At 73.6% G+C, this 57,671-nt stretch carries 42 protein-coding genes and 3 rRNA genes (1 of these 45 running past the window's edge); 26 read left to right on the top strand and 19 right to left on the bottom strand.

The features are described 5' to 3' along the window. Together V5D56_RS00440 and V5D56_RS00435 are read left to right on the top strand one after the other, a co-directional pair. Positions 1 to 1,409, top strand: partial view of a glycosyl hydrolase family 18 protein gene (locus tag V5D56_RS00440; protein WP_435737107.1) — the 3' portion only. Its footprint begins 517 nt before the window's first position; 1,409 of the gene's 1,926 nt are visible here — the last part of the coding sequence; the start codon falls outside the window, past its left edge; the stop codon is at positions 1,407 to 1,409. Positions 1,410 to 1,711: 302 nt separating this feature from the next. Then, positions 1,712 to 2,359 (top strand): hypothetical protein, encoded by a 648-nt coding sequence (locus tag V5D56_RS00435; protein ID WP_435737106.1) that lies wholly within the window; start codon positions 1,712 to 1,714, stop codon positions 2,357 to 2,359. A 105-nt stretch (positions 2,360 to 2,464) separates the two neighbouring features. Here the strand turns inward: V5D56_RS00435 and V5D56_RS00430 are convergent, their stop codons facing one another. After that, on the bottom strand, positions 2,465 to 3,136 hold the full coding sequence (locus V5D56_RS00430; protein ID WP_435737105.1) for a peptidase: 672 nt from the start codon (positions 3,134 to 3,136) through the stop codon (positions 2,465 to 2,467). Between the two features lie 224 nt (positions 3,137 to 3,360). Continuing rightward, on the bottom strand, positions 3,361 to 5,205 hold the full coding sequence (locus tag V5D56_RS00425; protein ID WP_435737104.1) for a DUF4012 domain-containing protein: 1,845 nt from the start codon (positions 5,203 to 5,205) through the stop codon (positions 3,361 to 3,363). Positions 5,206 to 5,422: 217 nt separating this feature from the next. On the opposite strand from V5D56_RS00425, the gene V5D56_RS00420 reads away from it, so the two are divergent. The 9 genes from V5D56_RS00420 (at position 5,423) to V5D56_RS00380 (ending at position 15,515) form a co-directional block, all read left to right on the top strand. Then, positions 5,423 to 6,049 carry an RNA polymerase sigma factor gene (locus V5D56_RS00420; RefSeq protein ID WP_435737103.1) on the top strand — a complete coding sequence of 209 codons (627 nt, stop codon included), beginning with the start codon at positions 5,423 to 5,425 and terminating at the stop codon, positions 6,047 to 6,049. Positions 6,050 to 6,113: 64 nt separating this feature from the next. Then, on the top strand, positions 6,114 to 7,634 hold the full coding sequence (locus V5D56_RS00415) for a hypothetical protein (protein WP_435737102.1): 1,521 nt from the start codon (positions 6,114 to 6,116) through the stop codon (positions 7,632 to 7,634). A 375-nt stretch (positions 7,635 to 8,009) separates the two neighbouring features. After that, positions 8,010 to 9,221, top strand: a complete 1,212-nt coding sequence (locus V5D56_RS00410) for an inositol-3-phosphate synthase (RefSeq protein ID WP_435737101.1) — start codon at positions 8,010 to 8,012, stop codon at positions 9,219 to 9,221. Between the two features lie 2 nt (positions 9,222 to 9,223). Next, a complete protein-coding gene (locus tag V5D56_RS00405) occupies positions 9,224 to 10,180 on the top strand; it encodes an SCO3242 family prenyltransferase (RefSeq protein WP_435737100.1) in 957 nt (318 codons plus the stop codon). Further along, on the top strand, positions 10,177 to 11,100 hold the full coding sequence (locus tag V5D56_RS00400) for a sugar phosphate isomerase/epimerase family protein (protein WP_435737099.1): 924 nt from the start codon (positions 10,177 to 10,179) through the stop codon (positions 11,098 to 11,100). The genes V5D56_RS00405 and V5D56_RS00400 overlap by 4 nt, the downstream gene beginning before the upstream one ends. Further along, a complete protein-coding gene (locus V5D56_RS00395; RefSeq protein ID WP_435737098.1) occupies positions 11,097 to 11,822 on the top strand; it encodes an EboA domain-containing protein in 726 nt (241 codons plus the stop codon). The genes V5D56_RS00400 and V5D56_RS00395 overlap by 4 nt, the downstream gene beginning before the upstream one ends. Beyond that, positions 11,822 to 12,700, top strand: coding sequence for a TatD family hydrolase (locus V5D56_RS00390; RefSeq protein ID WP_435737097.1), 879 nt, complete (start codon positions 11,822 to 11,824; stop codon positions 12,698 to 12,700). Before V5D56_RS00395 ends, V5D56_RS00390 begins: the two co-directional genes overlap by 1 nt. Positions 12,701 to 12,768: 68 nt before the next feature. Further along, complete coding sequence (eboE, locus tag V5D56_RS00385) at positions 12,769 to 14,100, top strand: metabolite traffic protein EboE (protein WP_435737096.1); 1,332 nt, start codon at positions 12,769 to 12,771, stop codon at positions 14,098 to 14,100. Next, a complete protein-coding gene (locus V5D56_RS00380) occupies positions 14,097 to 15,515 on the top strand; it encodes an alkaline phosphatase family protein (protein ID WP_435737095.1) in 1,419 nt (472 codons plus the stop codon). Before eboE ends, V5D56_RS00380 begins: the two co-directional genes overlap by 4 nt. 209 nt (positions 15,516 to 15,724) lie before the next feature. Here the strand turns inward: V5D56_RS00380 and V5D56_RS00375 are convergent, their stop codons facing one another. After that, positions 15,725 to 19,351 (bottom strand): S8 family serine peptidase, encoded by a 3,627-nt coding sequence (locus tag V5D56_RS00375; RefSeq protein ID WP_435737094.1) that lies wholly within the window; start codon positions 19,349 to 19,351, stop codon positions 15,725 to 15,727. Between the two features lie 280 nt (positions 19,352 to 19,631). On the opposite strand from V5D56_RS00375, the gene V5D56_RS00370 reads away from it, so the two are divergent. Continuing rightward, positions 19,632 to 20,348 (top strand): hypothetical protein, encoded by a 717-nt coding sequence (locus V5D56_RS00370; RefSeq protein WP_435737093.1) that lies wholly within the window; start codon positions 19,632 to 19,634, stop codon positions 20,346 to 20,348. 4 nt (positions 20,349 to 20,352) lie between these two features. Here V5D56_RS00370 and V5D56_RS00365 read toward each other — a convergent pair whose 3' ends face one another. From V5D56_RS00365 to pnuC, 7 genes are all read right to left on the bottom strand, one after another. After that, on the bottom strand, positions 20,353 to 21,891 hold the full coding sequence (locus V5D56_RS00365) for an AMP-binding protein (protein ID WP_435737092.1): 1,539 nt from the start codon (positions 21,889 to 21,891) through the stop codon (positions 20,353 to 20,355). Between the two features lie 29 nt (positions 21,892 to 21,920). Then, positions 21,921 to 22,553 (bottom strand): hypothetical protein, encoded by a 633-nt coding sequence (locus V5D56_RS00360; RefSeq protein WP_435737091.1) that lies wholly within the window; start codon positions 22,551 to 22,553, stop codon positions 21,921 to 21,923. Continuing rightward, a complete protein-coding gene (locus V5D56_RS00355; RefSeq protein ID WP_435737090.1) occupies positions 22,543 to 24,504 on the bottom strand; it encodes a hypothetical protein in 1,962 nt (653 codons plus the stop codon). The genes V5D56_RS00360 and V5D56_RS00355 overlap by 11 nt, the downstream gene beginning before the upstream one ends. Beyond that, positions 24,501 to 25,844, bottom strand: coding sequence for a hypothetical protein (locus V5D56_RS00350; RefSeq protein WP_435737089.1), 1,344 nt, complete (start codon positions 25,842 to 25,844; stop codon positions 24,501 to 24,503). Before V5D56_RS00350 ends, V5D56_RS00355 begins: the two co-directional genes overlap by 4 nt. Beyond that, positions 25,820 to 27,427, bottom strand: coding sequence for an ATPase (locus tag V5D56_RS00345; protein WP_435737088.1), 1,608 nt, complete (start codon positions 27,425 to 27,427; stop codon positions 25,820 to 25,822). Before V5D56_RS00345 ends, V5D56_RS00350 begins: the two co-directional genes overlap by 25 nt. Before the next feature lie 351 nt (positions 27,428 to 27,778). After that, positions 27,779 to 28,906 carry an AAA family ATPase gene (locus tag V5D56_RS00340; protein ID WP_435737087.1) on the bottom strand — a complete coding sequence of 376 codons (1,128 nt, stop codon included), beginning with the start codon at positions 28,904 to 28,906 and terminating at the stop codon, positions 27,779 to 27,781. Further along, entirely contained in the window at positions 28,903 to 29,565 is a 663-nt protein-coding gene (gene pnuC / locus V5D56_RS00335) for a nicotinamide riboside transporter PnuC (protein WP_435737086.1), read from the bottom strand. The genes V5D56_RS00340 and pnuC overlap by 4 nt, the downstream gene beginning before the upstream one ends. Before the next feature lie 105 nt (positions 29,566 to 29,670). Here pnuC and V5D56_RS00330 point away from each other — a divergent pair, with 105 nt between their 5' ends. After that, a complete protein-coding gene (locus tag V5D56_RS00330; protein WP_435737085.1) occupies positions 29,671 to 30,114 on the top strand; it encodes an OsmC family peroxiredoxin in 444 nt (147 codons plus the stop codon). A gap of 115 nt (positions 30,115 to 30,229) precedes the next feature. Here V5D56_RS00330 and V5D56_RS00325 read toward each other — a convergent pair whose 3' ends face one another. Beyond that, entirely contained in the window at positions 30,230 to 31,273 is a 1,044-nt protein-coding gene (locus V5D56_RS00325; RefSeq protein WP_435737084.1) for an NAD-dependent epimerase/dehydratase family protein, read from the bottom strand. Positions 31,274 to 31,329: 56 nt separating this feature from the next. Beyond that, positions 31,330 to 32,001 carry a TetR/AcrR family transcriptional regulator gene (locus tag V5D56_RS00320; protein WP_435737083.1) on the bottom strand — a complete coding sequence of 224 codons (672 nt, stop codon included), beginning with the start codon at positions 31,999 to 32,001 and terminating at the stop codon, positions 31,330 to 31,332. A gap of 171 nt (positions 32,002 to 32,172) precedes the next feature. Here V5D56_RS00320 and V5D56_RS00315 point away from each other — a divergent pair, with 171 nt between their 5' ends. The 3 genes from V5D56_RS00315 (at position 32,173) to V5D56_RS00305 (ending at position 38,219) form a co-directional block, all read left to right on the top strand. Next, a complete protein-coding gene (locus V5D56_RS00315; protein ID WP_435737082.1) occupies positions 32,173 to 32,868 on the top strand; it encodes a hypothetical protein in 696 nt (231 codons plus the stop codon). Continuing rightward, positions 32,865 to 34,991, top strand: coding sequence for a YhgE/Pip family protein (locus V5D56_RS00310; RefSeq protein ID WP_435737081.1), 2,127 nt, complete (start codon positions 32,865 to 32,867; stop codon positions 34,989 to 34,991). The genes V5D56_RS00315 and V5D56_RS00310 overlap by 4 nt, the downstream gene beginning before the upstream one ends. 261 nt (positions 34,992 to 35,252) lie before the next feature. Next, the gene (locus tag V5D56_RS00305) at positions 35,253 to 38,219 is read left to right on the top strand and encodes an FAD-binding and (Fe-S)-binding domain-containing protein (protein WP_435738922.1); all 2,967 of its coding nucleotides are present in this window, start codon (positions 35,253 to 35,255) and stop codon (positions 38,217 to 38,219) included. A gap of 9 nt (positions 38,220 to 38,228) precedes the next feature. Here the strand turns inward: V5D56_RS00305 and V5D56_RS00300 are convergent, their stop codons facing one another. Together V5D56_RS00300 and V5D56_RS00295 are read right to left on the bottom strand one after the other, a co-directional pair. Continuing rightward, positions 38,229 to 39,254: an NADP-dependent oxidoreductase gene (locus V5D56_RS00300; protein ID WP_435737080.1), complete on the bottom strand. Its 1,026-nt coding sequence runs from the start codon at positions 39,252 to 39,254 to the stop codon at positions 38,229 to 38,231. A gap of 44 nt (positions 39,255 to 39,298) precedes the next feature. Beyond that, a complete protein-coding gene (locus tag V5D56_RS00295) occupies positions 39,299 to 39,685 on the bottom strand; it encodes a DUF1304 family protein (RefSeq protein WP_435737079.1) in 387 nt (128 codons plus the stop codon). Between the two features lie 88 nt (positions 39,686 to 39,773). Between V5D56_RS00295 and V5D56_RS00290 the strand changes: the two genes are divergently transcribed. After that, positions 39,774 to 40,397: a TetR/AcrR family transcriptional regulator gene (locus V5D56_RS00290; protein WP_435737078.1), complete on the top strand. Its 624-nt coding sequence runs from the start codon at positions 39,774 to 39,776 to the stop codon at positions 40,395 to 40,397. Positions 40,398 to 40,454: 57 nt separating this feature from the next. Here the strand turns inward: V5D56_RS00290 and V5D56_RS00285 are convergent, their stop codons facing one another. Then, positions 40,455 to 42,011 (bottom strand): PLP-dependent aminotransferase family protein, encoded by a 1,557-nt coding sequence (locus V5D56_RS00285; protein WP_435737077.1) that lies wholly within the window; start codon positions 42,009 to 42,011, stop codon positions 40,455 to 40,457. 81 nt (positions 42,012 to 42,092) lie between these two features. On the opposite strand from V5D56_RS00285, the gene V5D56_RS00280 reads away from it, so the two are divergent. The 3 genes from V5D56_RS00280 (at position 42,093) to V5D56_RS00270 (ending at position 44,852) form a co-directional block, all read left to right on the top strand. Beyond that, complete coding sequence (locus tag V5D56_RS00280; protein ID WP_435737076.1) at positions 42,093 to 43,076, top strand: aldo/keto reductase; 984 nt, start codon at positions 42,093 to 42,095, stop codon at positions 43,074 to 43,076. A gap of 59 nt (positions 43,077 to 43,135) precedes the next feature. Further along, entirely contained in the window at positions 43,136 to 44,158 is a 1,023-nt protein-coding gene (locus tag V5D56_RS00275; RefSeq protein ID WP_435737075.1) for a GNAT family N-acetyltransferase, read from the top strand. 82 nt (positions 44,159 to 44,240) lie between these two features. Next, positions 44,241 to 44,852, top strand: coding sequence for a nitroreductase family protein (locus tag V5D56_RS00270; protein ID WP_435737074.1), 612 nt, complete (start codon positions 44,241 to 44,243; stop codon positions 44,850 to 44,852). Here V5D56_RS00270 and V5D56_RS00265 read toward each other — a convergent pair. Together V5D56_RS00265 and cofD are read right to left on the bottom strand one after the other, a co-directional pair. Continuing rightward, complete coding sequence (locus V5D56_RS00265) at positions 44,849 to 45,736, bottom strand: 2-phospho-L-lactate guanylyltransferase (protein ID WP_435737073.1); 888 nt, start codon at positions 45,734 to 45,736, stop codon at positions 44,849 to 44,851. The two genes, V5D56_RS00270 and V5D56_RS00265, sit on opposite strands and share 4 nt — an antisense overlap. Then, positions 45,729 to 46,673: a 2-phospho-L-lactate transferase gene (gene cofD / locus V5D56_RS00260; RefSeq protein ID WP_435737072.1), complete on the bottom strand. Its 945-nt coding sequence runs from the start codon at positions 46,671 to 46,673 to the stop codon at positions 45,729 to 45,731. Before cofD ends, V5D56_RS00265 begins: the two co-directional genes overlap by 8 nt. 30 nt (positions 46,674 to 46,703) lie before the next feature. Here cofD and V5D56_RS00255 point away from each other — a divergent pair, with 30 nt between their 5' ends. Together V5D56_RS00255 and V5D56_RS00250 are read left to right on the top strand one after the other, a co-directional pair. After that, positions 46,704 to 47,024 (top strand): MTH1187 family thiamine-binding protein, encoded by a 321-nt coding sequence (locus V5D56_RS00255; protein ID WP_435737071.1) that lies wholly within the window; start codon positions 46,704 to 46,706, stop codon positions 47,022 to 47,024. A 127-nt stretch (positions 47,025 to 47,151) separates the two neighbouring features. Next, a complete protein-coding gene (locus tag V5D56_RS00250; protein ID WP_435737070.1) occupies positions 47,152 to 48,609 on the top strand; it encodes a hypothetical protein in 1,458 nt (485 codons plus the stop codon). Positions 48,610 to 48,615: 6 nt separating this feature from the next. Here the strand turns inward: V5D56_RS00250 and V5D56_RS00245 are convergent, their stop codons facing one another. Continuing rightward, positions 48,616 to 49,455 carry an ABC transporter permease gene (locus V5D56_RS00245; RefSeq protein WP_435737069.1) on the bottom strand — a complete coding sequence of 280 codons (840 nt, stop codon included), beginning with the start codon at positions 49,453 to 49,455 and terminating at the stop codon, positions 48,616 to 48,618. Next, a complete protein-coding gene (locus V5D56_RS00240) occupies positions 49,452 to 50,546 on the bottom strand; it encodes an ATP-binding cassette domain-containing protein (RefSeq protein WP_435737068.1) in 1,095 nt (364 codons plus the stop codon). Before V5D56_RS00240 ends, V5D56_RS00245 begins: the two co-directional genes overlap by 4 nt. Before the next feature lie 126 nt (positions 50,547 to 50,672). Here V5D56_RS00240 and V5D56_RS00235 point away from each other — a divergent pair, with 126 nt between their 5' ends. The 4 genes from V5D56_RS00235 to rrf all read left to right on the top strand — a co-directional run bounded on the left by V5D56_RS00235 (position 50,673) and on the right by rrf (position 57,623). Next, entirely contained in the window at positions 50,673 to 51,722 is a 1,050-nt protein-coding gene (locus tag V5D56_RS00235; protein WP_435737067.1) for a helix-turn-helix transcriptional regulator, read from the top strand. A 536-nt stretch (positions 51,723 to 52,258) separates the two neighbouring features. After that, positions 52,259 to 53,782 (top strand): 16S ribosomal RNA (locus V5D56_RS00230). 509 nt (positions 53,783 to 54,291) lie between these two features. Next, positions 54,292 to 57,400, top strand: a 23S ribosomal RNA gene (locus tag V5D56_RS00225). A gap of 106 nt (positions 57,401 to 57,506) precedes the next feature. Further along, positions 57,507 to 57,623, top strand: a 5S ribosomal RNA gene (gene rrf, locus V5D56_RS00220). Together the 16S, 23S and 5S rRNA genes form the textbook arrangement of a ribosomal RNA operon. Positions 57,624 to 57,671: the final 48 nt, after the last annotated feature.

The following is a 57,671-nucleotide window of genomic DNA, read 5'->3' as shown; positions in this document are numbered from 1 at the left end:
TGCGCCCGATGATCTCGCTGGGCGGGTGGACCTGGTCCAAGAACTTCTCGCTCGCCGCGGCGACGGACGCGTCGCGCAAGAAGCTCGTGTCCTCGTGCATCGATCTCTACATCAAGGGCAACCTGCCCGTCATCGACGGCCGCGGTGGTCCCGGCGCGGCGGCGGGCGTGTTCGACGGCATCGACATCGACTGGGAGTGGCCCGGCTCGCTCAACGGCGAGGTGGGCAACCACGTCGACGTCGTGAACGACGCGCGCAACTTCAAGCTCCTGCTCCAGGAGTTCCGCACCCAGCTCGACGCGTACGGCGCCCAGACGGGCAAGCACTACCTGCTGTCCGCCTTCCTGCCGGCGAACCCCGACGACATCGCCGCGGGCGGGTGGAACGACCCGGAGATCTTCGAGTACCTCGACTACGGCAACGTCCAGGGCTACGACCTGCACGGCGCCTGGGACCCCGCGCTCGCCGGGCACCAGGGCAACCTGTGGGACGACCCGGCCGACCCGCGCGCCGCGAACCGGCAGTTCAGCGTCGACAAGGCCGTGAACGAGTACCTGCGCACGGGCATCGACCCGTCCCAGCTCGGCGTCGGGCTCGCGATGTACGGCCGCGGGTGGAAGGGCGTCGGCTCGGCCGAGCCCTGGTCCGCGGCGAACGGGGCCGCGCCGGGCACGTGGGAGGCCGGCAACGAGGACTACGACAAGCTCCGTACGCGCGGCCAGGACTACTACGACGCCGAGACCGTCTCGGCCTGGCGGTACGACGGCGACCAGTGGTGGAGCTACGACAACCCGCGGTCGGTGGCCGCGAAGGCGGACTACGTCGCCGACAAGGGCCTGGGCGGCGGGATGTGGTGGGACCTGTCCGGCAACCACGACGGCTCGCTCCTCGGCGGCTTCACCGACGCGCTCCGCGCCGCGCCGGCGGGCCCGGTCGACGGGACCGACGGGCCGACGGACCCGACCGACCCGACGGATCCCACCGATCCCACCGATCCGACGGATCCCACCGACCCGACCGACCCGACCGACCCGACCGACCCGGGCGACGGGTGCCTGCCCGCCTGGTCCGCCGCGGCGGTCTACACGGGCGGTGCGACGGCGTCGTACCAGGGGACGAACTACCGCGCGAAGTGGTGGACCCAGGGCGAGACCCCGACCGCGGGCGGCCCGTGGGAGGCCACGGGCCCGTGCGGCGACGACCCGACGGACCCGACGGACCCGACCGACCCGACCGACCCGACCGACCCGGGCGAGTGCACCGCGGCCGCCTGGTCCGCGTCCGCCGTCTACACCGGCGGCGCGACGGTCTCCTACCAGGGCCAGGCCTACCGCGCGAAGTGGTGGACGCAGAACAACGTCCCCGGCGCCGAGCAGTACGGGCCGTGGGAGGCGCAGGGCGCCTGCTGACCCGGCCCAGGCGCCGGCCGCGGGTACGGGGAAACCCGTACCCGCGGCCGGCGACCCGTGTGGATCTCCCTGATCTCGGCGTTCCGCCGCGCTCGCTAGCGTGGACGGACCGTCGAGGTCACCCCGCAGCCCTCCCCAGTGGGCTACGGGGTCGCTCCGATCGTGAAAGGCAAGTCACCGTGCACCTGCGTCGCGGCACCCCTCGTCCCTCGTCCGTCGGACGCCCCTCCCACCCGAGGACGGAGGGGGCCGCGGCGCGGCCGCCCCTGCCGGGTGCGGCGGCCCGCTCCGGTCCCGTCCTGGTGGTCGCGCTCGCCGTCGGGTTCCTCACGTCCTGCACGGGGAGCACCGGTGCCGGCAGCGGACCGGACGCCGCACCGCCCGTCGAGACGTCAGGCACCGAGACGTCGGACGCGCAGGCGCCCGACGCCGGCGGGTCCGGCCCCGCGGGCGCGGGCGAGGACCACGCGGAGCACGGCGACCACGCGCAGCACGGCGGACAGGTCCCGGTCGGCCCGCTCACGCTCCCCGCCGCGGAGTACTGGTCCGTGATCCAGCCGGACGACGGCGTGACGCAGGTGCGCGCCGGGGGCTGCCCGGAGGACGCCGTGTGCCCGAGCTTCGACATCCTCACCGGACCCGCGCTCGACGGCGTCGACCCCGCCTCCGCCCACGTCCCCGACGACGCGACGTGCCCCGGCGCGGACGCGCTCGCGGCCCGGCCCGTCGCCGCGGCCGAGGAGTCCGAGGCGGTCGTGGGCGGCACGCCCGCGACGCTCACCCGTTGGACGCTGTCGTGCGTCGACGGCACCGGGGCCGAGGTGCGCACGGCCGACCAGCTGCAGTGGTACGTCGGCGACGCCCCGGGCGGACCGGTGCTCGTCGTCGACCGCTGGGCCTTCGAGGGCCTCGGGTCACGCCTCGCGGCCGGGTCCTGGCCGGCGGGCTGAGCGCCGCCTCCCGCCCAAGGGCTGTACGACGACGGGCTCCGCACCTCGTGAGGTGCGGAGCCCGTCGTCGTGGTCCGGTCAGGGGGGTGCCCGGACCGGGACCGGTCAGCTCTTGCGCGTGCGCCGGGTCAGCAGCAGGATCGCTGCCCCGACGACGGCGAGACCCGCGGCGATCGCCGCGTACAGGCCGACCGTCGCGCCCGTCTCGGCCAGGCCGGGCGCGTCGCTCGACGTCGTCGTGCCGGGGTTCGACACCTGCTGGGCGGGCGGCGGGTCTTCCTCGCCGGGCGGGTTCGTCGCGCAGTTCGGCGACGACGGCGGGTAGTCCACCGTCACGACGGTCTCGGGGTTGACCTCGAAGAGCACCTCGACCGACGGGCGGACCCAGTCGAACTCGTCGCCCACGACCCACTCGCCACCCTCGAGGCGCCAGCCGGGCCAGTCGGCGCCGCGCCCGTCCGGGCCGACGACCGCGCCGGGCCAGATGACACGACCGCTGAGCGGCAGCCCGGACTGGACGATGTCGTCGCCGGAGGGGTTCTGCCACGTGATGGTCACGGTGTTGTTCTCGGTGCCCGTGACGTCGACCGCGTACTCGAGATACGGCACGTCGCCGTCGCAGACGGGGGAGAGGACCGTGAGGTCGATCGTGGGCTCGGGCGGGACGTACGAGTCGTCGGCGTGCGCCGACGGCGCAGCCAGTAGCACGGCGACGCCGACGGCTGCGGTGGCGGCGAGTGTGCGGACCGTGGTGCGCGACCCTCTCGAGCTGCTCATGGCTTCCTCGTCTCGGTCTCAGGAGGTGCGGTGCTGGAAGGAGGGAGCCGGCGAGCAGCGGCAGTGATACTCAGCCGCAGCCGCCGCGGCAGCTCTCCCGGAAGAATGGGGATGCGGCCACAGTATCGACGTCAGTGCTTCGAGTTGGACGATCGTCCGGGTGAAAAAGAATGCCGCCGGGCATCGTTACCGGTCCGTGATGAGAATTCACCCGCGGACGGTGGTCAGCCGCAGACCGGGACCTCGACGGTCTGCAGCCCTGCCGTGCGTGCCGTCGGCGTCGACCACACGTCGAGGAGGCCTGGTGAGGGGTCGGGCGCGTCGTCGTCGGCGGGCGACGTCGTCGCGAACGTGAGCGTCGTGGTCTGGCCGGGCGCGAGGTCCACCATGACCGACACCGCTGCGCGGTCACCGACGGTCCCGGGCTGGCCCGGCGCCGACCGGTCGTCGCGTCGGACGTCCGTGACGGTCTGGCCGCGCGGCGGGTACAGCACGACGAACGTCCGGGTGACGCCCGGCTCGACGCCGGAGATCCCCCCACCGGTCACGTACCACGGCAGACTCGTCGCGGCGTCTGCGGGGGCGGTCGAGGTCAGGTCGGCCGCGAACGTGTCGACGCGACCGTCGGCCGTGCAGCGGCTCCCCGTGTGCCGGACCGCGGTGTCGAGGTGGTAACCCATCTTTCCGCCGGTGCCGTCGTTGAGGAACACCCCGACGGAGCGCGCTGCCCGGTCCGCGGTGTCGATGTCGCCGGCCACGACCGTGCCCGCGAGGCTCTCCTGCTCGTCCGCGTGGGCCGACCACAGCATCAGGCGGTGCTCGTCCGCGGCACGCTCGACGGCATCGAGGGCCGTCGCAGGGTCCGCACCGCCGCCGAGGAACGCGCTGAGGACCGACGACGCCACCGTGCCGAAGAATTCGTCGGTCGCGGGGCCGGGCTCGAGCTGCGCGTAGCTGTCCGAGAGCAGGGTGCGGACCACCGTCGTCGAGTCCACGGTCGTGCCCGCCACGTCGACGGGTCCCGTCGACTCGAGGAGGTAGGACAGGGCGACGGGATCGGTCGCGACGACCCCGTCCACCTGTTCGCCCTGGGCCCGCTCCCACATCTCGGCGGAGAGCGCGGCCGCCGTCGGGAAGTCGGGCGTGAGCGTCGTGTCCTGGACGAAGCGCCCCACGCGGTCGGAGTAGAGCTGCTCGACGCCCGGGTCGAGCGGCAGGACCGGCTCGGCGAACGGCGGCACGTCGGCGGTCGAGGCCTGGCGCTCGAGGGCGACCCGTCCGTCGTCGACCGTGAGGACGGCGAGCGCCCCGGTGATGCCGCCTGCGGCGCGCAGCTCCGCGTTGTTGAGCGCGAGGACGAGGTAGCGGCGCGGGCCGTCGGCGCCGAGCATCGCCGGGCCGAGCGTCGTGACGCGATCGGTGGTGCGCACGAGCGGGCGCAGCTCGTCGGTCGCGGCGACGAGCCGGTCGTACGGCTCCGCGACCTCCGCGTGCAGGGCGGAGCGGTCCACCTGCGCGTGGCGCGCGTCGATGTCGTCGAACGCGGCAGCCGCACGCGCCGTCAGCGGGGCCGCCTCCTCGAGCGGTGCGAGGTCGACCGCGCCGTCGGTGATCGTGATCGCGTCCCCCTCGACGACGGCGAGGATCTGGGTCAGCGGGGGGAGGACGTCCGTGGCGAGGTCGTCGACGGTCGCCGCCGACGCCGCGTAGGCGCGGACGTCCTGCCCGACGACGGGCAGGTGCGCGGCGAGGGCCCAGAGGGGCCCGTCGGTGCTCGAGCGCGCGGTCGCGGTGAGCGGCTGGACGTCGGCGAGGATCGCGGACGCGGTCTCGACGTCCCCGGCGCGCAGCGCCTCCTCCGCCGCCGGCACCTCGGCCATCGCGCTCTCGAGCGCGCCTCCCGCGGCGAGCGCGTCGCGCACGAGGAGGGCGGCACCGACCAGGAGGAGGACCCCGAGCGCGACGAGCGACCAGCCCACCCACAGACCCCAGCGGCCACGACGGCGCCGGGGGCTCACCGGCCCGGCCTGCTGGTGCTCCGCCCCACCGGCGGCGTCGGTGGCGCTCATGGTCCTCAGCGTAGGGCGTCGGCGGTGGCAGGATCGTGCCCAGAGCGGGTGATCCTGTGGCGGCTCCCGGGACGGACGGGCGCCGGTTCCACGGCTCCCTCGGGTGCTCGCGGGGAAGCGACGAAGCGGCCGTGCAAGGACCCGCCGCCCCGCGACACAGAGCGGTTGACGAGCGTCCGCCACCTGCGGGCGACCGCCCGACGACACAGGAGCCGCCGTGACGACCGACGAGACGCCCGACGCGACGTCCGGTGCCGCACGCGAGCACCCGCCGCACGACCCGCCGCACGACCCGCCGCACGGCCTGCCGCACGATGCCGCGTGGTTCGCCGTGATCTTCGGCGCGCACTCGGGCGCCCTGTACCGCTACTTCCGGCGCCGCCTGCCCACCGGGCAGGGCGCCGTCGGCCCCGACGCCGAGGACCTCGCGGCCGAGGTGCTCGCGACGGCGTGGCGTCGTCGCGACGACGTGCCCGACGGCGCCGAGCTGCCCTGGCTGTACCGGACCGCCGGGTTCGTGCTGGCCAACCACCGGCGCAAGGCCCGGGCGGTCCCCGTCGCCGACGTGCCGGAGGAGGCCGACGCGGGCGCGGACGTCGAGCACGTCGTCGTGCAGGACGACGAGGTGCGGCGCGCGCTCGTCGCCCTGTCGCCGCGCGACCGGCGCATCCTGCTGCTCCACGCGTGGGAAGGGCTGACGGGCGACGAGCTGGCGGCCGTGCTCGGGGTGTCGCGCGGCGGGGCGGACGCCGCGCTGTCCCGCGCGCGGGCCCGGTTGCGCGCCGCGTGGGACGGCGGCGGCGCCGTCGCCGTGGCGCGCGCCCCGCAAGAGACCGGCGCCTGACGACACAAGCCCGGTGGACGACACAACCGTCGGACCCGCGTCCTGCGCAGTACCTGGAGTCGACATGACCACGAACACCCCTGACGAGCCCACCGCGGCACCGGCCGACCGGTCCGACCGGTCCGCCGACCGGTCCGACCGCTCCGGCCCGGTCGGGACCGACGACGCCGCGCTGGACCGGCTGCGAGCGGCAGACCCGGCCGCCGACGAGGTGCCCGACGTCGCCGTCATCGAGGCGGCGGTCCGCGAGCGCGCGCCCGAGGCGTTCGCCGGCGCCGGGGACGATGCCGGCCCTGCCTTGGTGCCGGTCGAGCTCCCGGTGGTGCCGGACGAGCTCGCCGCGCGGCGCCGCCGTCGTGCGCCGCTTCTCGTGGCCGCGGCTGTCGCGGGAGTGCTCGTGGTCGGCGGTGGCGGCTACGCGCTCGGCGCCGGGACGGGTGCGGGGAGCGCGTCGGACGAGCAGGCGGCCAGCTCGGCGCTCGCCCCGATCCAGCTCGGGTCGTCGGGGTCGGCGCAGGAGCACGCCGCGGCCGACGCGGCGGGCGGCGTCACTGCGGAGACCTTGGTCGGTCCGTCGTCGCGCGCGGCCTCCGACCTGGCCTACGGCGGCTGGGGCGGGCGGAGCGTGTTCCACCAGGACGGGCTGGCGACCGAGGCTGGGCGCGCCGACGCCTGGGCCTACGACGCGCAGGGCGTGTTCTCGCACGAGACGGTGCGCCGCGTCGCCGACGTCCTCGGCGTCGAGGGGGAGGTCCGCGAGGAGTTCGGCGCGCTCGCCGTCGGGGCGAGCGACTGGACGGGGCCGCGCGTCTCGATCCAGCCCGACGGTCTCGCGAGCGTCTCGTTCAACGACCCGACGAAGGACCCGTGGGGCTGCGTCGTCGTGACGCCGATGCCCGCGGAGGGCGGCTCCACCGACGGCGGCGAGGGGACGTCGTCCGCCGAGCCGGGGGCGTGCGTCGAGCAGGACCACGGCGCGCCGCCGAGCGGGGACGACGCGGTCGCGCAGCTGCGTGCGGTGCTCGGCGAGCTCGGCCTGGACGCCGGCGCGTTCGAGGTCGTCGCGGAGGAGCAGCCCGCGGACCAGGGCGCGCCGCGTGTCAGCATGGCGTCCGCGTTCGAGGTCGTGGACGGCCGGCGCACGGGCGTCGCGTGGGGCGCCACGTTCTCCGGCGCCGGCCTGTCGTCGCTCTACGGATCGCTCGCCCCGCGCGTGCCGCTGGGCACGTACGACGTCGTGAGCCCGGCCGAGGCGGTCGAGCGGCTCGGCGACCCGCGGTTCTCGGGCGGCGGCCCGATCGCGTGGGCGCGCGACGGCGTCGTGACGGCGGTCCCGGAGATCGGCATCGCCCCCGAGGAGATGGAGGCTCCCACGGTCCCGCCGACCGTCGCCGAGGGCAGCCGGTTCGCGTGGCCCGTGACCGACGTGACGATCACCGGCGCGCAGCTCGGCGCGGCCGTCCAGTACCAGCCGGACGGTGCCGCGGTGCTCGTCCCGGCGTACGAGCTGACCGACGCCGACGGGAACACGTGGTCGGTGCTCGCCGTCGTGGACGAGCAGCTCGACTTCGCCGCCGCTCCCTGAGCCTGGTCGAGCACGGGGTCAGCCACCGCCGAGCACGGGTTCAGCCACCGGATCCGACGAGATACGGTGGCTGAACCCGTGCTCGGCGCGCTCCTGGGCAGCCGGTTCGTGGCTGGCTCGTGGCCGGTTCGTGGCCGGCTCGTGGCGGCCGGTACGGGAGGGGCGTCCGCCTTTTGTCACCGGTTCCGTCCACTCCGAGCAGAACCGCACCGCTTTTGATTGACCACCGACAAAAGTGTGGTTAGGGTCGCTGCAGGCCGTCGCCTCGGGCACGCTCCCCGTGTGCTGCGGGCACCGGCCTGCGGTGGCAGTGAAGCCACCGTCGCGACACTTCGGTCCGCGCCCCGGCGTGCGGCCGACGGAACGGGAGCAACGATGCACCACAACGCCTCTGGTCGGACCGGACTGTGGCTCGTCGGGGCGCGCGGGTCGGTGGCGACCACCGCGGTCCTCGGCCTCGCCGCGATCGTCGACGGGCGCGCGGCGCCCACCGGGTGCGTCACCGCGCAGGAGCCGTTCGCCTCCGCGCCGCTCCCCGGCTTCGCGGACCTCGTCGTCGGCGGTCACGACATCACCGACGTCTCCCTGGCGAAGCACGCCGAGCTGCTCGTCGAGGCCGGCATGATCGCGCCGCGGCTGCTCGCCGCGACCCACGCCGCGCTGGAGCGGGCCGACGCCGAGGTGCGCCACGGCTACGACGCGCGCCCGGGCGCCGTCGGGCACGAGCGTCGTGAGTCGCAGCAGGCGGCGGCCGAGCGCCTCGCGGCCGACATCACCGACTTCCGCGAGCGCAACGGCCTCGCCCGCGTCGTCGTCGTGGACCTCGCGTCCACCGAGCCGCTGCCGGAGCCGCTGCCCGAGTTCTCGGACCGCGCCCTCCTCGAGGCCGCGCTCGCCGACCCCGATCGTGCCGTCCTCCCGGCGAGCTCCGTCGTGGCGTACGCGGCGCTGCTCGCGGGCGCGCCCTACGCCGGCTTCACGCCGTCGGCGAGCATGGACCTGCCCGTCCTCCTGGAGATCGCGCGCGAGCGGGGCGTCCCTGTCGCGGGCCAGGACGGCAAGACCGGCCAGACGTGGCTGCGCACGATCCTCGCGCCCGCGTTCGCCGCGCGCGGCCTGCGCGTGCTCTCGTGGGCCGGTGCGAACCTGCTGGGCGGGGGAGACGGCGCGACGCTCGCCGACCCCGAGGCGGTCCGCAGCAAGCTCGCGTCGAAGACCCGCGGCCTCCAGGACCTCACGGGCAGCGACGTCACCCCGCTGCACATCGACAACGTGCCCGACCTCGGCGACATCAAGGTCGCGTGGGACCACGTCCACGTCGAGGGCTTCCTCGGCTCGCGCCTGACGCTGCAGACGACGTGGTCCGCGTACGACTCGATGCTCGCCGCGCCGCTCGTGCTCGACCTCGCGCGCCTCCTCGCGCTCGCGGACGCCGCCGGCTGCGCAGGCCCGGTGCCGGAGCTCGGGTTCTTCTTCAAGGACCCGTGGGGCAGCGACGTCCACGACTTCGCGACGCAGACCGTCGCGCTCGCGGACTGGGTGCGTGCGGCGGGGGCACGCGTCACCGCGTCCGACGACCAGGCCTGACCGTGCCCACCAGCCCCACCCTGCGCGACCACCTCGACCTCGTCCGGGCCCCGGCCGTCCTGTCCGTCGTCGGCGACACGCTCGCCGGCGCGGCGGCCGCCGGCCACCGGTTCACGCCGCGCCGCGCGCTCCTGCCGCTCGCGTCAGCGTGCCTGTACGCGGGTGGGATGGCGCTCAACGACTACTCCGACCGGCACCTCGACTCGCTCGAGCGGCCCGAGCGGCCCATCCCCTCGGGCCGCGTCACGCCGCGCCGTGCGCTCCAGGTCGGGACCGGCCTCACCGCCGCCGGGATCGGGCTCGCCGCCGCCGGTGGCGGACGCCGCGCGCTCGCCGTCGCCGTGCCGCTCGCCGCGGCCGTGTGGACCTACGACACGGTCGCCAAGGACCGTCCCGTCGGCCCGGTCGTCATGGCGGCGTGCCGCGGCCTCGACGTGCTGCTCGGCGCGGGGGTCGGGCACCTGCGCGCGGCGCTGCCCGCCGCGACGGCGCTCGCCGCGCACACCGCCGGCGTCACGGTGCTCTCGCGCGGCGAGGTCCACGGCACGACGACGCCCGTCGCCGCGAGCGTCGCGGGCGGGACGCTCGCGGTGGCCGGGGCGGTCGTCGCGGGGGTGCTGCGCGAGCGCACCTCCGCGCGCCGCGCCGCGCCGGCACCCACCGGCTCACCGAGCGCGCGGCGAGGGTCGGCCGCACGCGCTGCCGCGCTCGCCGCCGCCGGGGCCTACGTCGCGTCGTGCCTCCCGCGCCAGCTCGACGCGGCGCTCACGCCGTCCGCCGACAACGCGCGCACCGCGACGCGCGCCGGCATCCAGGCGATGGTGCCCCTCCAGGCCGCGTGGGCGGCACGCGGCGGCAGCGCCGGGTCCGCGCTCGCCCTCGCCGGCGTCGCGGTCGCGGGGCGGCTCGTGCGCCGCGCGGGACGGCGTCCCGGCCGGGCCGAGATGAGCGAGACGTGAGCGCCGGGACCGGGCCGGGCGCCGGCGTCGGGCGCGGCACGCCCCCGTTCGCGCTCGGCTACGGCACGAACGGCTTCACGGACCACCCGCTCGACGACGTGCTCACCGTGCTCGAGCACGAGGGCTACGACGCCGTCGCCCTCACCCTGGGCTTCCCGCACCTCGACCCGTTCGCCCCCGGCTGGGGCGACCGCGTCGACGCCCTGCGGTCCCGTCTCGCGCGGACGCACGACGGCGCGGGGATGCGGGTCGTCGTCGAGACGGGCACCCGGTTCCTCCTCGACCCGTACCGCAAGCACCGCCCGACGCTCGTCGACGCCGAGGCCGAGCCGCGGCTGCGGTTCCTCGAGCGGGCCGTCGAGATCGCCGCGGGCCTCGACGCGGAGTGCGTCTCGTTCTTCTCCGGCGTCCTGCCCGACGACGCGTCCCCGGCCGACGGGTGGGCGCGGCTGCGCGACCGGCTCCCGGGTCTGCTCGAGCACGCGCACGGCCTGGGCGTGCGGCTCTCGCTCGAGCCGGAGCCCGGGATGCTCGTCGAGACGGTCGCCGACGCGCTGCGGCTGCGCGAGGACCTCGGGGGACCTCCCGGCCTCGGCATCACGGTCGACGTCGGGCACTGCCTCGTCGTCGAGCCCGACGGGGTGGTGGGCGCGCTGCGCGCCGCCGCGCCGTACCTTGCGAACGTCCAGCTCGACGACATGCCGTCGACGCACCACGAGCACCGGCCCTTCGGCGAGGGGGAGATCGACCTGCCTCTCGTGCTCGCGACGCTCGCGGACGTCGGGTACACCGGCGTCGCGGCCGTCGAGCTGCCCCGCCACTCCTACGACGCCCCGGGCCTCGCGCGGCGCAGCATGACAGCGCTGCACGACGCGTGGTCCGCGAGTACCGCCCCCGCCCACCCCCAGGAGGTGCCATGACCGAGGACCAGACCCCCCGGGTCGACGACGCGACCGGCAGCCCCGGCGACCGCTGGCTCGCCGACGCCCTCGCCGACGTCGCGCGCGACCCCGGCTCGGCCGCGCGTGCGTTCGCCCTCGCCGGCCGCAAGGTCGGACGGTCGGCCCTGCGCCCGGACGAGGACCCCGCGGGCGTCCTGCACGGCACCGTCGACGACGCCGCCCGCGCGTCGCTCGTGGTGGCGCTCGCCGACGCGCTGGGACCGGACCGGGGTGCCGCGCTCGGTGCCCGGCTCGCCGACCTGTACCAGCACGGGGACACCGCGGAGCGGCGCGGGGTCCTGCGCGGCCTCGACGCGCTGAGCGAGCGGGGGACGCTCGACCCGGACGTCGCGGTCGTCGGGACCGAGCTCGCCGCGGACGCGCTGCGCACCAACGACCAGAGCCTCGTCGCCGCGGCGGTCGGCCCGTTCGCCGCCGCGCACCTCGACCAGCACGCGTGGCGGCACGCGGTGCTCAAGCTCGTGTTCATGGGCGTGAGCCTCGACGCCGTCGCCGGTCTCGACGACCGGGCCGACGACGAGCTCGCGCGCATGGCCCGCGACTTCGCCGCGGAACGGCGGGCGGCGGGGCGCGTGGTGCCCGACGACGTCGCGCGCCTCGCCCCCGACGTCACCACCGGCCCCACCCGGCCCGACCAGGCCACCCCCGGCACGTCGTCCACCACCGGAAGGAGCGCCTGATGCGCATCTTCGACCCCCACATCCACATGACGAGCCGCACGACGGACGACTACGAGGCGATGTACGCCGCGGGCGTGCGCGCCCTCGTCGAGCCCGCGTTCTGGCTCGGGCAGCCGCGCACCACCGTCGGGTCGTTCCTCGACTACTTCGACGCGCTGCTCGGCTGGGAGAGGTTCCGGGCCGCGCAGTTCGGGATCCGCCACCACGCGACGATCGCCCTCAACCCCAAGGAGGCGAACGACGCGCGCTGCCGAGAGGTGCTCGACGAGATCCCGCGCTACCTGCTCAAGGACGGCGTGGTCGCCGTCGGCGAGGTCGGGTACGACTCGATGACGCCCGAGGAGGACGAGGTGTTCGCGCGCCAGCTCCAGATGGCGCGCGCCGCCGAGCTGCCCGTCCTCGTGCACACGCCGCACCGCGACAAGCTCGCGGGTACGCGGCGGACGCTCGACGTCGTGCGCGAGTCGGGGCTGCCGTCCGAGCACGTGCTCGTGGACCACCTCAACGAGACCAACGTCGCGCTCGTGCGCGACGCCGGGGCGTGGGCCGGGTTCTCGATCTACCCGGACACCAAGATGGACGAGGACCGCATGGTCGCGATCCTGCAGGAGCACGGGACCGAGCGGATGATCGTCAACTCCGCCGCGGACTGGGGCCGGTCCGACCCGCTCAAGACGCTCAAGACCGGGCAGGCGATGCTCGCCGCCGGGTTCTCGGACGACGACGTCGACACGGTGCTGTGGCGCAACCCGGTGGAGTTCTACGGGCAGTCCGGCAACCTCGTGCTCGACCCGGTCCCGGGGTTCGCGGCCGGGGAACTCCCGACGCCGGGCGTCGAGTTCGAGGGCTCGTCCGTGCTGCGCGGCGCACGCGCCTGAGCCGCCCGCGCGTCCTCCCCGTCCCTCACCGACGACCGGGCCCGTCCCGGGATCGGAGCTGCTCCACCGTGCTTCTGTCGTACTGCACCAACGTCCACCCCGCCGAGGACCTCGACGGGGTCCTCGACCAGCTCGCGCGCTACGCCGCGCCCGTGCGCGAGGCCGCCGGCCTCGACGTGCTCGGCGTGGGCCTCTGGTTGCCCGCGGTCCTCGCGCACCGGCTCGCCGGGTCGCCCGGGGACCGTGACCGGCTGCGCGCGGCCCTGGCCGAGCACCGCCTCCAGGTCCACACGCTCAACGCGTTCCCGTACGGCGGGTTCCACGCCGAGGTCGTCAAGCTCGACGTCTACACGCCGACGTGGGCCGACCCCGAGCGGCTCGCATACACGCTCGAGTGCGCGGAGGTCCTCGCGGACCTGCTGCCCGACGGCGTCGACGGGTCGATCTCGACGCTCCCGCTCGCGTGGCGCGAGCCGTGGTCCGCGGCCGACGACGACGCGGCGACCCGCGCGTTCGTCGAGCTCTCGGCCGGGCTCCGGGACCTGCGGGAGCGCACGGGGAAGACCGTGCGCGTCGCGGTCGAGCCCGAGCCGGGCTGTGTGCTGGACACCGTCGAGGACGTCGTCACGTGGCTCGCGGCCCGCACCGGCTCCGGGGCGGACGCGGACGCCGGGCGGCGCATCGACCCCGAGCACGTGGGGGTGTGCCTCGACACGTGCCACCTGGCGGTGTCGTTCGCGGACCCGGCCGGAGCGGTCCGCCGGATCACCGACGCAGGTCTTCGCGTGGTCAAGGTGCAGGCGTCGGCCGCGCTCCACGTGCAGGACGCCGCCGACCCGGCCGCGCGCGAGGCCGTCGCGCGCTTCGCGGAGAAGCGCTACATCCACCAGGTCCGCGAGCTCGCCGCCGACGGAACCGTGCTGCCCGCGGACGACCTGCCCGACGCGCTGGGCGACACCTCCACACCCGAGGCGCGGGACGACGTCGGGCACCCCGGGGCGAGCGACCCCGGGACGGCGGGGGACGGCGTCGGGCACGGGCTGCCGGGGGAGGGGCCGTGGCGCGTGCACTTCCACGTGCCGCTGCACCACGAGCCCGAGGCGCCGCTCGCGGCGACGACGGACGTGCTGCGCGCCGCGGTCGCTGCGGTGCGGGAGGCGCCGCACGGCGACGAGGCGCACCTCGACGTCGAGACGTACACGTGGTCCGTGCTGCCCGAGGGCGCCGCGACCGACTCGCTCGTCGCGGGCATCGCGGCCGAGCTGCGCTGGGCAGTACGCGAGCTCGGCCCGACCACGGGGACATCCACCGCCGAGCACGGGGATGGCTACCGGAATCCGTCCGAAACGGTGGACAAGCCCGTGTTCGGCACCGCAGGAACGACCAGGAGGACCGCATGAAGCCCGTGCTGCTGCTCGACGTCGTCGGGCTCACGTCGACCGCGCTCGCCCACATGCCCCGGCTGCGCCAGCTCGCCGCGGGCGGCTGGCAGTCCGAGCTGCGGACCGTCCTCCCCGCCGTCACGTGCTCGGTCCAGTCGACGATGCTCACGGGCCTGAGCCCGGCGCAGCACGGGATCGTGGGCAACGGCTGGTACTTCCGCGAGCTCGGCGACGTCTACCTGTGGCGTCAGCACAACCGGCTCGTCGAGGGGGAGAAGCTCTGGGAGGCGGCGCGCTCGGCGCGCTCCGGCTACAGCAGCGCGAACGTGTGCTGGTGGTACGCGATGGGCATGTCGACGGACGTGACGATCACCCCGCGACCGATCTACCACGCCGACGGGCGCAAGTCGCCCGACGCGTACGTGCGCCCGCCGGCGCTGCACGACGACCTCGTCGAGCGGTTCGGCGAGTTCCCCCTGTTCACGTACTGGGGCCCGACGGCGTCGATCGCGTCGTCGCGCTGGATCGTCGACGCGACGCGGCACGTGCTGCGCACCCACGCGCCGGACCTCACGATGACGTACGTCCCGCACCTCGACTACGACCTGCAGCGGTTCGGCCCGAACGACGCGCGGTCGCACGCCGCGGCGGCCGAGCTCGACGCGGCGCTCGCGCCGCTCCTCGACGACTGCGCGAACCAGGGCGTCACGGTGCTCGTGGTGTCCGAGTACGGCATCGCCGACGTCGACCGGCCGGTGCACCTCAACCGCATCCTGCGGCGCGAGGGGCTGCTCGAGGTCTACGTGCAGGACGGCAGGGAGCAGCTCGACCCGTGGGCGTCGCGCGCGTTCGCCGTCGCGGACCACCAGGTCGCGCACGTGTACCTCGGCGACCCGCAGGACACCGCGCTGCAGCGCAAGGTCGCCGACCTGCTCCGCGCCGTGCCCGGTGTCGACGAGGTGCTCGACCGCGAGGCGCAGGCCCGCTACGGGCTCGACCACGAGCGGTCCGGCGAGCTCGTCGTCGTGGCCGAGCCGGGCGCGTGGTTCACGTACTACTTCTGGCTCGACGACGACCGCGCGCCCGAGTACGCGCGCGGCGTCGACATCCACCGCAAGCCGGGCTACGACCCCGCCGAGCTGTTCTTCGACCCGGCCGACCGGCTCGCCAAGGCCAAGGCGGGCCTCAACCTCGTGAAGAAGAAGGTCGGCCTGCGCTACGCGATGAGCACGGTGCCGCTCGACGCGTCGTACGTGAAGGGCTCGCACGGGCGCCTGCCGACGTCGTCGGCGGATACTCCGCTCGTGCTGTGTTCGGACGCGGAGGTCCCGGCGTCCGTCGCGGGGATCGTCGCCTCCGACGACGCCCAGGTCCCCGCCGCGGCGATCAAGGGCCTCGTGCTCGAGCTGCAAGGGCTCGGCGCGCGCGTCTGACACCGCCGTCGCCGAGATAGAGCCTGAACCGCCGAGATAGAGCCCTGGTTGGCGAGATAGAGCCCTGGTCCACGGACCGGGGCTCTATCTCGCCAACCAGGGCTCTATCTCGGCAACCAGCGGTTCGTGCGCGTGCCCGCGCCGGCTCGTCAGCGACGGCGAGGGCCGCCACCCGTGCGGGTGACGGCCCTCGCCGCGTGCCGTGTCGCCTACGAGCAGCTCAGTGCCTCGTACGCGGCGTCGTACGACGTCGTGACCTCGGCGCCGTCGATCTCGGCCGTGGCGTCGACGGTCACGGAGCCCGCCTCGACCGACGTGTCGCGGACGGCGAACGCCTGGTACGCGTTCTTGCCCTCCTTGACCTTGTTGAACGTCCGGTCGCCGTACGGCGTGTCCACCGTGATGTCCGCCCGCGCCCCGGACTCGTTGAGCACGCGGACGGCCACGTAGGCCTTGCCCGCGAGGCAGCGCGACTCGGCCGTCACCGCGACGTCGACGGCGGCGTCGGACGTCGTGACGTCCACGGTCTGCCACCGCTTGCCCGGCGTCGCGTTGTGCAGGTGGAGCAGCAGCAGCTTGCCGCTGCCCTCCTCGGCGGCGGCCTCCGACCGGTGCACCGTGACGGGGGCGTCGTCCGCGCCGAGGTAGACCAGCTCGTCCTCACCCTCGAACCAGTAGGCGGGGTCGTACGGGTCGCCCGTGAACGTGTCGGTGGCGTCGACGAGCTGGTCGTCGCCGGACGCGTACGGCGAGTAGGTCCGCACCTGGAACGTCGGGACGGTGCCCTCCTCGATCCCGAGCGAGCCGATGCCCACCGGGATGACGACGACGTTGTTGTCGAACACCGAGGTGTCGACGTCGCCCCACAGGGAGTTGACCGGCTGGAGGTCGATGTTGTCGCCGGCCTCGTACTCCGTGCCGTCGGGTGCCGTCCAGTCCTTGAGGGTGAACGTCGCCGCGAGGGTGAGGTCGGTCTCGTCGTTGTACTTGAGGACCGAGACCTCGAAGTCCGACGACCCGTCGGAGTCGACGTCGACCTCGACCGACGGGCTCGCGGCCGAGCCGAGGCTCGCCCACGGGCCGTCGACCGCGACGCCGATGCCGATGGTGCCGTCGGCCGGGTCGTCGCCCGCCGCGGCGAGCTGCGGCGCCGTCGAGGTGAACCCGACCGCGCGGATGTCCGTCGAGGCGATGGCCGTGGCCGAGGTGCCCTCCGACGCGTCGGCCTCGAGCCGCGGGCTCGTGGCCTTGAGCTCGAACGGCGCGAGCAGCGAGAACCAGCCGCCCGAGGCGACGCCCCGGCCGTCCAGGTCGAGCTCGGCGGTGTCGGCCTGCGCCCCGAAGGTGACCGGCTTGGCCGTGAGGTCGCTGACCAGTCGCGGCGACGCCTGGACCGGCACGCGGAGCTCGCTGCTGCCGTCGGTCGGCGTGAGGACCACGCGCCCGCTCACCGACGACACGAAGTCGCGCGGGACGCCGAGGCCGGAGTCGGCCGACGACGTCGGGTCGAGCTCCTTGGCGAGCGTCGCCGGGTCCGCGGTGAGGGTCACGGTGACGACCGTCTGCTGCCCGGCCGGGACGGTGACCGTCGCGGGTGCCACGGAGACCGTCGCGCCGCCGGCCGTGCTCGACGACGTGAAGCCGGTCGCGTACGTGACCGCGGCGTCACCGGTGTTGCGGACGGTGACGGCCTGGCGCTTCGTCACGGTCGTCGCGCCGACGTCGACGACGCCGAACGCGACGGACACGAGCTCGGACGCCTGCGAGGCGTAGGCGAGCGTCGTGTTGCTCACCGCCTCGAGCGCGTCCACGCGCCCGGACCCGACGCGCTCCGGCCCGTAGGCCGTGCCGGTCCCCGAGGGGCCCGTGAAGACGTCGTGCGTCGCGGTGTTCATGACCGAGGTCTTGATCTCCTGCGGGCCCCAGCCGGGCTGTGCCTGCTTGACGAGGGCCGCGATGCCCGTGACGTGCGGGGCCGACATGGACGTCCCCGACTTGATGCCCGCGCCGTCGAGGCGACCCGAGGCCGCGGAGGCGATGCCGGTACCCGGGGCCGCGACGTCGGGCTTGACGATGCCGAGCGACCCGTGGACGCCGCGCGACGACCCGCTGTTCAGCGTGTCCCCGATCTCGGGGATCTCGACGAACGACGCCATCGCGTACGACGGCCCGATCGTCAGGACGACCGTGCCCGCCTCGATCGCCGGGCGCAGCGCTGCGTGGCTCGGGCCGGTGAGCTGGGCGCCGGGGATGTTCTGGTTGCCGGCGATCCCGGCGACGAACGACTGCAGCTCGGACGACAGGAGCACGCCCACCGCTCCGGCCGCCTCGGCGTTGTTGAAGCGTGCGGCGCTGCCGCACGCGCGCGTCGCGTCGTCGTCGTCCCAGTAGAGGAACGCGATCTTCCCGGCGACCGCCGCGGCCTGCTCGGGCGTGTACGCCGTGCAGCCGGAGAAGTCGTCGGCGACGAACGCGACCGGTGCGGTCACGTCCTCCTCGCCGCGGTACTCGACCGAGTTCTGCGCCGCGTACGTGCCGGCGAGCTCGGCCGGCTCGACGACCTCGACGGCGTCGAACGTCTGGGTGTTCCCCACCGAGTTCGCCACGGTGAGGGCCGAGCGCGAGTTGCCCGGCGATCCGCCGACGTCCGTCACGTCGCCCGAGTTGCCCGCCGAGTTGACGGACAGCGTGCCGAGGCGCGAGAGCTGGTCGATGAAGAGGTTCTCCGGGTCGTCGGCGGGGGAGCCGGCCGAGCCGAGGGACAGGTTGACGATGTCGAGGCGGTCGGACAGGTCGCCGTCCTGGTTCGGGTCGGCGGCCCACTCGAGCGCGTCGACGACGACGCCGGTCGAGCCGCCGAGGTCGCCGAACACCTTGAGCGCGTACACGCCCGCCTCCGGCGCCGAGCCGGGCCCGACCTTCCAGTCCGCGAGGTCGGTCAGCGTGGAGTAGTCGCCGTCGAACGTCGTGCCGTCGGCCGTGACGCCGTAGCCGGCGGCGGTGCCGGCGACGTGCGAGCCGTGGCCCGAGCCGATCGTGTCGAGCGAATCGATGGGGTTCTCGTCGGGTGACGGCACGAGCGTCGTGCCCTCGACCGTGCCCGAGGCGTCGTAGTCGTAGCCCGCGAAGTCGTGGCCGCCGAGGAACTTCAGCTCGTCGTACGTGCCCTCGGGGACCGGGCCGTCGCCGCGCTCGCCGTACGCCTCGTCGTAGGCCTCCTGCGTGCCGGGGCCGCCGAAGTCCGCGTGCGTGTAGTCGATGCCGGTGTCGATGATGCCGATGCGCACGCCCTCGCCGGTGAGGCCGGTGCTCTGCCACGTCTCGGCGGCGCGCGTGAACAGGTCGGTGCCCTTGTTCGTGGGCTTCTTCGGGGTGATCCGGTAGACCGTGACGACCTTGTCGTCGTGCGCGAGGTCGCGCACGCGGTCCGCGTCGCCCGTGACGACGACGCCCGAGACGAGCGTGCTCGTCACCGAGACCTGCTGAGGGCTGCGTGCCCCGGCGCTGCGGGCGGTCGCCTGCTGCGGGACGACGTCGTCCGCGAGCGTGGCGACGTCGGCCGCGTTGTCCTCGACCTCCTGAGGGCTCGCGCCCTGCGCGGCGAGGTCGACGCCCGACGGCGCGTCGAGCTGGACGAAGGCCGTCACGGTCCCGGTGGCGGAGGCGAGCGACGGTGCGACCTTGTCGGTCGGCTCGAGCCCGGCGTTCCTCTGGACCGCCAGGCCACCGGGTTCGTCCGGTGGTGGGGCGGCGGCGGCCGGGACGGCGGCCGCGGCGACGACCGCGAGCCCCGCGGCGGCCGCGGTCAAGGAGACGGGCAGAGAACGGTGCTTCATCGACACTCATTTCCCCGGCTGGACCGGTGGGTGGAGGGGAGCGTAAGTGGGCCTCGCGGGACGACGCCGACCGGTCGGACGGGTGCCCCCGTTGCACGGTAACCTCCCGACGCCCTGGTTGCCCAGGGACAGCGTCCTCCCGGTCGCGACAGGACGGCCACCGGAACCTAGGATGCCGCCCGGGGGGCACGGGACGACGCGGTCCCGTGGGAGGCCCCTTCCCGCGTCAGGTCCACGGGTGCGACACACCGGGGGCGTGGCCCACGCAGAAGGAGAAACCATGCAGCGACGACCGTCCCGCTTCCTGTCCGCCGCGCTCGCGTCCGTCCTCGGCGCCGCCGTGGCCCTCGCCGTCCCGGCCGTGGCCTCGGCCGCCGAACCCGACCTGACCGTGAAGACGTGGGAGCGTCCGGGGTCCGGCGCGGCTCCGGCCGCCGACGAGGTCTGCACCGTGCAGGCGCAGCCCGTCGTCGCCGGGCAGGACGCGTCGCTCGTGCCGCCGTCGCTCGCCGAGTGCTTCGACACGCTCGAGGACGCGCTCGCCCACGTGACCGGCAGCCCCGTCCCGGCGGCCGAGGGTGTCGCCGCGGGTGACCTCCCTCGCGTGCGCGCCGCCGTGGAGGCCGCGAACGCCCGCAGCACGGCGGAGGCCGGCACCACGGCCGACGCGCGGACCACCGCCGCCGCCGCGTCCTCGCTCGTGCTCGGGCTGATCCACCGTGACGCCGGCTACAAGGGCAGCCAGACCCTCCTGTGGGGCAAGGGGTCCAACGGGTGCTTCTCCGGGTCGACCTACGGGTTCTCCAACCTGGCGAACTTCCTCCAGAACAACGTCATCAGCTCGGCCGAGTCGTTCGCGGGGTGCTGGAGCACCTTCTACGACGGGTACAGCTACGGCGGCGACCGCCGCAACTGCACGCCGAGCTGCGCGACGATGGGCTCCATGGACAACCGGGCGTCGTCGATCGTGTACCGACCGAGGGGCACGCTGGGCTGAGGCGTCACGCCGCGCCGCCGGGCACGTCGCTGGACCAGCGCCGGGCCCGGCCGTCGCCGAGCCGGGCCGGGCTCACCTCGTGCACGGTGACGGGCCTGTCCAGCAGGTGCCCGACGGCGGCCCCCGCCTCCCGGGCGACCGTCGCCCCGGCGGCGCCCCGGGCGTCGGGGACGACGTCGAGCACGACGCTCCCGTCGGCGTGCTGGTGGAGCTGCCACGCGGCCATGCCCTGCGCCTGGAGGTGCTGGGCGGCGTCGACCGACGGCACCCAGGCGCCGTCGGACCGCAGGTACCGCACGGGGGAGCGGCCCTCCAGGTCGTGGAGCTCGACCCGGTCCCCACGCCGGACGAGGCGCGCGTGGTCGCCCGTGCGGTAGCGCAGCAGGGGGAGGTAGGGGTTCTCGTCGACCGTGACGACGACCTCGCCGCGGCCGCCCTCGGGGGCCGGGGTGCCGTCGGCGGCGAGGACCTCGACCCACACGCGCCGGCCCGGCACGACGACGAACGGGCCGCCGTCGACGCGCGACGCGACGGCCCCGGTCTCGCGCAGGCCGTAGAGGTCCACCACGGGCACGTCCCACGTGGCGCGCAGGCGCGACCGTGCGACGTCGGACAGGTGCGCGGCCCCGCTGACGAGCGCGACCGGGTGCACGTCGAGCCCGGCCTCGGCGAGCCGGGCGAGCGCGAGGAGCGGGAGCGGCGAGCTCGACACGACCTGGGGGTCCTGCGCCGCGAGGAACGCCTCGCGGTCGCCGGGCCGCGTCCACGCGCCGGGGTCGAGGTTGACGCGCGCCATGCCGGGGGCGGCGACGCCGGGCTCGCGCCGGAACCCCGTCATCGCCGACGCGTAGGTGAACGCCTGCCGCTGGTCCACGAGGTTCATCAGGCCCAACCGGCCGGGCTCCGGCTCCCACGTCGCACCGGCGTCCGTGACGAGGTGCTGGAGGAGCACGAGGTCGGCCGCGACCGTCACCGGGTGCAGCGGGATGCGGACCGCGGCACCCGTGCTTCCCGAGCTGGTGCCCTCGAGCACGCGGCCGAGCGGCACGTCGACGGGCACGAACGCCGCGACGTCGCGACGCAGGTCGTCGCGCGAGACCGGCGTGACGTCGGTCAGCGGCGAGGCGACGCCGCTCTCGCCGCGGTCGCGAGCGCGCCGGTACCGCGGCACGACGGCGTGCGCCCGGGCCACGAGGTCCCGCACCCAGCCGGGTGGCTCGCCGGGCGAGTCCTGGTCGGACGACCCCGACGCGAGACGTGCGGCGACGTCGTCGAGCAGGGGCAGGTCGTCGGGGCGCAGCCGGTCTCCCGTGACGTGGACCCAGACCGGGGCGGCGGGATCACCGCGGACGGCGTCGAGCGCCTCGCGGCCGGCGGCATCGAGCGTGGGCCAGCGCTCGGTGTCCGTGAGCGCGACCGCCCCGCCCGGCGTGTACTCGCCGAGCGCGAGGACGTCGTCCGGCGTGGCGGGCGGGCGGGCGTCCGGACGGGCGTCCGGGCGCGGATCGTCCGGCGCGCCAGCGGTCCCGGGTCCTGTCGTCACGTCTCCTCCGTCGGTCGGTGGCTCGTCGGTCAGTAGTTCGCGTACTGCGCGGCGGCCTCCTTGGCCCGCTTGTCCGCGAGCTCGCGCGCGAGCTGCTCGGCCCGCCGCGCCTCCTCGGCCATCTCGCGCGCGATGCGCCGCTGCTCGGCCGTGCTCACGGCGGTCCAGCGGTCCTGCGCGACCACCGGGCTCTCGCCCGCGGGCCGCAGCCCCAGCTCGCGCAGCACCGCGCGCGCCAGCTCCTCGCGCGCCGTCGGCTCGTGGACCCACGTGGTCGCGGTGCGCAGCGTCGCGAGCTCGGGCACGAGCCGGGACACGAGCCCGACGAGCGCGGCGGGCGTCGCCGCGGCCCGGAGGGCAGGGGCGGAGCGCAGGCGCTCGTCGCGCAGGAGCCAGCACACGGTGCCCGCGAGCGCCGCGTAGGGCGCGATCACGCACAGCTCGTCGACCGCGCGTCGTGCGTCCGGCTGCAGGACGCCGACCGCGTGCGGCCCGGCGAGCAGGTCGGCGGTGTCGGCGACGAGGGCGGCGACGACCGCCGCGGGGTCGAGCACGTCCGGCGGCGTGTCGGCGAGGCGGCGCACGACGTCGGCGAGCGCCGGGCCCTCCGCCGTCGCGGGCGACGCGCCCGCGGCCGTCGTGCCGGTGCGGTCATCGGCCACGGTGGGCTCCTCCCGGTCGGTCGACGCCGGGCGCGGCGCCCCACAGCTCTCGCGCGAACGCCCGCGCGAACGCGACGAGGTCCTCCTGGGTCCGCACGGCGTGCACCCGGTAGCCGACGGCGTACTCGCGGACCTGGTCCGCGGTCGCGTCCGTCGTGTCCAGCACGAGCGTCCCGCCGCCGGCTGCTGCCGCGACCGACCTCGCGGCGACGCTCTCGTGCGGGGCCACGAGCTCGTTCCCGTCCGGTCGTGCCCAGCGGGGGCGCACCGCGTCGGGGAACATCGTCACGACACCGTCGTCCGAGATGACGGCGACGTGGCACGGGCGCGTGCGCGTCGGCGGCGCGCCGGTCCCGGGGTCGCCGAGGTGGGTGCGCTCGAGCAGCGGCACGGGGAACGAGGTGCCCCCGCCGAAGTGGGCGACCACCGCGTCGAGCACCCGGTCCTCGTCGCGCACGAAGCCGTCGGTTCCGGCGATCTGCTGCGGGCCGCTCCACGTCGTGGCCTGGACGCGAGCGCCCGCGCGCAGGGCCGAGAGCGCGAGCACCGCCCCGGCGAGCGCGATCGGCGCGACGCGCTGCGACGGGTCGGGCATGGACCCCGACGAGTCGAGGTACAGGTCGAGGTCGACGGGGACCCGGTCGGGCTCGTCGCCCGCGTCCTCGTCGACGGAGCGCCGCACGGTCGTGAAGCCGGGCACGACGACGGGCGAGCGCAGCAGCGACCCCGTCCAGTCCACCTCGCCCAGGTCGTCACCGACGTCCCACTGCTCGTGCGCGCCGAGCAGCGGCTCCGACGCGCGGACGTGCTCACGCACCGGGAACGGCACGAGGAGCGGCGCGGCGTGCTCGCGGTACCAGCGCCGGGCCGACGCAGCGGCGTCGGACGTGAGCCCCAGCAGCCGCAGCGTCGCGGCGTAGTCGGCGGGCGCGAGGCTCTGGCCCGGCGCGTCGTGCGCACCGGTGCCGTCCCCCTCCTGACCGATGCCCGGGGACCCCGCGTCCGGCGTCGTGGGTGCGCCGTCGTCCGGGCCCAGGCCGAGGTCTCCGACCACGCGGGGGTCGAGCGCGGGGTGCTGCACGGGTGCGACGGCGCGCGGGTCGGTCGCGAGGCCACCCGGCACGGCACCGGCGGCCTCGTCCTGCCCGCACACCACCTGGGGCAGCGAGGACCGGCGGCGCTGCAGGTGTCGCCGACGCGCCTCGCGGTCTCCCCGCCCCGGTCGATCCTGGCGCCGTGCGTCCCGGGAGGTGGCGTCGGAACCCGCCTCCGACGCGAGCAGCGTGCGCAGCAGCACGGCGAACCCGGCCGCACCGCCGACAGGGTCGTCCGCGTACGCGCGCACGAGGCGCGCGACGAGCGTCGCCTCGCGCTCGGGAACCTCGAGCTCGCCAGAGGCCAGGTCGCCGCGCGGCAGACCCCAGAGGATCTCGTTCGCGCGGAGCACGGTCTGCATGACGACGCTCGTGCCCGGCCCGAGCGCGCGCCACAGCCCGACCATGTCGATCCCCGCGCGGCGCTGCAGCCGGTCGTTGATGAGCAGGTCGCTCCACAGGTTCGCGGTGAGCGACGCGAGCTGGTCCTGGTCCACGAGCCCGGCGCGCGTGCGCGCGACGAGGAGCGCGCTCGTCGTGAGGTCGCCCGGCGACAGGACGTGGTGCCCGACCTCGTGCGCGAGGACCGCGACGGCGTGGTCCTGGATCCCCAGCGCGACGACGTCCGACAGGTCCACGTGCACGCTCACGCGCGTCGTCGAGAACCAGGCGAACGAGCCCACGTCCGCCGGGGTCGTTCCCGGGCCGTGCAGCGTCGGGGCGCCGAGGCGCGTGAAGCGCCCCCAGGCGGCGAGCGCCTCGGGCCACGCGTCCTGCCAGCGCTGCCGCAGCACACCGATCTCGTCCGTCACCCGGTCCGGCGGCGCGCCGTCCGCGGACGCCGCGGGCCCGCTCACCGCGGCCACCGCACGAGGAGGACGTCGTACGACCCGGTGCGGCTCACCAGCATCAGCCGGCCCGACGGCGTGTCGACAGACGCCGAACCGCTGAGGTCCGCCAGGTCCTCCTCGCGCGCGGGTGCCGGAGCCCCGCCGCCCGCGCAGAAGACGCCGCCCGGGTCCAGGTGGGCGACCGGCTCCTCGGCTCGCGGTGCCCGGGCGACGAAGGACCCGTGGACGTCGGCGACGAGCGTCCAGTCGACCGTCCCGGCACCGTCGGGAGCGAGCAGGAGCCATCGCACGCCCGGGTGCCGCGCGTCCGCGCCCACGACGACCGCCGGGGAGAGCCACGGGCCGCCGAACCCCCGGAACCCGCCGAACCGGCCCAGCACCTGAGCGGGTCCGTGCACGCCTCGCAGCAGGACGGTCGGCGCGGCGCTGTCGCCGCCGCTGCGGTCCGGCCACCACCACGGGTCCGCGGCGTGCCGGTCGAGGACGGACTGCACGTCTGCGTCACCCGGTCCGACGTCGCCCGGCGCGGCGGGCCCGGTGGTGTCGTCCGCGGAGCCGGCGAGCGACAGCGCGGCGCGCGCGACCTCGTCGGGCAGGCGCTGCGCGGCGTCGAGAGCGGCGGCGCGGTAGCGCACGAGGCCGCTGCGCCACGCGGCGACGAGCACCGCGCCCCGGATCAGGTCGGCCGGTCTCGTGCTGGTCGTGCCGGTCGGGCTGACCGTGCTGGTCGGGCTGGTCGTGCCGGTCGGGCTGACCGTGCTGGTCGGGCTGGTCGTGCCGGTCGGGCTGACCGCGTCGCCCGCGAGCGGAGACCGCGCCGTCGCGTGCGAGGCGTCGACGACGCGCCGCCCCCATGCGGTGACGTCGCCCCGGGAGCCGGGACCGCCACCCATCGCCCGTGCGGCGTCCACGACGGCCGCGACCGTCACCCCGGGCGCGGCCGCGAGCCACGGCGACAGGCGCGGCACGACCTCCAGGACGGCCGCCCGCTCAGGACCGCCGGTGCGCCAGCGGCGCGCCGGCACGAGCCGCGCGGCGACATCGACGAGCGCGTCGCACGTCGCGGCGAACGCGTCCGGATCGAGCTGTGCGCCCAGGGGCTCTGCGGCCACCGCGACCTCGCGCACGGCGTCCGCGAGCAGGTCCCGGTCCGCACCGTGCGCGAGCGCGCGGGCGAGCACCGCGTCGTACCGGTCCCGGGCCGCGAGGGCGCGGCTCGCGAACGCCGGGCTCGTGGTGACAGGCGGGCTCGAGGTGACAGGCGGGCTCGAGGTGTCCGCCGCGGTGGCGGACTCGGGCGACCGGGCGGCGTCGGGCAGCGTCACGTGCCGCTCCAGCGCAGCCACGTGAGGTAGTTGGTGTACCGCTGGTGGGCGTACTTCAGGGCGAGCGCGTCCTCGTAGAGGTGCCCGTGGAGCTTGGCGTGCTGCTGCCAGGACGCGAGCACGGTCTCGATGCGTGCGAGGCGTCGCAGCACGTCCGCCTCGGGCAGTCCCTCGAGCCCCGCGCCGACCTCGCGGAGGATGTCGCCGACGTCGTCCCGGTCGTCGAGCCCTGTTGCGTCGTACTGGCGGCACGCGGTGTCGAACAGGTCGCGGATCCACGACACCCGGTCCGAGCGCAGCGGCTCGCGGTCGCGGTCGTCGAACGGCGCGGACCGGAGGTCGGGCAGCAGCTTGTCGTGGAGCACGAACGGGAGCACCGCGCGCAGGTCGGCCAGGTCCACCTCGGCGTTGCCGCGGAAGTACGCCATCGCCTTCGCGTACGCGACGAGCGACTGCAGCGCGCGGACCGACAGCCCGTTGAGCGTCTGCGCGCCGACGTCGCCCAGGCGGTCGCGGCCCGTGTCCGACGTCGCGACGAGGTGCGGGTCGACGCCCGCGACGCGCGCCGTGTCCTTCGTCCGGTACTCGAACTGCCAGCCCGCGCGCTCGAGCACCTCCAGCTGGCTCGCGAAGAACTCGAGCCGGCGGCGCACCGGCTCCGGGAGCGGCACGGCGAGGATCGCGGCGTGCAGCGCGGCGTGCTCCGCGGCGTCGAACACGATCTCCGGCGGCACGTTCTCCTCGGGACGCACGCGCCGCTCCGCGCGGGCCACGAGATCGCCGAGGAAGCGGTTGTTGAACGGCATCGCGTGCACGACGACGTCGATCCGGTCCCGCAGCGCGTCGACCACCTGGTACGTGCCGCCGCCCGCGTCGTCGTTCGCGGTGAGGTACCAGGCGGCGTCGCCCGTCTCGTAGACCTGGTCGTACACCTCGACGTACCCGTCCGCGAGGACGGTGAGCAGCGCCGACTGGGTGCGCGTCGGGATGCGGTTGTACTCGTCGACGATCTTCACGCGCATGCCGAGCCACGACCGCCACGCGACGTCCACGTCCGCGAGGCTGTCCGCCTGCACGAGGTCCTTCGGCAGCGGCGTCCCGAACAGGTCCGACACCGTGAGCTGCGGGTGCCCGTGCTGCATCGCTCGCCGCACCTCGCGCACCGGGTAGCCCGCGAGCACGCCCATGAGCACGGCGCTCGCCGTCTTGCCGCGACCCGGCCCGCCGATCATCAGGCACCGGCCCCGCACCGCGAACGTCAGCAGCGGGAGCAGCACGAAGCTCGAGTACGACTGGTCGCTCGGGAGGTTCAGCAGCGCCTTGGAGTCGCCGAGCCGAAAGCTCGTCTCCGCGGCGCCCGGTGCCGAGAACTCGACGTCGTAGTGCGGGCTGATGATCGCGTGGTTGACGACCCAGAAGTACGCCTGCCGCAGCTTCTCGTCGAGCGGCAGCCCCGTGCGGGTCTCGCCGTCGGCCCCTGCCGCGTCCGCGACCGGCGTGCCGAACAGGTCGTCGACACCCAGGGCGAACGGGTCGCGACCGTCCGTGCCCCCCGAGGGCTGCGGGCGCGTCGGCGCGGAGGACACGTGCTCGAGATCGGTCACGGGCCGATCCTGCCATCCTTCGTCGGCGGTGAGCAGGTGGTCCACAGGTCGTCTGCGCGGTGCGGGTCCGCGGGGTTCCCGGGTGGCGGCGGCGGGTCTACCATCCGCCGCACGGACCTCCCGGCCATCCAGTCAGCGCCCACCACGACCCGCCGCCACCACCCGTCCACCCCGCTCGGCTCCCGTCTCGCCCGAGCGGCGCGTCGCCCCGGGTTCGACGCCGAGCCCCGGGTTGTGCGGCCATGCCAGGCTTGAGCGGCGCGTCACCCGGGGTTCGACGCCGAGCCCTGGGTTGTGCGGCCACGCCAGGCGTGAGCGGCGCACAACCCGGGGTTCGACGACGGGCCGCCGTCAGTAGGCGTCGGTGCCGGCCTGGGGGAGCGGGTCGGCGACGTACCGCGGGGTCGTGAGCAGCGGTACGACGGCGGCCAGCGCGTCCGCGAGCCGGGTCGCCCGGTCGCCGCGCATCTCGAACCACGGGACGCCGGGGTGGTCGCCGTCCGCGGAGGGCAGCTCAGCCGGGCCGAGGTGGTGGACGACGTCGGCCGGCTCGGCCAGGCGCGGCCCCGTCGCGGCGAGAACCTGGCGGAAGCGGTCCTGCATCGCGTGGCGCACGTGCTCGCCGTCGCGCAGGCCGTCCTGGACGAACGGGATCTCGTCGCCCGTGAGGACGTAGAGGTCGGGGCGTCGGGTGGCGGCCAGCGCCTCGACGCTCGGGGAGCGGTCGCCGACGTAGCGCTCGTGCCACAGGGTCGTCGCGAGGACGTCGGTGTCGCAGACCAGCAGGGGGACGGGCGCGGCCGCGGCGGCGTCGTCCTCGCGCCGCGCCTGCTCGCGCGCGACGAGGTCGAACTCGGCCGTGTGCCACGGCGCCGTGAGACCGCCCGGACGAATTTCGGACCACTCGCGGCCGAACTCGGGGACGGGGTCGAGGCCGAGGTGCGCGGCGAGGTCGGTCGCGAGCGTCGTCGATCCCGTCGACTCGGCGCCGAGCACGACGACGCGCCGCACGTACCAGGACCGCACGCCCGCGGGCAGCGCCCACCAGTGCGCGGCCGGGTCCGCCCGCACCGCCGACCCGGAGACCGGCAGGTTCCGACGGTCCGGGTCGACCTGGACCCACGTCGCGTCGAAGCGTCGCGCGAGCTCGATCCCGTAGCGGTCGGACGTGAGCACCGCGTCGACGGGCGGGTCATCGGGGTCGAGGAGCGCCTGCATGACCTTGACGTGCTCGTCCCACGCGTGCGGGTCGGCGTAGTCCACGGGCGCGTCGTCGAGCCCGTGCACGACGTGCGCCCCCGGCGCCTCGGCGCGCAGCCAGTCGGCGCGCAGCGCGGCGGGGATCGACTCGCGCGTCGAGGCGAGCACCTGCACCGTGACGCGCTCGCAGCGGGCGAGCGCGGTGCGCACGAGCTGGAGGTGGCCCGCGTGCGGCGGGTAGAACTTCCCGATCACGAGGCCGTGGGCGAACTCCCTCACCGGCCCGACCCCGCGTCGTCGGGCACGGGCGAGCCCGACCCCGCGTCGTCGGGCACGACGGCCGCGCCCGGACCGGGCCGCACCTCGGCGGCGACGCCTGGACCGGGCGCGCGCGCCGCCGACCACTCGCGCAACCCCTGGACGCACAGCACGACGAAGCCGACGTAGAGCACGGCGGTGAGCCAGAGACCCTGGCTCGCGTAGAGGCCGACGAGCACGACGTCCGTGGCGATCCACACCCACCAGTTCCCGATCCACTTGCGCCCGAGCATCGTCTGGGCGAGCAGGCTCGACGACGTGGTGAGCGCGTCCCAGAACGGCACGGTCGAGTCGGTCCACGCGGTGAGGACCGCGACGAGCACCGCCGTGCACACGGCCGCGGCGACCAGCCCGACCACCCAGGCGGCGCGCGGCGTCCGGTGCACCACGAGCGCTCCCCGCCCCGGCCCGCCCCGCAGCCACCAGTACCAGCCGAGCGCCCCGAGCACGAGGTACACGACCTGCAGGCCGGCGTTGGCGTACAGGCCCGTGCCGGTGAAGAGCACGAGGAACACGACGTTGTTGGCCAGCCCGACGGGGAACGTCCACACGTTCTGCCGCACCGCGAGCCACACGCACGCGGCGCCGGTGACGAATCCCAGGATCTCCTCGATGCTCACGGGCGCCCACTCTATGGTCCGGGTGCCCGACGGCGCGGTGCCGGGTTACGGTCGGGACGAGCCCGGGCGCGTCCCCGGGACCCACGACGTCGAAGGAGCACCCGCATGCCCACTCGTATCGCACGCACCGCCTGGAACGGCGGCCTGCAGGACGGCCAGGGCCAGGTCGAGCTGTCGAGCTCGAAGGTCGGCACGTACGACGTCTCGTTCCCGCGTCGTGCCGCGGACGACGCCGGCGGCGTCACGAGCCCCGAGGAGCTCATCGCGGCGGCGCACTCGTCGTGCTTCGCGATGCAGCTCTCCGCCGTGCTCGGCGAGGCGGGCGCGACGCCCGTCGCGCTCGAGGTCACCGTCGAGGTGGAGCTCGGCCCGGACCCGGCCGGCGGCTTCAAGATCCCGTCCATCGCCGTCACCGTCCGCGGTGAGGTCGAGGGCATCGACGAGGCCGGCTTCCAGAAGGCGGCCGAGACCGCCAAGGCGACGTGCCCGGTGTCGAAGGCGCTCGCGGGCGTCGAGTCGATCACGCTGGACGCCTCGCTCGAGGGCTGATGCCCGTCGCTCTGCCGAACCCGGGGTTACCGCGTGCTCACGTCCGTGAGCGCCCGGTAACCCCGGGTTCGGCGCGTCAGGGCGCCCAGCGTCAGCGGAGCGAGAGCCTGAGCGGTCAGCGGGGGACGAGCGGCGGGGTCGACGTGCCGGCGCCGTCGCGGATACCCGTGACGAGCTCGGCGAGCGTGTCCTTCGCGTCGTGGACCGGCGCCCAGCGGAGCAGCTCCTTCGCGAACGTCGTGTCGAGCACGGGGACCCGCATCGCCATGTCGAGCCAGCCCTCGCCGACCGGGACGAGCCGCGCGCGCCACGCCGCCGCCAGCGCGGTGCGCGCCGTGCCGAACGGGACCTCGCGCCACGAGCCGTCCGCGACGACGTCGGCGACGTCCTGCGCGGTGAGCACGGTCGGGTGGGCGACGTTGAACGGCCCTGGGTGGCGCCCGACGACGATGCGCGCGTACGCGTCGGCGAGGTCGTCGGCGTGGACGACCTGGAGGCGCAGCCCGCCGGGGAGCGGCACGGTCGGGAGGGGCTCGCGGCGCAGCACGCGCGTGCCGAACGGTCCGAGGAAGTAGCGGGAGATCTCGGACGCCGCGTCGCGCTGGAAGACGAGGGCCGACCGCACGCGCGAGACGACGAGACCGGTCTCGCGGTCCACGTCGTCGAGCAGGGACTCGACCGCGGCCTTGTCCTCGGAGTAGGACGACCCCGGGATGCCCTCGACGGGCCAGGCCTCGGAGACGGGCGTGTCGCGCGCCTCGCCCGCGTAGCGCGCGGGGGAGTAGGCACCGACGGAGGAGGCCACGACGAGGTGCTGCACGCCGGCGCGGCGCACGGCCGCCGTCACGCGCCGCGTCCCCTCGACGTTGACGCGGCGCAGGTAGCGCCGGTCGTGGCTCGGCTGGATCGCCCACGCGAGGTGCACGACGACGTCGGCACCGGCGACGGCGGCGTCGAGGCGCTCGTCGGCGTCGCTCGCGGCCACGTCGGCGTAGCGCCAGGTCGCGACGTCGTGGGGGAACCGCACGGTGCTCGACCCGTCGGCGCGCGGCACGCGCCGTGCGACCGCGACCACGGAGGTCACGACGGGCTCCTCCGTGAGGCGGCGCAGCAGCGCCGTCCCGACGTTCCCGCTCGCCCCGACGACCACCACGCGCATAGGGTGCCTCCGCTCTCGACGACCGTGGCGGGCACGACCCGCCGCCGGGTCCGACGCTAGCCCGCCGCGCCCGAGTTCGCGCGGGCGATGCCGAGCACGACGCTGCGTGCGGGCTCGCTGAGCTCGGGCACGAGGACGACCGTGCTCGCGAGCACGAGCCGCTCGATCTCGGTGCGCGTGAGGTCGCTGCCGCCGAGCCACGCCGCGGTGACGTTCTCGACGAGAGCGACCCAGCCGCCGACGAGCAGGTCCCAACGCGGCGTGGGCACGCCCCCGACGGTCGTCGCGGTCGTCGTCATCCGCAGGACGAGGCCCGCACGCACCGCGGCGAGGGCTTCCTGCGTGGCCGGGTCGTCGCCGAGCGTGCCGCGCCACAGGTCCTGCCAGACCCGGCGGCGCGACTCCACGGTGTCGAGGAAGGCCGCGACGGCGCGGGCGGGACGCTCGGCGAGGGGGCGGTCCTCGGGGGCGACGGTCGCGCGCTCGAGCTCGGCGACGGCCTCGAGCACGACGGCGCGGCGCAGCCCGGACGTGGAGCCGAAGTAGTGGAAGACCAGGGCCCTGGACGCCCCGGCGCCGGACGCGACGGCGGCGGGCGTCAGGGCGTCGAGACCCTGCTCGTCGGCGAGGCGGGCCGCGGCGTCGAGGAGCTCGCGTCGTCGGTCGGCCGGTTCACGTCGCGTGCGGCTGCGCGTCGGGTGCTCGCCGGTCGCGGGGGAGGTGCTCATGGCACCGTTCTACGCGGCTGTTGACTCGAAGTCAATATGGCTCGTACTCTTGTTGACACATAGTCAACGAGCGCCGCAGGCGGCACCCGGGCACGCTGCCGGGAGGGCCGGTGGCGCAGGCGGGCGGAGGCGGACCGGTCGGTGTCGTCCTCGCAGGAAGGAAGTCCCGAGGTGCAGATCACCCTCGCCGGCGTGCGCGTCGACGGGCGGCGCGAGCCGATGCTCGAGCCCCTGGACCTGGAGTGGCGCACGGGCGAGGCCGTGCTCGTCGCGGGAGAGCCCGGCCACGGGCACACCGCGCTCGCGCTGGTCGCGACCGGGCGCTTCGCTCCGAGCGCGGGCGAGGTCCGCCTCGAACCGTCGCCCTCGGGGGCGCACAGCGAGCCCGGGACCGCGCGGGCTGCCGACCTGCGCGCGGTGAGCGCCGTCGTCGACGTGCCCGGCGTGAGCGAGCCCGACGACGCGCTGACCGTCGCCGCCGTCGTCGCCGAGGGCCTGGCGCTCGCCGGGCGGCGCAGCCTCCCGACGGACGTGACCCGGTGGCTCGCGGAGCACTCGTTGGCGACGGACCGCGGACGACGGCTCGACCAGGTGCCCGGCGTCGTCCGGACCGCGCTGCTCGCAGCGCTCGCGGCCGAGCGCGAGGGCGTGCGCTTCCTCGTCCTCACCCTGCCCGACCGGCACGGAGGAGAGCCCAGCGGGTGGTGGGAGGTCGCGCAGACGCTCGCGGCGTCCGGCCTCGGAGTCCTCGTGCAGTGCTCGCGCTCGTCCGCGCGCGACCTCGGCGTCGACCTCCCGCCCGCGCACGGCTCGTTCTCCGTCCCGCCCGTCGTGGCGCTGCGCACCGCCCCGGAGGTGACCCGATGACCGCCGTCCGTCTCGGCCTGTCGGAGCTGCGGCGCCTCGCGTCGGGCACGCTGCCGCGTCTCGCGATCCTCGCGATGGCCCTCATCCCGACCCTCTACGCCGGGCTCTACCTCTTCGCGAACCACGACCCCTACGGCCGGCTCGACGAGATCCCGGCCGCACTCGTCGTGCTGGACGAGGGCACCACGACGACCGATGCCGAGAGCGGCGCGACGACCGAGCGCGACTTCGGGCGCGACGTCGCGGACCAGCTCCTCGACGACGGCGGGTTCGGCTGGGTCGAGACGTCCCAGGTGGACGCCGAGTACGGCGTGCGCTCCGGCCGCTACGACGCGGCGCTCGTCATCGGCCCGACGTTCTCGGCGGACCTCGCGTCGGCGGGCCAGTTCGAGCCGCAGCAGGCGAGCCTCACGCTCGTCACGAACGACGCCAACAACTACCTCGCGCGCACGATCGCCGACCAGATCGTCGGGAAGGTGCGCGACTCGATCGCGTCGCAGGTCGGGACGGAGGCGGCCGACACCTTCCTGCGCGGCTTCGCGTCGATCCACACGAACCTCGCCGACGCGGTCGACGGCGCCGACCAGCTCCTCGACGGGTCGACTCAGCTCCGGGACGGCCTGGTCACCGCGGACGACGGCGCGCACACGCTCGCGGACGGTGCGGCGCAGGCTGCCGACGGCGCGGCGACGCTGCGCTCGAGCGTCGGGCCTCTCGCGGACGCGGCCGGGCAGCTCGACGACGGCGCGGACCAGCTCGCGACCGGCCTCGGCACGTTGCGGGACCGCACCGCGTCGCTGCCCGACCAGACGCGGCAGCTCGCCGACGGCGCGGCCCAGGTCGCTGACGGCAACGCCCAGGTCGCGCAGTACGGGCAGCAGGCCGCGGACGCCGCCGAGCAGGTGCTCCCGGCGCTCGACACGGTCCGGGACGACGTGGGGACGGCGCTCGACGAGCGTCTCGGCGAGCTCGTCGACCAGGGCGTCCTCACGCAGGAGCAGGCCGACACGGTCCGCGCCGACGTGCAGTCGCAGGTCGCCCCGGTCCTCGACGCCCAGCGTCAGCAGGTCCAGGGCGCGGTCGACCAGGTCGAGGGCGCGTCCGCGCAGCTCGACCGCCTCGCCGACGGGTCGCGCCAGGTGTCCGACGGCGCGGGCGCGCTCGCCGCCGCGACGCCGCAGCTCACGTCCGGCATCTCGACCGCCGCCGACGGCGCGACGAGGCTCGCCGACGGGACGGGGCAGCTCGCCGCCGCGACGCCCGCGCTGGTCGACGGCGTCGGGCGGCTCGCGGACGGCACCGCCCAGGTGTCCGACGGCGCGAGCAGCCTCGCGGACGGCACCGCGCAGCTGCGCGACGGGTCGGGCGAGCTCGTCGACGGCGTCACGCAGCTGCGCGACGGGCTCGCCGAGGGCCTGGGTCAGGTGCCGGACCTCGACGAGCAGACGCGCCAGGACACCGCCGAGACGATCGGCAACCCGGTGTCGGTGCGCAACGAGGCGCTCGCCTCGGCGGGCACCTACGGCGGCGGCCTCGCGCCGTTCTTCCTCTCGCTCGCGACGTGGATCGGCGCGTACGTGCTCTTCCTGCTCGTGCGCCCGCTCTCGACGCGCGCCCTCGCGGCCGGGCGCTCGGGGCTCGCGACGGCGCTCGGAGGATGGCTCACCCCGGCCGCGATCGGCGTCGTGCAGGTCGCGGCGATGTTCACGGTGACGAAGTTCGCGCTCGACATCGACCCCGTGCACGGCGTAGGCACCGCGCTGTTCCTCGTGCTCGTGTCCGCGACGTTCGTCGCGATCCTCCAGGCGCTCAACGTGTGGCTCGGCGCGGCCGGCCAGTTCCTCGGGCTCGTGCTGATGCTGGTCCAGCTCGTCACCGCGGGCGGCACGTTCCCGTGGCAGACGATCCCGCAGCCGCTCCAGGGGATGCACCGGTTCCTGCCCATGACGTACGCCGTCGAGGGACTGCGGCAGCTCCTCTACGGCGGGAACCTGGCGACCGTCGCGCGCGACGTCACCGTCCTCGCCGTCGTGCTCGCGGGGGCGCTCGCCCTGACGACCGTCGCCGCGCGCCGCCAGCGCGTGTGGACGGTGACGAAGCTCCAGCCCGAGCTCGTCCTCTGACGCCGAGGTAGAACCGCAGGTCGCGAGGTAGAACTCCCGGAGCTCTACCTCGCGACCTGCGGTTCTATCTCGCGCAGGGGCTCGCGGTGCGGGTCACCGAGCGGACGGTCGGACGGCGCGCCGACGGACAGTGCGAGAATCACCGACGTGTCCGCTGAGATCGACGCCACCCCGACCCCCGCCCGGCAGCACGACGGGAACGGCTCGCGGCGGTCCGGCTCCGGCGCCGTCACCACCGCCGAGGCCGAGCACGCCGCGGCCCTGCGCGAGGCCGAGCGCGCCGCCGACGCTGCCCGCGCGGCCCTCGCCGACGCGCTGCGCACCGTGACGCGCGGCGACGTCGACCCGTCGTCCCGGCGCCGCGCCGAGTACTCCACCGACGCGTCCAACTACCGCGTGGTCCCGGAGGTCGTCGTGCTCCCGCAGGACGTCGACGACGCGGTGGCCGCGCTCGACGTCGCGCGCGAGCTCGAGGTCCCGATCACGGCGCGCGGCGCCGGGACGTCGGTCGCCGGAAACTCCGTCGGACCGGGCGTCGTCCTCGACTTCTCGCGCCACGTGCACCGCGTCCTCGACGTCGACCCCGAGGCCCGCACGGCCCGGGTCGAGCCGGGGGTCGTGATGTCGGCCCTCCAGCAGGCCGCCGCGCCGCACGGGCTGCGCTTCGGCCCGGACCCCTCGACGCAGAACCGCGCGACGCTCGGCGGGATGATCGGCAACAACGCGTGCGGCCCGCACGCCGTGGCGTACGGCCGCACGGCGGACAACGTGATCGAGCTCGACGTGGTCGACGGGACCGGCCGGCGCTTCACCGCCGGGAAGGGCGACCCGACGTTCGCCGCGGTCCCGGGTCTCGCCGAGCTCGTGCGCGAGAACCTGGCCCTCATCCGCACCGAGTTCGGTCGCTTCGGCCGCCAGGTGTCGGGCTACTCGCTCGAGCACCTCCTCCCGGAGAACGGCTCCGACCTCGCGAAGGCGCTCGTGGGGACCGAGGGCACGCTCGTCACGATCCTCGAGGCCACGGTCCGGCTCGTCCCCGTGCCGTCCAAGCCGACGCTCGTGGTCCTCGGCTACCCGGACATGCCGTCCGCGGCCGACGACGTCCCGACCTTCCTCGGCCTGAACCCGCTCGCGGTCGAGGGGCTCGACGCCCGACTGGTCGACGTCGTGCGCCGCGCCAAGGGCGACGCCTCGGTCCCGCCGCTGCCGCCGGGCGCGGGCTGGCTCATGGTCGAGGTCGGCGGCGCGACCCCCGAGGAGGCGATGGCGAACGCCGAGGCGATCGTCGCGGCGTCGGGCAGCGAGGCGACGATGATCCTCCCGGCCGGACCGGAGGCCACCAAGATGTGGCAGATCCGGGCCGACGGCGCGGGCCTGGCCGGGCGCACGCCGTCGGGCGAGCAGGCGTGGCCGGGCTGGGAGGACTCGGCGGTCCCGCCGGAGAAGCTCGGTGCCTACCTGCGCGACCTCGACGCGCTCATGGCGCGCTACGGCGTCGACGGCCTGCCGTACGGGCACTTCGGCGACGGGTGCGTGCACCTGCGCATCGACCTGCCGCTGGAGGCGTCGGGATCGGTGCTGCGCACGTTCATGCTCGAGGCCGCCGAGCTGGTCGCGAAGTACGGCGGCTCGCTCTCGGGCGAGCACGGCGACGGGCGCGCGCGCTCCGAGCTCCTGCCGCTGATGTACAGCCCGGAGGCCATCGCGCTCCTCGAGCGCTTCAAGGCGCTGTTCGACCCGCAGGACGTCATGAACCCGGGCGTCGTCGTGCGCCCGCGCGCGATCGACGACGACCTGCGCCGTCCGCAGGCCCACCCCGTGCTCTCGGCGGTCGGCGCCGCGGGCGGGCCGGGCACGACGGCGCCGGCGAAGGTCGGGAAGATCTCGCGCCGCGCGGGCTACCAGGGCTTCTCGTTCGCGCACGACCACGGCGACATGACGCAGGCCGTGCACCGCTGCGTCGGCGTCGGCAAGTGTCGTGCCGACACGAGCGCCGCGGGCGGGTTCATGTGCCCGTCGTACCAGGCGACGAAGGACGAGAAGGACGTCACGCGCGGTCGCGCCCGCGTCCTGCAGGAGGCCGTGAACGGCACGCTCGTCGGCGGGCTCGCCGCGCCCGAGGTGCACGAGTCGCTCGACCTGTGCCTGTCGTGCAAGGCGTGCTCGAGCGACTGCCCGGCGGGCGTCGACATGGCGCAGTACAAGTCCGAGGTGCTGTACCGCACGTACCGCGGGAAGCTGCGGCCCGTCGACCACTACTCGCTCGGGTGGCTGCCGGTCTGGGCGCGGCTCGCGACGGGCATGCCGCGGCTCGTCAACAAGCTCTTCGGCATCCGCCCGGTCGGGAAGACCGTGCTCTGGGCGGGCGGTATGGACACGCGTCGCAAGATGACGACGTTCGCCGAGGTCCCGTTCCGCACGTGGTGGAAGCGCGGCGGCGCGACGCAGGGCGTGCCAGGCCTGCGCATCGGCCAGGCGCCGGGCCGGCCCGCGCGCGACGAGCGTCCGAAGGTCGTCCTGTGGACCGACTCGTTCAGCGACAACATGTCGCCGACGGTCCCGCAGGCGGCCGTCAAGGTCCTCACCGCCGCCGGGTACGACGTCGTGGTCCCCGAGCAGGAGGCGTGCTGCGGCCTGACGTGGATCAGCACGGGCCAGCTCGACGGCGCGCGCAAGCGCCTCGAGCACCTGCTGTCGGTCCTCGGCCCGTACGCCGTGAACGGCATCCCGATCATGGGGCTCGAGCCGTCGTGCACCGCGGTCCTGCGCTCCGACCTCGTCGACCTGTTCCCCGACGACCCCCGCGCGGTCGCGGTGTCCCGGGCGACGCGCACGCTCGCCGAGCTGCTCACGTCGGTCGACACCGCGCCGGGCAAGGACTCCGGGTGGCGCGTGCCCGACCTCTCGGACGTGACCGCCGTCGTGCAGCCGCACTGCCACCAGCACTCGGTCATGGGCTTCGCCGCCGACGAGCGCCTGCTGCGCTCCGCAGGGGCCACGATCAAGGTCCTCGCCGGGTGCTGTGGTCTCGCGGGCAACTTCGGGATGCAGAAGGGGCACTACGAGACGTCGGTCGCGGTCGCGGAGAACGCCCTGCTGCCCGCGCTGCGTGACGCCGAGCCGGGCGACGTGTACCTCGCGGACGGGTTCTCGTGCCGCACGCAGGCCGACGACCTCGCAGGGGTCCAGGGCAAGGCGCTCGTCGAGCTTCTCGCCGAGCGCCTCTGACCCCGGGCGTCAGCCCTGCGTCGGGCCGACGCGCACGACCATCTTGCCGACGTTGCCGCCGCGCATCATGTCGAGGAACGCGTCGACCGCGTGGTCGATGCCGTCGACGACCGTCTCGTCGTAGGCGATCTTCCCCTCGGCGAACCAGCCGGTCATGCGCTCGCGGAACTCGCCGGAGAGCCCGAGGTAGCCGCCGAGCGTGAAGCCGCGCAGCGTGAGGCCCCGCGTGATGAGGTTCGCCAGGTTGTCCGGGCCGGGGGCGCGGCCGGTCGTGTTGTACCCGGCGATGGCCCCGCACAGGGCGACCCGTCCGCCGTCGTTCATGACATCGAGCGCGGCTTCCAGGTGGTCGCCGCCGACGTTGTCGAAGAACACGTCCACGCCGTCCGGCACGAGCGCGGGGAGCTGCTCGCGCACGGGCGCGGCCTTGTAGTCGAGGGCGGCGTCGTAGCCGTAGCGCGACGTGAGGAGCTCGACCTTCTCGGGGCCGCCGGCGGACCCGACGACGCGCGACGCACCCAGCAGGCGGGCGATCTGCCCGGCCGCGGTCCCGACGGCGCCCGCGGCGCCCGAGACGAGGACGGTGTCGCCGGGCTGCATCCCGGCGATCGCGGTGAGGCCGACGTAGGCCGTCAGCCCGGTCATGCCCAGGATCCCCAGGTGGACCGACGACGGGTGGCCGGGAATCTCCGGCACCACGCGGAACCCGGCGGCGTCTTCCTGCACGACGTCCCGCCAGCCGTGCTGGTGCAGCACCAGCGCGCCGACGGGGAGGTCGTCGACCGTCGTCTCGACGACGCGGCCCACCGCACCGCCGGTCATGGTCTCGCCGAGCGCGAAGGGCGGGGTGTAGCTCTTCACGTCGTTCATGCGGCCGCGCATGTACGGGTCGACGGACACGAACTCGTTGACCACGCGCACCTCGCCGGGGGCGAGGTCGCCGTACTCGACGGTGACGGTGCGGAAGTCGTCGTGCGTCGGCCAGCCCTCGGGGCGGGCGGCGAGCTGGACCTGGGTGCTGCGGGCGGACGTCATGCGGAGGGCCTCCGGTGGGGTCGGGTGTGGCGGCTTCTGGGGGGTCAGGACACGAGGGCGACGACGACCGCCAGGACCGCGAGGAGCGGGAGCGTGCCCTGCTTCACCGCGGCCGCGCGGTGCGCGCGCGACGAGAGGAGCAGGACGAGCGCGGCCGCGAGCATCGACCCGGTGCCCGTGAGGACGAGCGTCGTGCCGACGGTCGTCTCGCCCGCGACGTGGAGGACGACGCCGAGCACGGTGACGATCGCGAGGAACAGGTTGTAGAACCCCTGGTTGAACGCGAGCGACTTCGTGGCTTCCGCCTCCTCGGCGGTCGTGGCGAACGTGGCGCGGGCGCGGGGGGACGTCCAGGCGACGGACTCCAGGTAGAAGATCACGACGTGGAGCGCCGCCGCAGCGGTGGCGAGCACGAGTCCGACGGCGATCACGGTGTCACGTCCCTTCGACGGCCCGGCGGGTGCCGGGGTTCTGTACTGAGCGTTACACAACCTATACTGGACTGCACGGTTCACAAAAATGGCAGGGAGCACCGGGGTGGGTAGACCGCAGTCGTTCGACACGACCGATGCCGTCCGCGCCGCGCGCGCCGCCTTCTGGGAGCACGGGTACGAGGACGCGTCGCTGCCGCTCCTCGAACGGGCCACGGGACTGCGCCGGTCGAGCCTCTACCACGCGTTCGGGAGCAAGCGCGGGCTGTTCGACGCCGCCGTCGCCAGCTATCTCGACGAGGTCGTCCGTCCGCGGCTCGCGGCGCTCACGGCACCCGAGGTGTCCGCGGGCGCGGTGGTCGACTACTTCGTCGGGCTGCGCGCCGCGCTCGCCGCGCCGGGCACGGTCCAGGCGGACAGCGGCTGCCTGCTCATCAACGCCGCGGGAGCGCCGATCGGCAAGGACGCGGTCGTGCGGGAGACCGTGGCCGCCTACCGGGCCGAGCTGCGCGCGGCGATCCGGGCCGGCGTCGTCGCCCGCCTCCCCGACCGGGACCCGGCCGAGCACGACCGCGTCGCCGACCTGTGCACCGCGCTGCTGGTCTCGGCCTTCCTCCTCACGCGGGTCGACCACCCGCAGGCGCTCGCCAACCTCGACGCCGCGCTCGACCTTCTCACGCTCGACGGCGCCCCGGCCCCGGCGCCGAGGTAGAGCCCCTCGCCGTCGCGGCGGACGAGCCGGGCAGCCCCGTCGCCCCGGCGAGAGCTGCTAGGCCGCTCCGGCCGCCCGCACGGCGTCGGCGAGCCGCCGCACCGCGTCGTCGACGCGGGCGTCGGCGAGGTTCCCGTACCCGAGCACGAGCGTGGTCGAGCGTGCGTCGGGGGTGGCCTGGTAGCGGCGCAGGTCCACGACGGCGACGTCGCGTGCCGCGGCCTCGCGCGCGACCTGCGCGGCGTCGGGTGCGTCGTCGCCCAGGTCGAGGACGGCATGCATCCCCGCGGCGAGGCCGTGCACCGTGGCCGCGGGCAGATGACGGGCGAGCGCGGCCAGCACCGCGTCACGACGGCTGCGATACCGACGCCGCGCCGCGCGCAGGTGCCGGTCGTACGCACCGCTCGCGACGAACCGCTCGAAGGTGAGCTGCTCGACGACGGACGGCCCCGCCGTCGGGCCCGCCGCACGCGCCAGGGCCTCGCGCCAGCGTGTCGGCACGACCATCCACCCGATCCCGAACGCGGGGGAGACGGTCTTGCTGATCGAGCCCAGCAGGAGCACCCGGTCCGGGTCGAGGCCCTGGAGCGCCGCGACCGGCCGGCGGTCGTAGCGGAACTCGGCGTCGTAGTCGTCCTCGACGACGAGGCCGTCGACCTCGCGCGCCCACGCCACCACGGCCTCGCGGCGCTCCGGCGTCAGCGCCGTCCCGGTGGGGAACTGGTGCGCCGGGGTGAGCAGCGCGGCTCGCGCGCCGGTCCGTCCGGACGCCGCCACGAGCGCGGTGGTGTCCACGCCGTCCGCGTCGATGGGAACGGGGACAGGGGTGAGCCCGGCGCGCGCGGCGACGTCGCGCAGCACGGGCCAGCTCGGGTCCTCGACGAGCACGTGCGTGTGCCCGGCCGCGGCGAGCGCGGTGGCCACGCGACCCATGCCGTCGGTCGCGCCGTGCACGAGCACCACGGCGTCGTCCGGAGCAGCGACGACGCGAGCGCGGCGCAGGTGGCCCGCGACGACCGCCCGCGCCGTCGGGTGCCCGCCCGGTGCGGGGGCCCCGAGGTCGTCGTTGGACGTCGTGCCGGACGACGAGCCGAGCACCTCGCGCGTCGCGCGCAGCCACGCGTCGCGCGGGACGTGGCGCAGGTCGGGCACGCCCGGCGCGAGGTCGAACCGAGGTCGCGCAGGAGGGGGCTGCCTGGCGGGAGGGACGGCGCGCGCGGGTCTACCATCCGCCGCTCGTTCCTCGCGGCTCCCGCCAGGCCCGCCACGACCCGCGCGCGCCGTCCCTCCCGCCATGCCCGTCCCGTGCCGTGCCGCGGCCGCCGCGGACACCCGGGTCGCGGAGCCCGTGCGGGCTTCGAGGAACCCCTCGGCGACGAGCTGCCCGTAGGCCTCGGTGACGACCCACCGGGAGACCCCGAGCGTCTCGGCGAGCTGCCGGCTGGGCGGGATCGCGGCGCCGACGCCGACACGGCCCGAGCGGACGGCCTCGCGGATCGCGTGCTCGAGCCGCACGACGCGCGATCCCGACCCCGCACCCAGGTCGAGCAGGGCCTCCCAGGCGAGGGCCGCCGTCGGGCCCCCGCCCGGCGAAGTGGTCTGGTCGGACATCATGGAATCGGACCGTACACCCGGGCCGATCTCTCCCTAGCGTGGACACGTCACCAGCACCACCCTCTCGACGGGAGACACACCATGCGTTACCGCACCATCGGCGACGGCCGCACCACCTTCGACGTCTCGACCCTGTGCCTCGGCACGATGAACATGGGCACCCAGGTGGACGAGGACACCTCGTTCGCGATCCTCGACCGCTACCTCGACGCCGGCGGCACGTTCCTCGACACCGCGAACAACTACAGCTTCTGGAGGGGCGGCTACGGCCGGGACAGCGAGGACCTGCTCGGCCGCTGGCTCGCGACCCGCGGGGTGCGCGACCAGGTCCGCCTCGCGACGAAGCTCGGCGCAGCGAAGAAGGACCCGGCGCTGCCGCTGCAGAACGTGGAGCCGACGAACTTCCAGGGGCTCGCGGCGGACGTCGTCGAGCGGGAGGCGCACGAGAGCCTGCGTCACCTCGGCGTCGACCACCTCGACGTCCTCTACGGGCACGTCGACGACCTCGACACCCCGCTCGCGGAGACGGTCGGCGCGTTCGGCAAGCTGCAGGCCGAGGGGTCCGTGGGGATCACGGGCATCTCGAACGTCGCGCTGTGGCGCGTGGTCGAGGCGCGCGAGGAGGCGCTGCGTCAGGGGATCGCGCCCTACGGGCTCGTCCAGCAGAACTTCACGTACGCCTACCCGACGCCCGAGCCGGGGCGGCACAACTGGGCGTCGTACGAGCTGCTCGACTACGTGGCGTCCACAGGGACGCCGGAGCGCCCGCCGCTCGCCGTCGTCGCGTACTCGCCGATCCTCCAGGGCGCGTACGTGCGCCGCGACAAGCCGCTGTGGGAGGGCTTCGACCACGCGTCGACGCGCGAGCGGATCCGCACCCTGCACGAGGTCGCTGGCCAGACCGGCGCCACGCCGAACCAGGTCGTGCTCGCGTGGCTCCTCGGCGGCGAGCACCCGGTGATCCCGGTGATCGGGCCGAGCACGGTCGAGCAGCTCGACGAGCTCCTCGGCGCGGCCGACCTCGACCTCGACCCGGAGGTCCGGGCCCGCCTCGACGCGGTCTGACGGCGAGTGCAGGACCCGGGTCGCGCGCCGGCGGCCCGGGGTCCTGCCACGATGGCGCCATGGCGAGCGTCGTACGAGCCCGGGACGAGGACTGGCGTGCGCTCCGCGACGTCCGACTGCGGGCGCTCGCGGAGTCGCCGTCGGCGTTCGGCTCGACCCTCGCGCGCGAGGTCGCCTTCGCCGACGACGTGTGGCGCGACCGCGCCGCCGCCGGTCGCACGCTCCTCGCCCGCGCGGGAGCGCTCGTCGTCGGGCTCGCGACGGTCGTGCCGTCGTCCGAGGACGACCACGAGGCCGAGCTCGTCTCGGTCTGGGTGGACCCGGCGACGCGGGGCGCGGGCGTCGGCGCCGCGCTGGTGCGGGGCGCCGTCGACCTGGCGCGATCACTCGGCGCGCAGCGGGTCGCTCTCTGGGTCACCACGACCAACGAGCCCGCGCGGGCGCTCTACGAGAGCGCGGGGTTCGTCCGGACCGGCGAGCACAAGCCGCTCCCGAGCGACTCTCGGCTGGAGGAGCTGCGCATGGTCCGCGCTCTGCGGGAGGCCGACGACGACGACGAGGACGAGGTCCTCGAACCGCTCGACACCGCTGCCGCCCGGGCCCTCGCGGAGCGCTACCTGCAGTACTTCCTGCTCTCGACCGGCGACCGCGCAGCGCGCCTCCAGAGCGCGTCCGCGTTCGAGGTCTGGGAGGAGGTCTACGCCCGGGTGGCGGGGGAGGCCGACCCCTTGCCGATGCTCGACGCACTCGTCGCCCTGGCGTTCGACCGGGCGCCCGACGACGAGGGCGAGTTCCTGACGCACGTCGCGGCGGGCCCGGTCGAGGACGCCGTCGTCGAGCGACCAGACCTCCGCGAGGGCGTCGCCGAGCGGTGTCGGCACACAGACCCCGCGTGGCGCGAGACGGTGCGCGGAGTGTGGGCCGACGCCGAGCTCGCCGCGACGTTCCCGGAACCCCTCGACCGGCTCGTCACGTGCCTCGGGGACGCTGCGGTGAACGACGGGCCGGACGGCACGACGCGTGGCTCCGCGCGACGCCCGTCGAAGCGCCAGAGCCGCGCCGGCCGCGGTCGCCACCGCTGACCACCGACACCGCGCCGTGCCGAACCACGTGTCAGGGGCGACCGATCACCCCGGTGGCCTCTCGACCTGACACCATCAAGGCATGGAGTTCCAGGACGTCGTGCGCCGCCGCCGCATGGTCCGGCGGTTCACCGCCGACCCCGTCGACCCCGCCTCGGTGGACCGCGTGCTGCGCAACGCCGTCCGCGCGCCGAGCGCCGGCTTCGCGCAGGGCTGGGCGTTCGTCGTCCTGACCGAGCCCGACGACGTCGCGCGCTTCTGGGCCGCCTCCACGCCCGCGGACTCCGAGCGGGACATGAGCACGTGGCTCGACGGCATGCGCACCGCGCCGGTGATCGTCCTCGTCCTCACGTCGAAGGACGCCTACCTGCGGCGGTACGCCGAGGACGACAAGGGCTGGGCCGACCGCGACGAGAACCGGTGGGCCGTGCCGTACTGGCACGTCGACGCGGGCATGGCGTCGCTGCTCATGCTCCAGACCGCGGTCGACGAAGGGCTCGGCGCCTGCTTCTTCGGCGTGCAGCCCGGCGAGGTGCCGCGGCTGCGCGAGGCGTTCGGCATCCCCGGGGAGTACGCGCCGACGGGCGTCGTCGCGCTCGGCCACCCGGGCCACGCCGGCCCGAGCGGGTCGCCGCGCCGTCGGGCCCGCAAGCCGCTCGACGACGTCGTGCACCGGGGCCGCTGGGGCGGCTAGCCGGCGTCGCCGGTGGGCAGGCCCGGAACGTGCTGCCCGACGGCGGCCCGCACCTCCGCGGGCAGCTCGCCCCAGTCGTCGATCGTGTCGAGGTCCGTCGCCGTGCCCGGTCGGTGCACGACGGCGGCCCGCAGCCCCAGGAGCTCGGCCTCGGCCAGGTGCGCGGCGAGGCTGTCGACGCCGAACCGGAACCGGAACCCCTGCCGAGCACGACCTGAGGGTCGTTCTGCGGCGGAATCCGGCCCCCAGGTCGTGTTCGGCGCGACCACGGCGTCCCCGGAGAGGACGAGCAGGTTGGTGCCCGACCGGTGCCGGTCGGTCGCGACGACGACGGGCGCGTCCTCCGCGAGCAGCGCGGCGACGTCGTCGGTCGCGAGCGCGGGGAGGTCCGCGTGCGCGACGAGCAGCCGCACCGGGCCGTCCTGGGTCGCGAGCTCGCGCCCCACCTCGACCGCCTCGTTCAGTCCCGGCCGGTCCGCAGGCTGCAGCACGATGCGGAGCCGGTCGGCGTCGTCCGTGAGGAGGGGCGGGCCGTCGGCGTCGTCCGCAGCGCTCGCCGCCTCCACGACGAGGCCCTGGAGCGCGCGCCAGGTGAACCGCGGGTCCGACGTCACGACCACCACGCGCTCCACCGCGTCCGAGGCGAGCAGCGTCGCCACGACGTGCCGCGCGAGGATCGCGACGAGGCGGCTGCGCGCCGCCGGGTCGAGCACGTGCGCGAGGCGCGACTTCCCCGACGACCCGTCGCGCAGGGGCACGACGGCGACCACGCGCCCTAGGCGACCCGGTCCGGCCGGGCGCGCCGCGCCGTCGGGCGCCGCGAGCGGACCGCGCGCGCGGCCCCCCACCTCGTCCGCCTCGCCGCGCGCCGACGTGTCAGCCACGCGCCGCCGCCAGGATCTCCCGCGCGAGGCGCTCGCGGCCTTCCGCGCCCCCCATGACGGTGTCGGTGACGAGGACGCGGAGCCCGAGCTCCGCGACCTCTTCGGCGAGCTGCGCGTCGCGCTCGTCGATCACCATGTGGTCGACGAGGCCCGTGTAGAGACGCGCGACGCCGAGCGCGGACACCTCGTGGCCGAGCGTCGCGAGCATCTGCGCCGCGGGCCCCTTGATCGCCCGCCCGCCGACGATCGGGCTGACCGCGACGCGGTGCGCACGCGACCCGACGAGCGCCTCGCGCACACCGGGCACGCCGAGCACGGGCGCGACGGACAGGAACGGGTTCGACGGCGCGACCACGACCACCGCGGCGTCGCGCACCGCCGCGACGACACCGGGCGCGGGCCGCGCGGCCTCGATGCCGTCGTAGACGAGACCCACGACGTCGTCCGCGTGGTGCCGACCCACGAAGTACTCCTGGAAGCCGAGCCGCCCGCCGGGCGTGTCGACGAGCGTCGCCACGCGGTCGTCGGTCACGGGGACGACGCGCGCCCGGACGCCGAGCGCGCGCGTGAGCTCGGCGGTCACCGCGGACAGCGGCGCCCCCGCGCGCAGGCGCGCGGTGCGCACGACGTGCGTCGCGAGGTCCTTGTCGCCGAGCGTGAACCACGTGTCCTCGCCGAGCCGGCCCATCGCCTCGAGCGTCGCGTACGTCTCGCCGACCACGCCCCAGCCGCGCTCCTCGTCGGCCAGACCGGCGAGCGTGTAGGTCACGGTGTCGAGGTCGGGCGAGATCGCGAGGCCGTGGAGCTCGACGTCGTCGGCGACGTTGACGACGACCGTGAGGTCCGCTCCCGCGAGGTCCAGGCCGTGGGCGAGCCGGGCGCCGCCGACCCCTCCGGCCAGCACGGTCACCGCGTCGGTCGTCACGTCCTGGGTCACGGACCGAGCCTACGTGCCACCATGGGGCCCATGGCCGTCTTCGCCTTCTCCGTCGCCCCGCTCGGTGCCGGCGAGTCCGTCGCGGACTCCGTCGCCGAGGCCGTCCGCATCGTCCGCGAGTCGGGCCTGCCGAACCGCACCACGTCGATGTTCACCGAGATCGAGGGGGACTGGGACGAGGTCATGCCCGTCATCCAGCGGGCCACGGAGGCGGTGGGGGCCGGCGGGCACCGGGTGTCGTTGGTCGTCAAGGCCGACATCCGGCCCGGTCGGACCGGCGAGCTCACGGGCAAAGTCGAGCGCGTCGAGGAACGCCTGGCGGCCGACGAGGAGCAGCCCGGGCCCGCCTGACCTGCGCACATCCCGGCGCCCGAACCGTACGGGTTCGGGCTGTTCGCGGGACTTGACCGGCGACGTAGGCTAAGCGGCAAACGACCCCGCCCCGGTCGCGTTCCGCAATGCAGCAGGAGACCCCCCGATGCCCCTCTTCGAGGTGGACGCCGAGCGTCCGTTGCTCGTCCAGCCGCCCCAGCCGGCCGGCGCCTTCGGGACCGACGCGCAGCGCGTGGTCGACGGCAACCTCGACAGCCTGCTCGGGGAGCAGATCTTCCCCGTCAAGCAGGGGACGTCCGACGACGAGCCACACCTCCTCGCGCTCGACGCGGCCGGGCTGCCGGTGGTCATCGAGGTGACGGCCGAGCTCACGGAGAGCGCCCTGACCGCTGCGCTGAACCACGCGGGCCGGGCCGGACGCCTCACCCGCGCCGAGCTGGCCGCCCGGTACACGGGCGGGGCGTCGCGGTTCCAGCAGGACGTCGCCGCGTTCTACGACAACGTGCCGCTGACACGGTCGCAGGCCACGGCGCGCACGACGGGCGCGCGGCTGATCGTCATCTGCTCGAGCGCCGCGCCGGGCATCGAGGACGCGCTCGACTTCCTGCGCCAGCCGGGGTCGCCGGTCGCGGTGCTGCGGCTCGGTGTCGTGCACGGAGCCGACGGCCGGCGCTTCGTCGACGTGTCGCCGCTCGCGGTCGGCCGTCCCGAGACACCCCCGACGCCCGAACGAGCGCCCGTGCGCGCCCGGGAGACGGCGCCCGCCTCCGACTTCGCGGACGGCGTCGCCGTGGGCCGAGCCCTGACCGGCAAGTTTCCCGTGGTGACGCAGCAGGCACGCTCGCGCGCGGAGCGGCGTCGCGAGCTCGAGTCGAGCACGACGTACGGGTCGACGCCGTCGTCCGCCGACGTCACCGGTCAGCTCGCGCCCGTGCCGCTCGAGATCCCGCTGGGCGGGCCCGCCGCCGAGGACGGGCTGCCGATCCTCGACTTCGTCCCCGTCGAGGACCCGTTGACGGCACGTCCCGCGCCCGAGCAGCGCACGTGGTCGGACGAGCCGAGCACGTGGGCGGACCGGCGGCCCGCCGGCAGCGGCGACGACACCCGCGTGCCGCGGACCTCGATCCTCACGCGCGAGTCGGTGCGCACGCGCGAGTCGGTCCGCACGCGTGAGTCGATCCTCACGCACGAGTACGGCCAGCAGCACCCCCCGGCGGCGGAGCGTTCCTACGACCCGCTGTCCTACCAGCCTCCGGCCGCTCTCGACCAGGATCCCCTCGTCGGTCGCGAGGTCGCCCCGGTCCCTGCGCCCCCCGTGGATCTCCCGCTCGGACCCGACGACGACCCGGACCTCGTGGCGCTCGCCCGCACGCTGGGCAGCCCGCGCCACCTCGTGTGGTCGCGTCCGCGCCGGGGCCAGCGGTTCGAGGCCGTCCTGCAGCCCGACGGCTTCATCGAGCTGGCCGACGGTGCCCGCTACCGGCACCCCGACCTCGCCGCCGTCGCGGCCTCGGGGACCGCGACGGCGGACGGCTGGAGCGTGTGGCGCCTCGGCGACGACGGCCCCTCGCTCACCGACGCGTTCCGCGCCCACCACGCCTGACCGGTCTCAGTCCGCCGACGTGACCATCGAGCGGATCCCGACGACCAGGCCGACGACGGCCGTCACCACGGCGGCGACCCACCCCCAGGCGACCGCGGTCGCGCCGAGGTCGCCCGCGAACAGCGCCCGCTCGGCGTCGACGACGTACTTCAGCGGGTTCACCGAGGCGGCGACCTGCATCCAGCGCGGCCCGGACTCGAGCGGCAGCAGCATCCCGGACAGGAGCATGAGCGGGAACAGCAGGGTCTGCTGGACCATCCAGAACATCCAGTCCTGCTTGCGCACCGCGAGGGCGAGCGCGTAGGACAGCGCGCCGATCCCGACGCCGAGCACCGCGAGCAGCAGGAGGCCCAGGACGGCGCCGGCGAGGTGCAGCTCGAACCCGAACGGCAGCATGACGAGCACGACGATCACCGACTGCGCGACGATCGGCACCATCTCCTTGAGCGCCCGCCCGACGAGCAGCGAGGACCGGGACAGCGGTGCGACGAGCATGCGCTCGTGCGCACCCGTCTGGAGCTCGAACAGCAGGTTCGAGCCCGTCGCGGACGTGCCGAACAGCGTGGTCATGACGAGGATCGACGGGACGAACCACTGCCAGACGCTCCCGCCGAGCACCTCGGAGCCCCCGAGAGAGCCCACGAGCAGCGGGCCGAACAGCCCGAGGAAGACGAGCGGCTGCACGAGGCCGAACACGACGGAGAACGGGTCGCGCACCACGGGCCGCAGCTCGCGCGCGAGGACGATGCCGGTGTCGCGGACGACGTGGCGGCGCGACGGCGCGGGGGCCGGTGCGGGTGCGGGCTGGCCGGCAGGGACGTCGGTGCGGGTGTCGACGGTGCTCATGCTGCGGTCCTCTCGGTGGACCGGGACGTCGTCCCGGCGGTGTCGGTGGGCGGCGTCGTCCCGGCGGGATCGGTTGTCGGCGCGCCCGCGGCCGGGTCGGCGGCTCCGGCCTCGCGGAGGCTGCGGCCGGTGAGCGCGAGGAAGACGTCGTCGAGCGTCGGGCGGTGGACGTGCGCCGTCGTGGCCGGGATGCCCGCGGCGTCCGCCGCGCGCAGGAGACGCGGGAGGTACGCGTCGCCCCGCTCCGCGCGAACGGTCACCTGGGACCCGTCCCGGGCGAGCACCTCCCGGAACCCGTCGACCCGGGCGGCGACCTCCGCGAGGCGGGCTGCGGCGTCGGGCCCGGCACCCTTCACGGCGACGACGACGCGATCACCCGCGAGGTCGGCCTTGAGCTTCGCGGCGGTGTCGTCCGCGATGACCTCGCCGTGGTCGACCACGACGACGCGCTCGGCCATCGTGTCCGCCTCGTCGAGGTAGTGGGTCGTGAGGACGACGGTCATGGGCGCGCCCGTCGTCGCGACGGCGTCGGCGCGCACCCGGCCGACGTGCTCCCACAGGTTCGCGCGGTTGTGGGGGTCGAGCCCGGTCGTCGGCTCGTCGAGGAAGAGCAGCGCGGGGGAGTGCACGAGGCCCATCGCGACGTCGAGGCGGCGCCGCTGCCCGCCCGAGAGGTCGGAGACCTTGCGCGTGCGCTGCGCGGTGAGCTCGAGCACGTCGAGCAGCTCGTCGGCGCGGCGCCGGGCGGCGCGCCGGTCGAGACCGTGGATGCGCGCCTGGCTCACGAGCTCGTCGACGGCACGCTGGCCGTGACCGGCCGCGTTCCCCTGCCCGACGTAGCCGATGCTGCGGCGGACGGCGTCCGGCTGCGCGACCACGTCGAGCCCGGCGACCGTCGCCGTGCCCGAGGTCGGACGGATCAGCGTCGTGAGCATGCGCAGCGTCGTCGTCTTGCCGGCGCCGTTGGGGCCGAGGACGGCGACGAGCTCGCCGGGCGCGACGTCGAGGTCGATGCCGCGCACGGCGTGCACGGTCCTGCTCGCGTCGCGCCCGACGGGGAAGTCCTTCGTCAGGGCTCGGGTACGGATCACGATGTCCTCCGGGGCTGGTGGTGGTCTGGGGCGGATCGGTGAACCTGCCGGTTCCGCACCGGCTGGGACCACTCTGCTCCGGGTAGCGGTCAGGTTCTGGCCTCTACCGTGTGCGACTCTGAGGACATGCTCGAGACCTCCGGACGACTCCTCAGGCTGCTCTCCCTCCTCCAGGCGCGGCGCGACTGGCCGGGTCCGACCCTCGCGGAGCGCCTGGACGTCAGCCCACGGACGGTCCGGCGCGACGTCGACCGGCTGCGCGAGCTGGGCTACCCCGTCCAGGCCACGAAAGGACCGGACGGCGGGTACCGCCTCGACGCGGGCGTCGACCTCCCGCCGCTGTTGTTCGACAACGAGCAGGCCGTCGCCGTGGCGCTCGCCCTGCGGACAGCGAGCCTCCCGGGCGTCGAGGACGCGGCGGCCCGTGCGCTCGCGACGATCCGCCAGGTGATGCCGGCCCGGCTGCGCGGACGGATCGACGCGCTCGAGGTGACGGCGGTCCCGCGCGGCCGGGAGTCCGAGCGTCCGGCGGTGCGCCCGGACGTCCTCGTGGCGATCGGCACGGCCGCACGCGAGCGGCGCGTGGTGCGCTTCGACTACGACGGAGGGTCGGGGGAGGTCCTGCGCCCGGTGGGCGCCCCGGACTCCGCGGGCTTCCGTCCGCCGCGCCGGGTCGAGCCGCACCACCTGGTCACGTGGGGTGGTCGGTGGTACCTCGTGGCGTGGGACCTCGATCGCGACGACTGGCGCACGTTCCGGGTGGACCGGATGGCCCCGCGGTCGGGCGACGGCCCGCGGTTCCGGCCGCGCGACCTTCCGGCGCCCGACGTCGCGACCTACGTGTCGCAGGCGTTCTCGCGTCCCGCGTGGCCCGTCCGCGGCACGGCCGAGCTCGGTGCGAGCGCGGACGACCTCGCGCCGTGGGTCGGGGACGCGGGGGTGGTCGAGCCGCTCGGGCAGGACCGCTGCCGGGTGACCGCCGGCTCGTGGTCCTGGGGCGGGCTCGCGGCCTGGTTCGGCATGTTCGACGTCCCCGTGACGGTCGTGGGGCCGCAGGAGCTGCACGACGCCGCGCGGCAGGTCGCGGCGCGCCTCGCCGGTGGCCCGGGTGGGGCCGGGGACGGGCCGCGCGAGGAGCGTGAGCCGGGTGAGCGGGGTCACGACGAGCGCGGTTGACCGCGCCCGCTGCGCCGCGTAATGTTCTCGAGGTCGCCCGGCAGGGAGGAACAGACACCACGGCGTAGCTCTTCGGAGCAGACGCGAAGTGGCTGGTCCCGCAGGCGAATCCCCTTTCTTCTGGACGTGAGTGCAGCATGCTGCGCCTGCGGTACAGTTCGGGGGCCAGACAAGAGGTCATTCTGAACGAATTTCCGGTTTCGACCGGGTTCGGGACGAAGGTCCGGGTCTGGTAGGCTGGATAACGAAAGCCCCGCGCAAAGGTCGGAGACGACCGGAGGCGGTGTGTGTCGGTTGTTTGAGAACTCAACAGTGTGCTTGTTAGTCAATGCCAATTTTTGTCCTCGTGGGCATGGCTGGCTGGATCGCCCGTCCGGGTGGTTGGTCTGGTTGTGTCTGAGGATTCCTTTGGTTGATTTCGGAGAATGATCGTCAGATTGTTTTTCGTTTGTAGGCCAGTTTTGTGAACCTCTTTTGGGGGTTCGCTTCGTATGGATTGTTCACTGCTGGGTTTGCCTGGTGGTGGGCGTTGTTCATTTACGGAGAGTTTGATCCTGGCTCAGGACGAACGCTGGCGGCGTGCTTAACACATGCAAGTCGAACGATGATGCCCAGCTTGCTGGGTTGATTAGTGGCGAACGGGTGAGTAACACGTGAGTAACCTGCCCCTGACTTCGGGATAACTCCGGGAAACCGGGGCTAATACCGGATATGAGCCGTCCTCGCATGGGGGTGGTTGGAAAGTTTTTCGGTCAGGGATGGGCTCGCGGCCTATCAGCTTGTTGGTGGGGTGATGGCCTACCAAGGCGACGACGGGTAGCCGGCCTGAGAGGGCGACCGGCCACACTGGGACTGAGACACGGCCCAGACTCCTACGGGAGGCAGCAGTGGGGAATATTGCACAATGGGCGAAAGCCTGATGCAGCGACGCCGCGTGAGGGATGACGGCCTTCGGGTTGTAAACCTCTTTCAGCAGGGAAGAAGCGCAAGTGACGGTACCTGCAGAAGAAGCGCCGGCTAACTACGTGCCAGCAGCCGCGGTAATACGTAGGGCGCAAGCGTTGTCCGGAATTATTGGGCGTAAAGAGCTCGTAGGCGGTTTGTCGCGTCTGGTGTGAAAACTCGAGGCTCAACCTCGAGCTTGCATCGGGTACGGGCAGACTAGAGTGCGGTAGGGGAGACTGGAATTCCTGGTGTAGCGGTGGAATGCGCAGATATCAGGAGGAACACCGATGGCGAAGGCAGGTCTCTGGGCCGCAACTGACGCTGAGGAGCGAAAGCATGGGGAGCGAACAGGATTAGATACCCTGGTAGTCCATGCCGTAAACGTTGGGCACTAGGTGTGGGGCTCATTCCACGAGTTCCGTGCCGCAGCAAACGCATTAAGTGCCCCGCCTGGGGAGTACGGCCGCAAGGCTAAAACTCAAAGGAATTGACGGGGGCCCGCACAAGCGGCGGAGCATGCGGATTAATTCGATGCAACGCGAAGAACCTTACCAAGGCTTGACATGCACGGGAAGCCACCAGAGATGGTGGTCTCTTTGGACACTCGTGCACAGGTGGTGCATGGTTGTCGTCAGCTCGTGTCGTGAGATGTTGGGTTAAGTCCCGCAACGAGCGCAACCCTCGTCCCATGTTGCCAGCGGGTTATGCCGGGGACTCATGGGAGACTGCCGGGGTCAACTCGGAGGAAGGTGGGGATGACGTCAAATCATCATGCCCCTTATGTCTTGGGCTTCACGCATGCTACAATGGCCGGTACAAAGGGCTGCGATACCGTAAGGTGGAGCGAATCCCAAAAAGCCGGTCTCAGTTCGGATTGGGGTCTGCAACTCGACCCCATGAAGTCGGAGTCGCTAGTAATCGCAGATCAGCAACGCTGCGGTGAATACGTTCCCGGGCCTTGTACACACCGCCCGTCAAGTCACGAAAGTCGGTAACACCCGAAGCCCATGGCCCAACCGGTTCGCCGGGGGGAGTGGTCGAAGGTGGGACTGGCGATTGGGACTAAGTCGTAACAAGGTAGCCGTACCGGAAGGTGCGGCTGGATCACCTCCTTTCTAAGGAGCTTCAACGCACGCCGGTGCCTGGCCTCTTCGGGGGGTGGGTGGGGTGTGTGGTGGCCACGGCCCACGCCGTTCGCGTGTGGGGGTGGTTGCTCATGGGTGGAACATTGACGAAAGAGCGTCGGTCTCGCTGGTGTCAGTACCTGCGTCGCCCGTGCTCGTGTGCTGGTTCTCTTCGGGGGGCTGGTGTGCGGGCTGGTGGTGGTGTGGTGGAACATCGCGGGTGGGTCCGGGGCTTGTCGAGCACACTGTTGGGTCCTCAGGTCACCGGCCACGGTCGTGGTGGTGCCTGGTACGGGTCGGTCCGTGGATCGCGAACCGCTCGCCGAGCTGGTCTTGGTGGGTAGGCGGGTCTGTGCGGGTCGGGGTCGTTGGTTGTTTGAGAACTGCACAGTGGACGCGAGCATCTTTGAAGTGATCAAGATGCAAAAAGCTCGGACGTCGCCCTCGGGTGTGTCCGTGGTTTTTGTTCTTGGTCTCTGCGAATAGATTGTAGTGTGTGTGTCGAAGTTTTTAAGGGCACAGGGTGGATGCCTTGGCACTAGGAGCCGAAGAAGGACGTCGTAGCCTGCGATAAGCCTCGGGGAGCTGGCAAACGAGCTGTGATCCGAGGGTTTCCGAATGGGGGAACCCCGTACGAGTCATGTCGTGCGACCTGCACCTGAATATATAGGGTGTGTGGAGGGAACGCCGGGAAGTGAAACATCTCAGTACCGGCAGGAAGAGATATTCCGTGAGTAGTGGCGAGCGAAAGCGGATGAGGCCAAACCGGGCGCGTGGTAAAGCTGTCAGGCGTTGCGTGTCCGGGGTTGTGGGACCCTTCTGGTGGATCTGACAGTCCACCAGGGAGTCAGAAAGCCGTGTCATAGTCGAACCGCATTGAAAGGCGGACCACAGACGGTGCGAGTCCGGTAGACGAAATGGTGCGGCCTCCCGAAGGGGATCCCAAGTAGCACGGGGCCCGTGAAATCTCGTGTGAATCTGGCAAGACCACTTGCTAAGCCTAAATACTACCTAGTGACCGATAGCGGACCAGTACCGTGAGGGAAAGGTGAAAAGTACCCCGGGAGGGGAGTGAAATAGTACCTGAAACCGTGTGCCTACAATCCGTTGGAGCCTCCTTGGTTGGGGTGACAGCGTGCCTTTTGAAGAATGAGCCTGCGAGTTAGTGCTCAGTGGCGAGGTTAACCCGTGTGGGGAAGCCGTAGCGAAAGCGAGTCCGAACAGGGCGTCCATAGTCGCTGGGTCTAGACCCGAAGCGAAGTGATCTAGCCATGGGCAGGTTGAAGCGCGGGTAAGACCGCGTGGAGGACCGAACCCACCAGGGTTGAAAACCTGGGGGATGACCTGTGGTTAGGGGTGAAAGGCCAATCAAACTTCGTGATAGCTGGTTCTCCCCGAAATGCATTTAGGTGCAGCGTCACGTGTTTCTTGCCGGAGGTAGAGCTACTGGATGGCCGATGGGCCCTACAAGGTTACTGACGTCAGCCAAACTCCGAATGCCGGTAAGTGGAAGCGTGGCAGTGAGACTGCGGGGGATAAGCTCCGTAGTCGAGAGGGAAACAGCCCAGACCACCGGCTAAGGCCCCCAAGCGTGTGCTAAGTGGGAAAGGATGTGGAGTTGCACAGACAACCAGGAGGTTGGCTTAGAAGCAGCCACCCTTGAAAGAGTGCGTAATAGCTCACTGGTCAAGTGATTCCGCGCCGACAATGTAGCGGGGCTCAAGTACACCGCCGAAGCCGTGGCATCTGCGCGTAACTCAGGCCTTCGTGGTCCAGAGGCGCAGGTGGGTAGGGGAGCGTCGTGTGGCCGGTGAAGCCGCGGGGGAACCCAGCGGTGGAGGCCACACGAGTGAGAATGCAGGCATGAGTAGCGAATGACGGGTGAGAAACCCGTCCGCCGAATGACCAAGGGTTCCAGGGCCAGGTTAATCCGCCCTGGGTAAGTCGGGACCTAAGGCGAGGCCGACAGGCGTAGTCGATGGACAAGGAGTTGATATTCTCCTACCGGCGAAGAACCGCCCATACCGAGCCCGGTGATGCTAACCGCCCAAACCTGTCCACCGACCCTTCGGGGTCACCGGACAGGGGCGCGCGGGACCCGAACCGGTAGTAGGTAAGCGTATTAACAGGGGTGACGCAGGAAGGTAGCCCGGCGTGGCGATGGTAGTCCACGTCCAAGGCTGTAGGCCGTCGGGTAGGCAAATCCGCCCGACACGAAGGCTGAGAGCTGATAGTGAGCGCGTATGCGCGAAACGGGTGATCCTATGCTGCCAAGAAAAGCCTCGGCGCGAGGTTCTAGCCGCCCGTACCCCAAACCGACTCAGGTGGTCAGGTAGAGAATACCAAGGCGATCGAGCGAATCGTGGTTAAGGAACTCGGCAAAATGCCCCCGTAACTTCGGGAGAAGGGGGGCCCGAAACGTGAACCGGCTAGCCCGGGGAAGCGTGGACGGCCGCAGAGACCAGGGAGAAGCGACTGTTTACTAAAAACACAGGTCCGTGCGAAGTCGCAAGACGATGTATACGGACTGACGCCTGCCCGGTGCTGGAAGGTTAAGAGGACGGGTCAACCCTTCGGGGTGAAGCTCAGAATTTAAGCCCCAGTAAACGGCGGTGGTAACTATAACCATCCTAAGGTAGCGAAATTCCTTGTCGGGTAAGTTCCGACCTGCACGAATGGCGTAACGACTTCTCCGCTGTCTCAACCGCGAACTCGGCGAAATTGCACTACGAGTAAAGATGCTCGTTACGCGCAGCAGGACGGAAAGACCCCGGGACCTTTACTATAGCTTGGTATTGGTGTTCGGTGCGGCTTGTGTAGGATAGGTGGGAGACTGTGAAACCCGCACGCCAGTGCGGGTGGAGTCAACGTTGAAATACCACTCTGGCCGCTTCGGATGTCTAACCTCGGTCCGTGATCCGGACCAGGGACAGTGCCTGGTGGGTAGTTTAACTGGGGCGGTTGCCTCCTAAAATGTAACGGAGGCGCTCAAAGGTTCCCTCAGCCTGGTTGGCAATCAGGTGTCGAGTGCAAGTGCACAAGGGAGCTTGACTGTGAGACTGACAGGTCGAGCAGGGACGAAAGTCGGAACTAGTGATCCGGCGGTGGCTTGTGGAAGCGCCGTCGCTCAACGGATAAAAGGTACCCCGGGGATAACAGGCTGATCTTGCCCAAGAGTCCATATCGACGGCATGGTTTGGCACCTCGATGTCGGCTCGTCGCATCCTGGGGCTGGAGTAGGTCCCAAGGGTTGGGCTGTTCGCCCATTAAAGCGGTACGCGAGCTGGGTTTAGAACGTCGTGAGACAGTTCGGTCCCTATCCGCTGCGCGCGCAGGAAACTTGAGAAGGGCTGTCCCTAGTACGAGAGGACCGGGACGGACGAACCTCTGGTGTGCCAGTTGTTCCGCCAGGAGCACCGCTGGTTGGCTACGTTCGGAAGGGATAACCGCTGAAAGCATCTAAGCGGGAAGCCTGCTTCAAGATGAGGTTTCCATACCCTACGGGGTGAGAGGCACCCAGCAGAACACTGGGTAGATAGGCCGGACGTGGAAACGGGGACCAACGACCCGTGCAGCTGACCGGTACTAATCAGCCGACAACTTCAACACCAACACACTCTTGCAACGCGTCCACTGTGCGGTTCCCGAACCACCAACCCCACCACCCCCCACAACACGGCGGGTGGCACCCAGGGAAGGTCGAGTTCGACAGAGTTACGGCGGTCACAGCGAAGGGGAAACGCCCGGTCCCATACCGAACCCGGAAGCTAAGCCCTTCAGCGCCGATGGTACTGCCCTGGAGACGGGGTGGGAGAGTAGGACGCCGCCGGACAACCCTTCACCGAAGGCCCACCCCCCACGGGGTGGGCCTTCGGCATTT

It is taken from the genome of Cellulosimicrobium sp. PMB13 (genome assembly GCF_051294865.1).
In the GTDB taxonomy this organism is placed as follows: domain Bacteria; phylum Actinomycetota; class Actinomycetes; order Actinomycetales; family Cellulomonadaceae; genus Cellulosimicrobium.
The sequence above is the reverse complement of the archived record's forward strand: the minus strand, read 5'-3'. Positions and strand labels throughout refer to the sequence as shown.

Bases quoted from the DNA above. Each gene is read 5' to 3' on its own strand.
- V5D56_RS00310 (WP_435737081.1), top strand. From the start codon at position 32,865: ATGACCGCCGTCCGTCTCGGCCTGTCGGAGCTGCGGCGCCTCGCGTCG.
- V5D56_RS00270 (WP_435737074.1), top strand. From the start codon at position 44,241: ATGGAGTTCCAGGACGTCGTGCGCCGCCGCCGCATGGTCCGGCGGTTC.
- V5D56_RS00275 (WP_435737075.1), top strand. From the start codon at position 43,136: ATGGCGAGCGTCGTACGAGCCCGGGACGAGGACTGGCGTGCGCTCCGC.
- V5D56_RS00290 (WP_435737078.1), top strand. From the start codon at position 39,774: ATGGCAGGGAGCACCGGGGTGGGTAGACCGCAGTCGTTCGACACGACC.
- V5D56_RS00425 (WP_435737104.1), bottom strand. From the start codon at position 5,205: ATGAGCGCCACCGACGCCGCCGGTGGGGCGGAGCACCAGCAGGCCGGG.
- V5D56_RS00285 (WP_435737077.1), bottom strand. From the start codon at position 42,011: ATGATGTCCGACCAGACCACTTCGCCGGGCGGGGGCCCGACGGCGGCC.
- V5D56_RS00380 (WP_435737095.1), top strand. From the start codon at position 14,097: ATGAAGCCCGTGCTGCTGCTCGACGTCGTCGGGCTCACGTCGACCGCG.
- V5D56_RS00430 (WP_435737105.1), bottom strand. From the start codon at position 3,136: ATGAGCAGCTCGAGAGGGTCGCGCACCACGGTCCGCACACTCGCCGCC.
- V5D56_RS00255 (WP_435737071.1), top strand. From the start codon at position 46,704: ATGGCCGTCTTCGCCTTCTCCGTCGCCCCGCTCGGTGCCGGCGAGTCC.
- V5D56_RS00410 (WP_435737101.1), top strand. From the start codon at position 8,010: ATGCACCACAACGCCTCTGGTCGGACCGGACTGTGGCTCGTCGGGGCG.
- V5D56_RS00235 (WP_435737067.1), top strand. From the start codon at position 50,673: ATGCTCGAGACCTCCGGACGACTCCTCAGGCTGCTCTCCCTCCTCCAG.
- V5D56_RS00250 (WP_435737070.1), top strand. From the start codon at position 47,152: ATGCCCCTCTTCGAGGTGGACGCCGAGCGTCCGTTGCTCGTCCAGCCG.
- V5D56_RS00390 (WP_435737097.1), top strand. From the start codon at position 11,822: ATGCGCATCTTCGACCCCCACATCCACATGACGAGCCGCACGACGGAC.
- V5D56_RS00415 (WP_435737102.1), top strand. From the start codon at position 6,114: ATGACCACGAACACCCCTGACGAGCCCACCGCGGCACCGGCCGACCGG.
- V5D56_RS00245 (WP_435737069.1), bottom strand. From the start codon at position 49,455: ATGAGCACCGTCGACACCCGCACCGACGTCCCTGCCGGCCAGCCCGCA.
- V5D56_RS00300 (WP_435737080.1), bottom strand. From the start codon at position 39,254: ATGACGTCCGCCCGCAGCACCCAGGTCCAGCTCGCCGCCCGCCCCGAG.
- V5D56_RS00370 (WP_435737093.1), top strand. From the start codon at position 19,632: ATGCAGCGACGACCGTCCCGCTTCCTGTCCGCCGCGCTCGCGTCCGTC.
- V5D56_RS00320 (WP_435737083.1), bottom strand. From the start codon at position 32,001: ATGAGCACCTCCCCCGCGACCGGCGAGCACCCGACGCGCAGCCGCACG.
- V5D56_RS00280 (WP_435737076.1), top strand. From the start codon at position 42,093: ATGCGTTACCGCACCATCGGCGACGGCCGCACCACCTTCGACGTCTCG.
- V5D56_RS00395 (WP_435737098.1), top strand. From the start codon at position 11,097: ATGACCGAGGACCAGACCCCCCGGGTCGACGACGCGACCGGCAGCCCC.
- V5D56_RS00375 (WP_435737094.1), bottom strand. From the start codon at position 19,351: ATGAAGCACCGTTCTCTGCCCGTCTCCTTGACCGCGGCCGCCGCGGGG.
- V5D56_RS00330 (WP_435737085.1), top strand. From the start codon at position 29,671: ATGCCCACTCGTATCGCACGCACCGCCTGGAACGGCGGCCTGCAGGAC.
- V5D56_RS00325 (WP_435737084.1), bottom strand. From the start codon at position 31,273: ATGCGCGTGGTGGTCGTCGGGGCGAGCGGGAACGTCGGGACGGCGCTG.